Origin of the sequence: Mammaliicoccus sp. I-M35 (assembly GCF_022386455.1) — a bacterium.
GTDB lineage: Bacteria > Bacillota > Bacilli > Staphylococcales > Staphylococcaceae > Mammaliicoccus > Mammaliicoccus sciuri_A.
This window is the reverse complement of record NZ_JAJNIL010000008.1, coordinates 57,672-115,342: the sequence shown is the minus strand read 5'-3', so window position 1 is coordinate 115,342 and position 57,671 is coordinate 57,672. Positions and strand designations below refer to the sequence as shown.

59 protein-coding genes (2 of these 59 cut by a window edge) are annotated in these 57,671 nt (G+C 32.4%); 17 read left to right on the top strand and 42 right to left on the bottom strand.

What is annotated here, in order from left to right; genetic code table 11:
- A protein-coding gene (locus tag LQ679_RS10480; RefSeq protein WP_239762683.1) for an aminotransferase-like domain-containing protein crosses the window boundary here: on the bottom strand, window positions 1-1,316 show its 5' portion. Its footprint begins 124 nt before the window's first position; 1,316 of the gene's 1,440 nt are visible here — the first part of the coding sequence; its start codon is at window positions 1,314-1,316; its stop codon lies beyond the left edge, outside the window.
- Between the two features lie 96 nt (window positions 1,317-1,412).
- Here LQ679_RS10480 and LQ679_RS10475 point away from each other — a divergent pair, with 96 nt between their 5' ends.
- Window positions 1,413-2,024 (top strand): LysE/ArgO family amino acid transporter, encoded by a 612-nt coding sequence (locus LQ679_RS10475; RefSeq protein WP_239762681.1) that lies wholly within the window; start codon window positions 1,413-1,415, stop codon window positions 2,022-2,024.
- 534 nt (window positions 2,025-2,558) lie between these two features.
- Here LQ679_RS10475 and LQ679_RS10470 read toward each other — a convergent pair.
- The 10 genes from LQ679_RS10470 to LQ679_RS10425 are packed head-to-tail and all read right to left on the bottom strand — an operon-like array spanning window position 2,559 to window position 13,633.
- The gene (locus LQ679_RS10470) at window positions 2,559-2,948 is read right to left on the bottom strand and encodes a tautomerase family protein (RefSeq protein WP_191836115.1); all 390 of its coding nucleotides are present in this window, start codon (window positions 2,946-2,948) and stop codon (window positions 2,559-2,561) included.
- Window positions 2,949-2,971: 23 nt separating this feature from the next.
- Window positions 2,972-3,811: a class II fructose-1,6-bisphosphate aldolase gene (gene fba / locus LQ679_RS10465; RefSeq protein WP_159316167.1), complete on the bottom strand. Its 840-nt coding sequence runs from the start codon at window positions 3,809-3,811 to the stop codon at window positions 2,972-2,974.
- A gap of 24 nt (window positions 3,812-3,835) precedes the next feature.
- Window positions 3,836-4,855: an inositol 2-dehydrogenase gene (gene iolG, locus LQ679_RS10460; RefSeq protein WP_239762679.1), complete on the bottom strand. Its 1,020-nt coding sequence runs from the start codon at window positions 4,853-4,855 to the stop codon at window positions 3,836-3,838.
- 13 nt (window positions 4,856-4,868) lie between these two features.
- Window positions 4,869-6,458 carry a solute:sodium symporter family transporter gene (locus LQ679_RS10455; protein ID WP_037590352.1) on the bottom strand — a complete coding sequence of 530 codons (1,590 nt, stop codon included), beginning with the start codon at window positions 6,456-6,458 and terminating at the stop codon, window positions 4,869-4,871.
- A gap of 54 nt (window positions 6,459-6,512) precedes the next feature.
- On the bottom strand, window positions 6,513-7,397 hold the full coding sequence (iolE, locus tag LQ679_RS10450; protein ID WP_037590351.1) for a myo-inosose-2 dehydratase: 885 nt from the start codon (window positions 7,395-7,397) through the stop codon (window positions 6,513-6,515).
- Window positions 7,398-7,407: 10 nt separating this feature from the next.
- Window positions 7,408-8,427 carry a Gfo/Idh/MocA family protein gene (locus LQ679_RS10445; RefSeq protein WP_037590350.1) on the bottom strand — a complete coding sequence of 340 codons (1,020 nt, stop codon included), beginning with the start codon at window positions 8,425-8,427 and terminating at the stop codon, window positions 7,408-7,410.
- A 16-nt stretch (window positions 8,428-8,443) separates the two neighbouring features.
- Window positions 8,444-10,357 (bottom strand): 3D-(3,5/4)-trihydroxycyclohexane-1,2-dione acylhydrolase (decyclizing), encoded by a 1,914-nt coding sequence (gene iolD / locus LQ679_RS10440; protein WP_239762677.1) that lies wholly within the window; start codon window positions 10,355-10,357, stop codon window positions 8,444-8,446.
- 13 nt (window positions 10,358-10,370) lie between these two features.
- The gene (gene iolC / locus LQ679_RS10435) at window positions 10,371-11,330 is read right to left on the bottom strand and encodes a 5-dehydro-2-deoxygluconokinase (RefSeq protein WP_084755318.1); all 960 of its coding nucleotides are present in this window, start codon (window positions 11,328-11,330) and stop codon (window positions 10,371-10,373) included.
- 13 nt (window positions 11,331-11,343) lie between these two features.
- Window positions 11,344-12,162, bottom strand: coding sequence for a 5-deoxy-glucuronate isomerase (iolB, locus tag LQ679_RS10430; protein ID WP_126477340.1), 819 nt, complete (start codon window positions 12,160-12,162; stop codon window positions 11,344-11,346).
- A 16-nt stretch (window positions 12,163-12,178) separates the two neighbouring features.
- Entirely contained in the window at window positions 12,179-13,633 is a 1,455-nt protein-coding gene (locus LQ679_RS10425) for a CoA-acylating methylmalonate-semialdehyde dehydrogenase (RefSeq protein ID WP_103360919.1), read from the bottom strand.
- A 204-nt stretch (window positions 13,634-13,837) separates the two neighbouring features.
- On the opposite strand from LQ679_RS10425, the gene LQ679_RS10420 reads away from it, so the two are divergent.
- Window positions 13,838-14,593 (top strand): DeoR/GlpR family DNA-binding transcription regulator, encoded by a 756-nt coding sequence (locus tag LQ679_RS10420; RefSeq protein ID WP_185805808.1) that lies wholly within the window; start codon window positions 13,838-13,840, stop codon window positions 14,591-14,593.
- A 580-nt stretch (window positions 14,594-15,173) separates the two neighbouring features.
- On the opposite strand, the gene LQ679_RS10415 is transcribed toward LQ679_RS10420, so the two are convergent.
- From LQ679_RS10415 to LQ679_RS10385, 7 genes are all read right to left on the bottom strand, one after another.
- Complete coding sequence (locus LQ679_RS10415; protein WP_239762675.1) at window positions 15,174-16,439, bottom strand: Gfo/Idh/MocA family oxidoreductase; 1,266 nt, start codon at window positions 16,437-16,439, stop codon at window positions 15,174-15,176.
- Between the two features lie 180 nt (window positions 16,440-16,619).
- Window positions 16,620-18,110 carry an N-acetylglucosamine-specific PTS transporter subunit IIBC gene (gene nagE / locus LQ679_RS10410; protein ID WP_239762673.1) on the bottom strand — a complete coding sequence of 497 codons (1,491 nt, stop codon included), beginning with the start codon at window positions 18,108-18,110 and terminating at the stop codon, window positions 16,620-16,622.
- A 221-nt stretch (window positions 18,111-18,331) separates the two neighbouring features.
- Window positions 18,332-18,688, bottom strand: a complete 357-nt coding sequence (locus tag LQ679_RS10405) for a zinc ribbon domain-containing protein YjdM (RefSeq protein ID WP_025904427.1) — start codon at window positions 18,686-18,688, stop codon at window positions 18,332-18,334.
- Window positions 18,689-18,768: 80 nt separating this feature from the next.
- Window positions 18,769-19,356, bottom strand: a complete 588-nt coding sequence (locus LQ679_RS10400; protein ID WP_239762671.1) for a helix-hairpin-helix domain-containing protein — start codon at window positions 19,354-19,356, stop codon at window positions 18,769-18,771.
- A gap of 16 nt (window positions 19,357-19,372) precedes the next feature.
- Window positions 19,373-20,965 carry an ABC transporter permease gene (locus tag LQ679_RS10395; RefSeq protein WP_239762670.1) on the bottom strand — a complete coding sequence of 531 codons (1,593 nt, stop codon included), beginning with the start codon at window positions 20,963-20,965 and terminating at the stop codon, window positions 19,373-19,375.
- 1 nt (window position 20,966) lies between these two features.
- Window positions 20,967-21,863 (bottom strand): ABC transporter ATP-binding protein, encoded by an 897-nt coding sequence (locus LQ679_RS10390; protein WP_239762668.1) that lies wholly within the window; start codon window positions 21,861-21,863, stop codon window positions 20,967-20,969.
- Window position 21,864: 1 nt separating this feature from the next.
- Complete coding sequence (locus LQ679_RS10385; RefSeq protein ID WP_049319534.1) at window positions 21,865-22,503, bottom strand: TetR/AcrR family transcriptional regulator; 639 nt, start codon at window positions 22,501-22,503, stop codon at window positions 21,865-21,867.
- 497 nt (window positions 22,504-23,000) lie between these two features.
- On the opposite strand from LQ679_RS10385, the gene LQ679_RS10380 reads away from it, so the two are divergent.
- The 3 genes from LQ679_RS10380 to LQ679_RS10370 all read left to right on the top strand — a co-directional run bounded on the left by LQ679_RS10380 (window position 23,001) and on the right by LQ679_RS10370 (window position 26,990).
- Window positions 23,001-24,365: an amino acid permease gene (locus tag LQ679_RS10380; RefSeq protein WP_196307620.1), complete on the top strand. Its 1,365-nt coding sequence runs from the start codon at window positions 23,001-23,003 to the stop codon at window positions 24,363-24,365.
- Between the two features lie 220 nt (window positions 24,366-24,585).
- Window positions 24,586-25,755 (top strand): hypothetical protein, encoded by a 1,170-nt coding sequence (locus tag LQ679_RS10375; RefSeq protein WP_037590096.1) that lies wholly within the window; start codon window positions 24,586-24,588, stop codon window positions 25,753-25,755.
- Window positions 25,756-25,772: 17 nt separating this feature from the next.
- Window positions 25,773-26,990 carry a metal-dependent hydrolase family protein gene (locus LQ679_RS10370; RefSeq protein ID WP_159316158.1) on the top strand — a complete coding sequence of 406 codons (1,218 nt, stop codon included), beginning with the start codon at window positions 25,773-25,775 and terminating at the stop codon, window positions 26,988-26,990.
- Window positions 26,991-27,073: 83 nt separating this feature from the next.
- Here the strand turns inward: LQ679_RS10370 and LQ679_RS10365 are convergent, their stop codons facing one another.
- From LQ679_RS10365 to gabT, 3 genes are read right to left on the bottom strand one after another with little or no spacing between them, the layout of a single operon-like run.
- Complete coding sequence (locus tag LQ679_RS10365; RefSeq protein WP_239775097.1) at window positions 27,074-28,453, bottom strand: NAD-dependent succinate-semialdehyde dehydrogenase; 1,380 nt, start codon at window positions 28,451-28,453, stop codon at window positions 27,074-27,076.
- Window positions 28,416-29,807: an APC family permease gene (locus LQ679_RS10360; RefSeq protein WP_239762666.1), complete on the bottom strand. Its 1,392-nt coding sequence runs from the start codon at window positions 29,805-29,807 to the stop codon at window positions 28,416-28,418. The genes LQ679_RS10365 and LQ679_RS10360 overlap by 38 nt, the downstream gene beginning before the upstream one ends.
- Before the next feature lie 31 nt (window positions 29,808-29,838).
- Window positions 29,839-31,125 carry a 4-aminobutyrate--2-oxoglutarate transaminase gene (gene gabT / locus LQ679_RS10355; protein WP_204194508.1) on the bottom strand — a complete coding sequence of 429 codons (1,287 nt, stop codon included), beginning with the start codon at window positions 31,123-31,125 and terminating at the stop codon, window positions 29,839-29,841.
- 101 nt (window positions 31,126-31,226) lie between these two features.
- Here gabT and gabR point away from each other — a divergent pair, with 101 nt between their 5' ends.
- Window positions 31,227-32,609 (top strand): MocR-like transcriptional regulator GabR, encoded by a 1,383-nt coding sequence (gene gabR, locus LQ679_RS10350; RefSeq protein WP_239762665.1) that lies wholly within the window; start codon window positions 31,227-31,229, stop codon window positions 32,607-32,609.
- Window positions 32,610-32,689: 80 nt separating this feature from the next.
- Here gabR and LQ679_RS10345 read toward each other — a convergent pair whose 3' ends face one another.
- Together LQ679_RS10345 and lepB are read right to left on the bottom strand one after the other, a co-directional pair.
- Window positions 32,690-33,700: an aldose epimerase family protein gene (locus tag LQ679_RS10345; RefSeq protein ID WP_204194506.1), complete on the bottom strand. Its 1,011-nt coding sequence runs from the start codon at window positions 33,698-33,700 to the stop codon at window positions 32,690-32,692.
- A gap of 62 nt (window positions 33,701-33,762) precedes the next feature.
- Entirely contained in the window at window positions 33,763-34,350 is a 588-nt protein-coding gene (lepB, locus tag LQ679_RS10340; RefSeq protein WP_025904440.1) for a signal peptidase I, read from the bottom strand.
- 141 nt (window positions 34,351-34,491) lie between these two features.
- Here lepB and LQ679_RS10335 point away from each other — a divergent pair, with 141 nt between their 5' ends.
- Entirely contained in the window at window positions 34,492-34,740 is a 249-nt protein-coding gene (locus LQ679_RS10335; RefSeq protein ID WP_037590089.1) for a DUF3923 family protein, read from the top strand.
- A 90-nt stretch (window positions 34,741-34,830) separates the two neighbouring features.
- On the opposite strand, the gene LQ679_RS10330 is transcribed toward LQ679_RS10335, so the two are convergent.
- The gene (locus LQ679_RS10330; protein WP_158258743.1) at window positions 34,831-34,992 is read right to left on the bottom strand and encodes a hypothetical protein; all 162 of its coding nucleotides are present in this window, start codon (window positions 34,990-34,992) and stop codon (window positions 34,831-34,833) included.
- A 28-nt stretch (window positions 34,993-35,020) separates the two neighbouring features.
- On the bottom strand, window positions 35,021-35,176 hold the full coding sequence (locus tag LQ679_RS10325; RefSeq protein WP_239762664.1) for a hypothetical protein: 156 nt from the start codon (window positions 35,174-35,176) through the stop codon (window positions 35,021-35,023).
- A 111-nt stretch (window positions 35,177-35,287) separates the two neighbouring features.
- Between LQ679_RS10325 and LQ679_RS10320 the strand changes: the two genes are divergently transcribed.
- A complete protein-coding gene (locus LQ679_RS10320; protein WP_037590087.1) occupies window positions 35,288-35,467 on the top strand; it encodes a VraH family peptide resistance protein in 180 nt (59 codons plus the stop codon).
- Between the two features lie 46 nt (window positions 35,468-35,513).
- Here LQ679_RS10320 and LQ679_RS10315 read toward each other — a convergent pair whose 3' ends face one another.
- Window positions 35,514-36,122, bottom strand: coding sequence for a YIP1 family protein (locus tag LQ679_RS10315; protein WP_239762663.1), 609 nt, complete (start codon window positions 36,120-36,122; stop codon window positions 35,514-35,516).
- 1,025 nt (window positions 36,123-37,147) lie between these two features.
- Here LQ679_RS10315 and LQ679_RS10310 point away from each other — a divergent pair.
- The 3 genes from LQ679_RS10310 to LQ679_RS10300 are packed head-to-tail and all read left to right on the top strand — an operon-like array spanning window position 37,148 to window position 40,088.
- Window positions 37,148-38,239 (top strand): efflux RND transporter periplasmic adaptor subunit, encoded by a 1,092-nt coding sequence (locus LQ679_RS10310; RefSeq protein WP_239762662.1) that lies wholly within the window; start codon window positions 37,148-37,150, stop codon window positions 38,237-38,239.
- Window positions 38,236-38,916: an ABC transporter ATP-binding protein gene (locus LQ679_RS10305; protein ID WP_126477357.1), complete on the top strand. Its 681-nt coding sequence runs from the start codon at window positions 38,236-38,238 to the stop codon at window positions 38,914-38,916. Before LQ679_RS10310 ends, LQ679_RS10305 begins: the two co-directional genes overlap by 4 nt.
- A complete protein-coding gene (locus LQ679_RS10300) occupies window positions 38,913-40,088 on the top strand; it encodes an ABC transporter permease (protein ID WP_239762661.1) in 1,176 nt (391 codons plus the stop codon). The genes LQ679_RS10305 and LQ679_RS10300 overlap by 4 nt, the downstream gene beginning before the upstream one ends.
- 60 nt (window positions 40,089-40,148) lie before the next feature.
- Here LQ679_RS10300 and alsE read toward each other — a convergent pair whose 3' ends face one another.
- From alsE to LQ679_RS10250, 10 genes are all read right to left on the bottom strand, one after another.
- A complete protein-coding gene (alsE, locus tag LQ679_RS10295; protein WP_107565806.1) occupies window positions 40,149-40,832 on the bottom strand; it encodes a D-allulose 6-phosphate 3-epimerase in 684 nt (227 codons plus the stop codon).
- Between the two features lie 14 nt (window positions 40,833-40,846).
- The gene (locus tag LQ679_RS10290; protein ID WP_239762660.1) at window positions 40,847-41,947 is read right to left on the bottom strand and encodes a PTS fructose transporter subunit IIC; all 1,101 of its coding nucleotides are present in this window, start codon (window positions 41,945-41,947) and stop codon (window positions 40,847-40,849) included.
- Window positions 41,948-41,963: 16 nt separating this feature from the next.
- The gene (locus LQ679_RS10285; RefSeq protein WP_206180488.1) at window positions 41,964-42,416 is read right to left on the bottom strand and encodes a PTS sugar transporter subunit IIA; all 453 of its coding nucleotides are present in this window, start codon (window positions 42,414-42,416) and stop codon (window positions 41,964-41,966) included.
- Between the two features lie 12 nt (window positions 42,417-42,428).
- Window positions 42,429-42,740 carry a PTS fructose transporter subunit IIB gene (locus LQ679_RS10280; RefSeq protein WP_037590079.1) on the bottom strand — a complete coding sequence of 104 codons (312 nt, stop codon included), beginning with the start codon at window positions 42,738-42,740 and terminating at the stop codon, window positions 42,429-42,431.
- A 15-nt stretch (window positions 42,741-42,755) separates the two neighbouring features.
- Entirely contained in the window at window positions 42,756-43,139 is a 384-nt protein-coding gene (locus LQ679_RS10275; protein WP_239762659.1) for a PTS sugar transporter subunit IIA, read from the bottom strand.
- Window positions 43,132-44,616 (bottom strand): BglG family transcription antiterminator, encoded by a 1,485-nt coding sequence (locus LQ679_RS10270; RefSeq protein ID WP_239762657.1) that lies wholly within the window; start codon window positions 44,614-44,616, stop codon window positions 43,132-43,134. Before LQ679_RS10270 ends, LQ679_RS10275 begins: the two co-directional genes overlap by 8 nt.
- Window positions 44,617-44,858: 242 nt before the next feature.
- A complete protein-coding gene (locus LQ679_RS10265; RefSeq protein ID WP_196307606.1) occupies window positions 44,859-45,692 on the bottom strand; it encodes an SDR family oxidoreductase in 834 nt (277 codons plus the stop codon).
- Window positions 45,685-46,767, bottom strand: coding sequence for a mannonate dehydratase (uxuA, locus tag LQ679_RS10260; RefSeq protein WP_239762647.1), 1,083 nt, complete (start codon window positions 46,765-46,767; stop codon window positions 45,685-45,687). Before uxuA ends, LQ679_RS10265 begins: the two co-directional genes overlap by 8 nt.
- Window positions 46,768-46,790: 23 nt before the next feature.
- Window positions 46,791-47,735 carry a sugar kinase gene (locus tag LQ679_RS10255; protein WP_196307604.1) on the bottom strand — a complete coding sequence of 315 codons (945 nt, stop codon included), beginning with the start codon at window positions 47,733-47,735 and terminating at the stop codon, window positions 46,791-46,793.
- A gap of 15 nt (window positions 47,736-47,750) precedes the next feature.
- Complete coding sequence (locus LQ679_RS10250) at window positions 47,751-48,383, bottom strand: bifunctional 2-keto-4-hydroxyglutarate aldolase/2-keto-3-deoxy-6-phosphogluconate aldolase (RefSeq protein ID WP_037590073.1); 633 nt, start codon at window positions 48,381-48,383, stop codon at window positions 47,751-47,753.
- 157 nt (window positions 48,384-48,540) lie between these two features.
- Between LQ679_RS10250 and LQ679_RS10245 the strand changes: the two genes are divergently transcribed.
- Window positions 48,541-49,293 (top strand): IclR family transcriptional regulator, encoded by a 753-nt coding sequence (locus LQ679_RS10245; RefSeq protein WP_025904769.1) that lies wholly within the window; start codon window positions 48,541-48,543, stop codon window positions 49,291-49,293.
- A gap of 292 nt (window positions 49,294-49,585) precedes the next feature.
- Complete coding sequence (locus LQ679_RS10240) at window positions 49,586-50,194, top strand: FMN-binding negative transcriptional regulator (protein WP_239762643.1); 609 nt, start codon at window positions 49,586-49,588, stop codon at window positions 50,192-50,194.
- Window positions 50,195-50,249: 55 nt separating this feature from the next.
- Here the strand turns inward: LQ679_RS10240 and LQ679_RS10235 are convergent, their stop codons facing one another.
- The gene (locus tag LQ679_RS10235; protein ID WP_037590071.1) at window positions 50,250-51,092 is read right to left on the bottom strand and encodes a LysR family transcriptional regulator; all 843 of its coding nucleotides are present in this window, start codon (window positions 51,090-51,092) and stop codon (window positions 50,250-50,252) included.
- Window positions 51,093-51,189: 97 nt separating this feature from the next.
- Here LQ679_RS10235 and LQ679_RS10230 point away from each other — a divergent pair, with 97 nt between their 5' ends.
- From LQ679_RS10230 to LQ679_RS10220, 3 genes are all read left to right on the top strand, one after another.
- Window positions 51,190-52,176 (top strand): YeiH family protein, encoded by a 987-nt coding sequence (locus tag LQ679_RS10230; protein ID WP_239762641.1) that lies wholly within the window; start codon window positions 51,190-51,192, stop codon window positions 52,174-52,176.
- Window positions 52,177-52,275: 99 nt separating this feature from the next.
- Window positions 52,276-53,058: a trypsin-like serine peptidase gene (locus tag LQ679_RS10225; protein ID WP_239762640.1), complete on the top strand. Its 783-nt coding sequence runs from the start codon at window positions 52,276-52,278 to the stop codon at window positions 53,056-53,058.
- Between the two features lie 864 nt (window positions 53,059-53,922).
- Window positions 53,923-54,141 (top strand): TetR-like C-terminal domain-containing protein, encoded by a 219-nt coding sequence (locus tag LQ679_RS10220; protein WP_239762638.1) that lies wholly within the window; start codon window positions 53,923-53,925, stop codon window positions 54,139-54,141.
- Between the two features lie 52 nt (window positions 54,142-54,193).
- On the opposite strand, the gene LQ679_RS10215 is transcribed toward LQ679_RS10220, so the two are convergent.
- From LQ679_RS10215 to LQ679_RS10205, 3 genes are all read right to left on the bottom strand, one after another.
- On the bottom strand, window positions 54,194-54,568 hold the full coding sequence (locus LQ679_RS10215) for a polyketide cyclase (protein ID WP_107577315.1): 375 nt from the start codon (window positions 54,566-54,568) through the stop codon (window positions 54,194-54,196).
- Between the two features lie 67 nt (window positions 54,569-54,635).
- Window positions 54,636-55,415: a GH25 family lysozyme gene (locus LQ679_RS10210; protein WP_481817226.1), complete on the bottom strand. Its 780-nt coding sequence runs from the start codon at window positions 55,413-55,415 to the stop codon at window positions 54,636-54,638.
- A gap of 33 nt (window positions 55,416-55,448) precedes the next feature.
- A complete protein-coding gene (locus tag LQ679_RS10205; protein ID WP_037590068.1) occupies window positions 55,449-55,652 on the bottom strand; it encodes a DUF6440 family protein in 204 nt (67 codons plus the stop codon).
- A 71-nt stretch (window positions 55,653-55,723) separates the two neighbouring features.
- On the opposite strand from LQ679_RS10205, the gene LQ679_RS10200 reads away from it, so the two are divergent.
- On the top strand, window positions 55,724-56,038 hold the full coding sequence (locus LQ679_RS10200; protein ID WP_037590067.1) for a thioredoxin family protein: 315 nt from the start codon (window positions 55,724-55,726) through the stop codon (window positions 56,036-56,038).
- Between the two features lie 2 nt (window positions 56,039-56,040).
- Here LQ679_RS10200 and isaB read toward each other — a convergent pair whose 3' ends face one another.
- Both isaB and LQ679_RS10190 read right to left on the bottom strand, forming a co-directional pair.
- A complete protein-coding gene (gene isaB, locus LQ679_RS10195; RefSeq protein WP_051575462.1) occupies window positions 56,041-56,592 on the bottom strand; it encodes an immunodominant staphylococcal antigen IsaB family protein in 552 nt (183 codons plus the stop codon).
- Window positions 56,593-56,820: 228 nt separating this feature from the next.
- On the bottom strand, window positions 56,821-57,671 hold the 3' portion of the coding sequence (locus LQ679_RS10190) for an MFS transporter (protein ID WP_185805761.1). It continues 370 nt past the right edge of the window; only the last 851 of its 1,221 coding nucleotides appear in the window; its start codon lies beyond the right edge, outside the window — the gene reads right to left on this strand; the stop codon is at window positions 56,821-56,823.

Genomic DNA, 57,671 nt, shown 5'->3' with positions numbered 1-57,671 from the left:
TTTTCTTTTTCTGAATATATCTCCCCTGGATGAATGAGTAACCCTTCCTCTATGGCCAGTTGGAATAACCTTTTTAAATCAATACTTTCATTAAATTTGAACCATATATAGAAAGACCCTTCTACTTTAGACCATCTACCAATATCTAAGAAAGATTCTGTTAAAGCATCTTCCATCATATCTTTGCGCCTTTTTAAATTGCGTTTAATGTCTTCAATATGTGTCTCATGGTAATGTGCTAACCATTTAGTAGCTATAAATTGAGAAATCGAACTTGCACCATAGTCATTTTGCATTTTTAAATCTGCTAAATGATTAATGACTCGTTCGTTACCAATTAACCACCCTATTCTAAGACCTGGACTAACTGTTTTAGATAGACTTCCTAAATACAGCACATTATGACTTGTATCAAGCTCTTTCATAGATTTAGGTATCGGACCTTCAAACCACAGCTCACTATATATATCATCTTCCACAACAGGAATACCCTTCGCTTTACACTGTTCAAGAATTTGTTCCTTTTCTTTCAATGTATATGTGTGTGATGTAGGATTGTGCAATGTAGGATTACAATAAAATATGCTATTACTGTAATCTTCATCTTCTTTAAAAATCGTATGAATATTATTTCTTATATAATCAATTGATAAAGGTATCATTTTGGAATGAATTTTGTGCCAAGTTCTAATTGAATTGATATAAGATGGTGTTTCAACGATAATTTTTGATTTGGGGATTAATAATCCATCAGCTATCAACTTCAAACCTTGTAATGCACCAGAAGTGATACAAATTTCTTCTACACTACACTCAATACCTCTTTTTTTAACAAGTTCTTTAATTTGTTGTCTCAACTGAATATTCCCTTTAGGTGCTTCATAATTTGATGTCAATTGACGACTTAAATCTTTAGAAATGATTTCATGAAATGTATCATTAGGTATTAATTCTGGCGAAAGTTCGCCTGTCCCTAATCTCACCATGTTAGGTATAAATTCGCATCGATTAATTTCTCTAATATAATATTGGTTGTTCTGGTTAATACTATTACCTATATAATCTTGCCAATTCAAATTATTACTTACATACTCATTCCATTTATTTTTCGAAACATATATCCCTTTTCTTTCCTTACTTTCAAGCACGCCATAACTTTTTAAAATATCAATCACATGTACAATTGTTGATCTATTTACACCATACTTTTGTGTTAAAGCTCTTTGCGAAGGTATTTTCATACCAACTTCTAATTGACCATTATTAATATCTCTTAACATATCATCTATAATTTTTTGGTAGATAGGTTTTTCCATAAATGTAACTCCAATCTGGTTGGGCATAAATTTAATTCTGGATGATTTCATTGTAGCTTATTTCTTTTATACTATACAAAAAGGAGGTTCAATCAAATGTTTCAAGCAGTCATCCACGGTCTTTTATTAGCACTCGGTTTAATTTTACCATTAGGTGCTCAAAATATATTTGTTTTTAATCAAGGTGCAAATCATAAAAGCTTAAATAAAGCTTTACCCGTTGTTATTACAGCTGGTCTATGTGACACATTACTCATATTACTTGCAGTGTTTGGCGTATCACTCATCTTAAATCATTATCCATCACTGCAATTAATCATATATATCGTTGGATTAATTTTTCTATTGTATATGGCTTGGACGTTATGGAACGAAAAATCATCAAGCAATGGTTCAGACTTAGCAATATCAGCTAAAAAACAAATCAGCTTTGCACTATCTGTATCATTGCTCAATCCACATGCCATTATGGATACAGTCGGTGTTATCGGTACAAGTGCATCACTATATTCAGGGTATGAAAAAGTCGGATTTACAGTAGCAACAATCTTTATCTCTTGGTTCTGGTTCTTCGGACTCGCTATAGCAGGTAAACAAGTCGGCATGTTTGATAAATCAGGTAAATTTATCATCATATTAAATAAAGTATCAAGTATCATCATCTTATTCGTCGCAGCACTCATTATTAAAAATATAATCAATATGTAGAATGAGGTAAAAATGTTTTGGTTGGGATTTTAGTTGGGGGTTGAGGGGCTCATTTTCGCGTATTTTTTAAAATTTATTACCCGCTAACGATCTTGTTTCACTTTCTTGAACGTTAGAATTTCTAACGATCTTGTTTTCGAGTCTTGAGCGTTAGCGCCCTGTTTTCACGCATTTTTTAAAATTTATTGACCGCTAACGATCTTGTTTCACTTTCTTGAGCGTTAGAATTTCTAACGATCTTGTTTTCGAGTCTTGAGCGTTAGAACTACTTTTTTTCAGTTTTTGAGCTCATTTTCGTGCGCTAACGATCTTGTTTTACTTTCTTGAACGTTAGAATTTCTAACGATATTGTTTTCGACTCTTGAGCGTTAGAACTACTTTTTTTCAGTTTTTGAGCTCATTTTCGTGCGCTAACGATCTTGTTTACGATTCTTGAGCGTTAGATTAGTTTAAACAAAATAAATGCTGGCACTAATTTATTAATCAGTGTCAGCATTTATTAAAAAGTAGAATTTCATCATTATGTTTAACTTTTTATAAAGTTCCATTCAAAAATTGTGCTTCTCCTTTGAAGAAACTCCAATCTTCATCTGTATTCTCGACTATACTAAACATAACGTCTTCTTTTCTTATATTTAATTTGTCATGCAACTCATTTACAACTTCTCTATAGAACTGTACTTTTTGTTGTTGGGTTCTTGGTCTTGTAATAATCGTGAAAATTATAACACCCTCTGTTCGCTCTACACCTAATCCAGTATCTAATATTTCCATTTCATAATCTTCATGTTGCGTAACTATTTGATATCTATCACCTATTGGCGCATCAAATGCAGTTAGCATTGTTTCATATGCTATATCCAATATTTGTTTGATTTCACTCTTTTTTCTTCCTTTTATTATATCTATTTTCATTAAAGGCATATTATCCACCACTTATCGTCTTATTATACTTTGCCATTAGATTGGCATTTATAAATAATTGATTCAACTGTTCGTTCGATTGCTTTTTTACTTGGGTTCAATATTTGTTGTGGATTAAACAAACTTGTATCGTTAGTTAATACTTCTCTAAGTTCATTACTCCACGCAATATTTATTTCTGTATTAAAGTTAATTTTTGCGTGACCTAATTTTATCGCTTTCACTAAATCTTCGTCTGATATACCTGATGCACCATGTAATACTAAAGGTATATCAATTGTTTCTTGAATTTCTTTCATTTCTTTAAATCCTAAATTAGGTTCACCTTTATATTTACCGTGTACTGACCCGAGTGCTGGTGCCAATGTATCTATATGTGCTTTTTGTGCTAAGTTTATACAATCTTCTAACTTCGCATATTGTACATTTCCTATGACACCGTCTTCGTTTCCACCAATTGCTCCAACTTCACCTTCTACAATCACGTTATTTTTATGTGCATATTCTACTACTTGTTTGGTAAGTTCTATATTTTCTTCAATTGGTAATTTAGACCCATCAAACATAACTGAATCATAACCAGCATCTACTGCTTTCTTACACCCTTCAACAGTTAAACCATGATCTAGATGTATAATTACTGGTACTGTTATATTCATTGACTCTATTTTATTTCTGATTGTTTTACAGATAAAATCATACCCACCTAAAAAATCTATAATTTTATCTGTCGTTCCTAAAATAATGGGGGAACGTGTTTTCTCAGCAACTTTTAAAATACATTCAATCCATATTAATCCGTTAACATTAATTTGTGGAATAGCATAATGTTCTGTCTTTGCTTTGTGTATAAATGTATTCATTCTATAACGTTCCACCTTCCTTTTTTAAAGTGTCTTTGATTGTTTATTTAATAGCGACTTAGGTTCATTTGATAGTAACGACTCTTTACATTTCACAGCAATTTCTTGAGCTTTATAGCCATCTTCTATTGAACAAATTACTTCAGTGTCATTTAAGATAGCTTCAATAAATCCATCCATTTCTACTTTATAAGCGTCACTATAACGTGCTAAGAAGAAGTATGGCGGATTGTCTTTAGATATTCCTTCAGCTCTATGATAATTTAATGTCGTTGTTTGTTCATTACCTACATCAATTGCACCTTTATCACCCAATACTTCAACTCGTTGATCATATCCATATACACTTCTTCTACAGTTTTCAATTATGGCCATTGAGCCATTTTCGAATTTAAGTGTTACAAGTGCTGTATCGATATCATCATATTGAGCAATTTCAGGATTTACAAGTGCACCACCAGTTGCATACACTTCTGTTATTTCAGATTGCATTAAATATCTTGCCATATCAAAGTCATGAATCATCATATCCATGAAAAGCCCACCTGAGCGTTTAATATATTCTACTGGTGGTGGCTCTGGGTCTCTTGAAGTAATCCTTAATGTTTGAATATTACCAAGTTCACCTTTATTTAAAATATCTCTTAACTCTTTGAAGTTTTTATCAAAACGTCTATTAAAGCCCATTTGCAGTTTCACATTTGATTGTTTTACCGCTTCTAATGCAATTTTTGCTTCATCAATAGACAAACTAATCGGTTTCTCGCAGAAGATGTGCTTTCCTTTTGCACTAGCTTCTTTAATGATATCTACATGCGTATCGGTAGGTGAACATATTACTACTGCATCTACCTCAGGATCATTAATAATATCCATATGATCCTTAGTTTTATTTTCTATTCCTGCTTTTTTGATCCAATCTTCCATCTTGTCGCAATATAAGTCTGAAATCCACTTAATATTTACATCTTTATGTGTTCTTAAATAATTTATATGTAATTGGCCAATTCTACCTGCTCCAATTACTCCGAATGTTAGTGTCATATTTTTCTTCCTCCTATGCTAATCCGAGTGGTGAGAATAATACGTATGTGCCAATAACTACAAATATGATAATACCACCTACTAAATATCTATGTTTCCATGGTGTGATATCTACTTTTGCGTAATTTACACTGAAATCAAACTCATCAGATGGTTTCCATTTATTGAATAACATCACTATAAGTAAATCTACAAAGAATAGTACACTTAATACATATAAGAAATGTATTTCTGTAATCAAAACTTTTGAAAGCGCATACAATACAATGTGTAAAATAAACATCACTTTAGCGCCAAGCTGTGATGTACGTTTTACAAAAAATCCTACCAATACAAGTACTAAAAGTGGCATGTTATAAATACCATTAAACTCTTGTACAACTGCATATAAACCTTGTGGGAACAGAGAAATCATTGGTGCAATTATTACAACAATTACACCTACTAATACTGTAACCAATCTACCAATTCTTGATACTTGTTTATTACTAGCTTCTTTGTTGATAATTGATTTATAAAAGTCTAAAGAGAACAAAGTTGCTGTACTATTTAAAGATCCAACAAACGAACTTAGAATAGCACCAAAAATAACTGCTCCAAATAGACCATATGCCCATTCTGGTAATACTTCATTAACTAGCATTGGATAAGCATTATCAGGATTTGTAACTTTGTCTCCTAACATATTGAATGCTAATACACCTGGAAATACTAAGAATAAAGCACCAAAAATTTTAAATGTACCTACATACATAGCACCCTTTTGTGCTTCTTTTAAACTTTTACCAGCAAGTGCTTTTTGAACAATCATTTGGTTAGTACACCAGAAGAATAAATTGTTGAAGAACATACCAAAGAACAACGTTGGCCATGGTACTATCTTAGAATCAATCGCACCCAGTGAATTGAGTTTTTCCGGCGTGTTCTGAACCACTTTATCAAACCCGTGTAAGAAGTTTCCATCTCCAAAAATAATGAGACCTAAAGTTGGTATAGCAAGTCCACCTATAATTAAACCGACACCGTAGATAGAATCACTATGTGCACTTAAAGATAATCCACCTATGAATAAATATATAATTCCTACTATACCTATTACTGTTGATATTAAAATAACTGCAGTCATATCGCTTATATTTAGCATTTCACTTACATTGAAAATTTTATTAAACACTAGTGCACCAGAATATAAGACAACTGGTAAGAATGAAACAACATAAGTAAATATGAATAATAAAGATACGAGTCGTTTCGTGAAAGTATCAAATCTCATTTCAATAAAATCTGATATTGTATCTACACCATACCTAAAATATCTAGGTAAAAAGACAAGTGCTAATATTACAATGGCTACTGATGATGTTACTTCCCATGCCATAACTTCCATACCTGCAACGAAACTTTGACCATTTTGACCAACTATTTGTTCTGTAGATAAATTAGTCATAATAATTGTAGAAGCAATTGTAAAACCTGTTAAACTTCTACCACCCATAAAGAATCCATCTGAATCTTGAGTATTAATCTTTCTACTTCGTAAGTAAGCATATACACCGACACATATAACAACTAAAACAAATGAAATTGCTGCAAACATACTCATGATAATTCTCTCCCTTTAGGAGCCCTTAACTCCTATACCATTTTGTTTAAAATTTTATTGATATTGTGCTATATATTCTTTTGCTTTTTTTGCATATATAAATGGATTTGCAATCGCTGGATCTTGTTCAGCTTCAACTACAATCCACCCACTGTAATCAGATTTATAAATTAAATCTAAGATAGGTTTAAAATCTATTACACCATCTCCAGGTACTGTGAACATACCTTTTTTTACACCATCCAAGAAGCAACTACTTTCTTTATCTACAGCTTCTTTAACATCTTGTCGAACATCTTTAAAATGAATATGTTTTATCCTATCTTCATATCTTTCAAATATGTCTATCGGATCTTCGCCAGAAAGGACAAGGTGTCCTGTATCAAATAAGAGAGAAACATTATCTTTGTTTGTTCTTTCCATTAATTCATCTATTTCTTTTGTCGTTTGTACACCTGTACCCATGTGATGGTGGTATACGATTTCCATATCTTTTTCATGTGCTAATTGTCCTAGCTTCTCTAATCCGTCTATTAATAATTGCCATTCTTGTTCGGTGAATATAGGTTTTTCTTTAAATAATGCTTTCGTTAAATCTCCTTGAATACTATTGCCTTGTTCTGACACAACAATAACGTTAGCGCCTAATGCATGTAAAAAATCTCTATGTTTTATAAATGCTTCTTCTGTTACTTCATATGGTTCGGAAGTTAAATATAAGCTTAACCATGCACTTGCGACTGATAGTCCTCTTGGTTCCAAATATGATTTCAAAACTTCAGGATCTTTCGGGTACTTGTTACCAATTTCTGTACCTTCATACCCAGAGAGTGCCATTTCACTTATACATTGCTCAAATGAATTTTCACGCCCTAGTTCTGGCATATCATCATTTGTCCAAGCTATCGGTGCACATGCGTATCGAATATTTTTAGTCATTTACTTCACCTCACAACTTAATGATTGTTTTCTTTTCATAAGATTCTTGCATTGCAATTGCAACCTCTGTACTTTTCAATCCATCAATACCTGTTATTGATGAAGGAACATTATTATTGATAGATTCTATAAATGCATTAATTTCATTAATAAATGCTAGTTTGAATCGTTCAGGAAAATGACCTGAAGTCGGTCTAACGACGCCGTTTTTGTCATAAAGTGTAACTAAGTTTTTCTCAGGTGCATTTCCGATTCTTATCATGCCTTCAGTTCCTATGATTTCTGTTTCAACATGGTATCCATGTTGTGCATTTCTTCCTGCTAATAAGTATGCGATTGTACCGTCATCTAATTCTGCCAGACATGCACCTGTTTCCAATTCTTCACATTCTGTTAATTCAGGTGCTGCTATGTTATTACCTAGTGAATAAACAGTTTTAAATTCTGAACCTGTGAACCAGCGTACTAGATCAATATCATGAATCGACATATCTAAAAATATGCCACCACTCGCACTGTTCTTCGCAAATTGGATAAAGCTATCTAACCCTGCACTAGGATCTATTCCATAACATCTCATTGCTGTAATTTTACCTAGTTCACCATTCTGAACAACGTCTTTAGCAAATTGGTAAGAATCATCAAATCTACGCATAAAACCTAACTGAAACACTTTGTCTGAGTGACTATTTATTTTTTCAACAACTTGTTTGATATTATCTAATTCAAGTCCAATAGGTTTTTCTGAAAAGACATGCAAACCTTTATCTAATGCTTGTGAAATTTGAACTGCATGAAATCCACTTGGTGAAACAATTACAACTGCATCTAGCTCATCGTTTTCTATCATTTCTGAATAGGATGTATAGCAATTTTTTACACCTAATTCATCTTTGGCGTATGCTAATTCTTGCTCAACAACACTTGCAACAGCGAATAATTCTGCGCCTTTCACATGATTAACAATGTTTTCTGCATGCACTTTTCCTAATCTACCTAAACCAACTTGACCAATTTTTATTTTTGTCATGTTATGAATCTCCTTATTAATATTGTTTTGCTTTTTTCATAGCTTGAACCTTTTCTTGATATGATGTATTTATATTTGATTTTTCACTATGTTCGGATACACCAACATTCCAGAATGATTCATATCCGTCAGTCATTGTTTTAGGTAAAGTCTTAATTTCTATTAATGTAGATTTTGTTTCTTTTTTAGCATCTTTAATTGCATCTTCTAAAGCTTGAAGACTGTTAACCTTGTATGAAACAGCACCATATCCTTCTGCAATTTTCTTATAATCTACATTCATGACTTTGCCGTTATAATCATTAAATTCAGTACAAAAACTTTCACTACCATTACCCATTTGTAAATTGTTGATACAACCAAATCCACTGTTATCAAATAATACAATGTTAATTTTATAGTTATATTGCAATGCAGTTAGTAATTCAGTGTGCAGCATCAAGAAACTTCCATCACCAACTAATGCATATACTTCTTTTTGGGGATTTGCTATTTTTGCACCAAGTGCAGCTGCAATTTCGTACCCCATCGTAGAATAACCATATTCCATATTGTAAGTATTAAATATATCGGTCTCCCACAATCTTTCTAAGTCTCCTGGTAAAGATCCAGCAGCGGCAACGATTATTGCATCATTATCGATTGTTTCATTAACTTTAATAACCGCATTTGTTTGTGGTAATTCCGTTTCTAAGGCTTCAATGTATTGATTAAGTTTTTCTTTACTAAAATGACCTGATATTTCAGCTTCAAAATCATTTTTATTAATATCTACATGAGATAATCTTTCTCTTTCTTCTGACCATTTATTTTTTAAATCATTTACTTCATCTAATGTATTAAATTGACATTTACTTAATGCTTTATCCAATAAACTAATTGATATTTTTGCGTCTCCAACTACTTGTATCGCATCTAATTTATAAGCATCAACTCTATTAACATTAATGTTTATAAATTTTGCATTATCAAAGTTAGCTACTGTCTTTGAGCTAGTTGTAAAGTCTGAATACCTTGTTCCAATACCAATAATGACATCAGCTTCTTTTGCATATAGATTGGCTGCTAAATTTCCTGTAACGCCAAGACCACCAAGATTCAATGGATGAGAGGCTTCTATTGTTGATTTACCTGCTTGAGTTTCTGCAATAGGAATATTCGTTTTTTCTATAAATGCTTTTATAGCATCTTGAGCTTCTGAATATTTAGCACCACCACCAACAATTAATAGTGGTTTTTTAGCTGTCTTCAATAGTTCAACTGCTGCATCTATTGATCTATTAGAAGGTTGAAGTCTATCAACATAATGTACGCGCTTTTCAAAAAATGTTTTTGGGAAATCGTATGACTCTCCTTGAACATCTTGGCTCAATGCTAATGTCACAGGACCCGCTGTTTGAGGGTTTGTCATGACCTCAAATGCACGAATTAAGGCAGACATGATTTGCTCAGGTCTCGTTATGCGATCAAAATATCTCGAAATTGGTTTTAACGCATCATTTGTAGTAATACCAATACTTTGAGGGTTTTCAATCTGTTGTAATACTGGATCTGGTTGACGAGTTGCAAATGTATCTCCTGGTAAAAATAATACTGGTATATGATTTGCTGCGGCTGTACCTGCTGCCGTTACAAGGTTAGCAGCACCTGGACCGACAGATGTTGTCACTGCAAATACTTTTTTTCGTAAACTTTGTTTACTAAAACCAATTGCTGTATGTGCCATACCTTGTTCATTTTTGCCTTGGATTATTTTTAATTCTTTTTGATAATTTGATAGTCCTTCTCCTAAACCAAGGACATTACCGTGGCCAAAAATATTCATGACACCTTCAACAAATCTTGTCTCTTTTCCATCAATCGAAATATATTGTTTCGTCAAAAATCTAACAATTGCTTCTCCAGTTGTTAACTTCACTGTATTAACCATGTTTAATACCACCTTAAGATTGTTCTTTAATTAAATTTTCTATTTTATCAACTGTAGGCATCGCTTCAGATGAACTATGACTACTTACAACAATCGCTGCTGAAGCTGCACCATATTTCAATGCTTCTTCAACTGACTTACCTTTAACTAATGCATAAATAAATGCGGCTGCGTATGAATCGCCAGCTCCAAATGTTTTAACGACATTGGCTTTAAATGCTTTACCTTCATAAGTATTGCCTTCTTTATCAAATGCATTTGAACCCTGCACACCGTGTTTAATGACAACTAAATGTGGATTAGCTTTAAATAATAGTTCACTAATTTCTTTGTCTGATAATGCTTTATATCTTTCGACCATATCAAATTCATCACGTGTTCCAATTACGACATCAGCTTGTTCAGCGACTAACTCATAGTAAATAGAAGTTTCTTCTTCGTCTTTCCAACTATAAGGTCTATAATCCAATTCAAAGATTACTTGTACATTATGTTTTTTCGCTAGTAACAGTGCTTTTAATACTGCTTCTCTTGATGGAGATTTAGCTAATGCCGTTCCTGAAATAAGCAAATATTCTGAATTTTTAACGTATGATTCATCTACATGTTCAGGCGCTAAATATAAATCTGCTACTTCTTCTCTATACATTAATATGCTAGACTCACTCGGACTTTTAATTTCTGTAAACGTTAAGCCGATTTTATGTCCATCTTCATCTACATGTATTTGAGAAGTATCAACACCTACTTCTTCAAAGTAATTCGTAATAAATCTTCCATGTTGATCATCTGATACATTGGCAATCATACCCACATCTAAACCTAACTTTGCTGTACCAATCATGATATTAGCTGGTGAGCCACCAACATATTTGCGAAATGATTCTGTTTCTTCCATTGGTCTATTAATTTCTATTGAGTTTAAATCTATTGCTGCACGACCTATTGCTATAATTTGTTTTTTATTAGACATTCACGTACACCCCTTATTCTCTATCAATAATCCATTCATGATCTGGTTGATTATAAAATTTCCAAACTTTTTTAGGTCCTGCCATAACATTTAAGTAATAACCATCGTAACCATCCGGTACAGCTACTGGATGATAACCTTTAGGCACAACAACAACATCACTATTCTCTACTGTCATCGTTTCATCTAATGAAAGGTCGTCTGTAAACACACGTTGAAAGACGAAACCTTTACTTGGATTCATTTCATGATAGTAAGTTTCTTCAAGTAATGATTCATTTGGTAAGTTATCAACGTCATGTTTATGTGGTGGATAGCTCGACCAATTACCTTGATCTGTATACACTTCAACGACAAGTAATTTTTCACTCGCTGTATGTGTATCAGGTAAAATATTATGAACATGTCGTTTATTTGAATATTTACCTCTATCTTCTACTGAGTTCTCAGATGCTGGGATTAATTGTGTTGCTCTTTCTTCATCTGCTGGTGAATAACAAAATACAACTCTTGAATCTTTATTCGCTTTAATCGTTACTTCATGATTTTTTGAAATATAGATACTGTCTGTTGGTATTTTTTCAAATACTGAATCTCTTGTTCCTAAATCTTCATAAGAACTTTCTCCATCTGACACATCAATATTGCCAGTTAAAGCGACAATACATAGTTCAAAATCACCTGTTGATTCTGTGTAAGTACCTTGTGATTTTATGTCTAACACTTTAAAACCAATATAAGCTAAATCAATATCTTCAGGTTTCAAATCATGTATTACTTGTACATCATCACTTAATGGATGATGTACAGGTTTATTTAATAATCGAGCCATCTCTATTTTTCACTCCTTAAAATTGTGGATTACCATGTCTAGCAGTTACGACTTTACGGTGTGTGTAGAAATCAATACTATCTTTACCGTTCGCATGTAATGAACCGTAGAATGATGATTTCCATCCAGAGAATGGGAAGATTGCCATTGGTGCTGGTACACCTAAATTAATACCTAACATACCTGCATCAATGTACTCTCTGAAGTATCTAATGGATGATGCACTGTCTGTAAATAAACATGCACCGTTCGCAAATTCAGATTGATTCGCTAATTGAATGCCTTCTTTTAGATCTTTTACTTTAACAAGTGATAGCACCGGTGCGAATATTTCATCTTGCCATAATTTCATATCAGTTGTAACATCTTCAAAAATAGTCGGTTTTACGAAGAAACCATCTTTGTTGTTGTCTTCTCTACCATCTAATACGAGTTTGGCACCTTCTTCGACACCTTGATCAACGTAATTTAATGTACGTTCAACATTTTCTTCTCTAATAACTGGACCTAAGAAAACATTATCTTCTAAGCCATTTCCGATAACGATATCTTTAGAAGCTTGTACAAGTTTTTCTTTAAATTCGTCATAAACACCTTCTTGAACAGCTACTACAGCTGCTGCCATACAACGTTCACCTGCTGATCCAAATGCTGCACCAATTACATCTTTAACTGCGCCATCAATGTTCGCATCATTTAAAATGATTGTATGGTTTTTAGCACCTGTTAAACATTGCGCACGTTTTAAGTTTTCAGTTGCTTTTTTATAAACATATTCACCTACTGGTTTAGAACCAACGAATGATACAGCTTTAATATGTTCATTTTCACAAATGCCATTCACAACATCATGTGCACCATGTACAACATTGAATACACCTTTTGGAAAACCTGCTTCTTCAATTAACTCTGCAAGTTTATTAACAAGTAATGGTGTCTTTTCAGAAGGTTTAATCACAAACGTATTACCTAACGAAATAGCCATCGGGAACATCCAACATGGCACCATCATTGGGAAGTTGAATGGTGTGATACCACCTACAACACCTACTGGATATCTATAGCTTGTTCCTTCTATATTTGTAGCGATACTTGAAAGTGAGTCACCCATCATTAAAGAAGGAGCACCTGCAGCGAATTCAACATTCTCAATACCTCTTTGTACTTCACCTAAAGCTTCTGTCGTATTCTTACCATTTTCTTTTGTAATAATTTCAGCTAATACTTCTCTATTGTCTGTTAGTAATTGTTGAAGTTTGAATAAAAGTCGAGCACGTTTAGGTACAGCAACTTCTTTCCATTCTTGAAACGCTTCATGTGCAATTTTTGCCGCTTCATCTAATTCTTCTCTAGTTGAAACAGGTACTTTAGCAATCACTTCTTTAGTAGCTGGATTGTATACATCTATTGTTTCCTTACTTTTTGACGCTTGCCATTGTCCATTAACGTAATTCTTTAAGATTTCTACCATTTACATATCCTCCAGTTATAAATATTAAAGTAACCGCTTTCATCACCTTTTAAAAAATGAGTATATATTGATTAACTATTGGTTACTTGTTGAGATAATATTATAATAACGAGTAGAATATGTCAAATTTTGAGTAACTTATATTTTTTATAGTTGTTATATAAGCAAATTTTGGGTATATTGTAAGAAATGGGGGAATCGTATATGAAATCTAAACGAATTTATGAAATAGAATCTTTCATAAAAAAAAACAAAACAGCTTCAATTGATGAATTGAAGGACACATTTAATGTATCTGTTAATACAATAAGGCGTGACATCAACCTTTTAGTAGATATGAATGTAGTTAAAAAAGTTTATGGTGGTATTGAAGTTATCGAGGATGAATATAAAGCGGTTGATTATCAAAAAAGAAATGTTGAGAATTATCAATCAAAAAAACATATCGGTCAATTAGCTGCTGCACATATCGAAACTAACGACATTATTTATATTGATACAGGAACAACAACAATACATGTATTAGATTATGTCGACAAAAAATTATCATTTACAATTATTACGAACAGTCTTGATATCATGAATAAAGCTTCACAATTTGAAAATGTAACTTTATTTATCATTGGCGAAAAATACAAACCACGTACACGATCATTCATAGGAATAGATACTAATATTTTATTGAATAAATTTAATATTAATAAATGCTTTATGGCAGCTACTGGTGTTAATATTCCAAATGGTCTATCTAATTCAGAGATGGAAGAAAATTTAATCAAACAACTTATTACAAAAAAAGCACGGGAAACTTATGTTTTAGCGGATAATAGTAAGATAGGACATTCAACATTACTAACATACTGCAATTTAAGTGACGTAGACAAAATAATTACTAATAAAGTACTCCCTCAAGAAATACAACAGTTCTGCGATGAAAATGATATTAAGGTACTATATTAGTTAATAAATATAACACGCGTGGATTTTGTGGGGCACTAACGATCTTGTTTTCCACTCTTGAGCGTTAGCGCCTCGTTTTTACACATTTTTTAAAATTTATTGACCGCTAACGATCTTGTTTTACTTTCTTGAACGTTAGAATTTCTAACGATCTTGTTTTCCACTCTTGAGCGTTAGCGCCTCGTTTTCGCGCATTTTTTTAAATTTATTACCCGCTAACGATCTTGTTTTACTTTCTTGAACGTTAGAATTTCTAACGATCTTGTTTTCGACTCTTGAGCGTTAGCGCCTCGTTTTTGCGCATTTTTTAAAATTTATTGACCGCTAACGATCTTGTTTCGGTTTCTTGAACGTTAGAATTTCTAACGATCTTGTTTTCGACTCTTGAGCGTTAGCGCCTCGTTTTTGCACATTTTTTAAAATTTATTGACCGCTAACGATCTTGTTTTACTTTCTTGAACGTTAGAATTTCTAACGATCTTGTTTTCGACTCTTGAGCGTTAGCGCCTCGTTTTCGCGCATAACAAAAAGACGTGATACTGCTATTTTCTATCGGTATCACGTCTTTATTTATCTTATATTATGATGTCAGGGCTATTTCATTATAGAATTCGTCTATATTTATGGATTGCCCGTGGTTCAGTCTTGATTCTTCTGCTGCGAATGCCATTAAGTGACTGATTAAGGATTTACTTGCTATTGATTTAGATACATTTTGATCTGAGCTATTAATTGCATCTATAAAATCTCTTATAATACCTTCGTCTCCTCCACCATGTCCACTGCTCACTTCTGGGAATTTAATGACTTTTTCTTCTCTTGTTAAAAAGTCAAAAATACTTATTTCATTTGTTTCCATATTTCCTCTTATTTCACCTTTTGTTCCCATTATTTGAACTATTCTTGTTTGTTCTCTTGTAAATGCGCTCATACTAAATGTTGCTGTTGCGCCATTTTCAAATTCCATATTCACAACTTGGTGATCGACAACGTCATTATCTGATTGGAAGACGCATATTCCATAATCCGTATGATTTAATCTTTCAATGATCGCTTCGTTAGAATTTTCTTCTGTAAATTTCATCGCCCATCCTCTACCGATACCTAAATAATACCTTCCAGCGTGAAATGGACATTCATTTTCTACTGGGCATCCGTCTAGACATCTTAATGGTGCGCCTTCTGGTTTGTTAGCTTCATTAAAGTACATCAATGAACCAAAGGAATTGATCCTTTTACAATCTTGATCCATGATATAACTGATAATATCCATATCATGGCAAGATTTAGCTAATATCATTGGACTTGACTGTTCTTTACTTTTCCAATTTCCCCTTACAAAACTATGAGACATATGCATATATTCTACATTTTCATTAAGTTGGATAGATGCAATCTGACCAATATCTCCATTTTGAACGATAGATTTTATTCTGCTCCAGAATGGTGTATATCTTAATACGTGACAAATCGTTAATGTTCTATCCATTTCTTTCGCTTTTTCTACCATTTTAATGCACTCTTCAGGACTAGGAGACATCGGTTTTTCAAGTAATACGTGATATCCTAAATCTAATGCTTTCATCGTTGGTTCAAAATGAGCTTTATCTTGAGTACATATAATTGCTATATCAGCTTCTGGCTTTAAGTCCAATAATGCTTTCCATGATTCTTGTACGTATCGTTCATCAAGATTATGGTGACTGCTTACACGTTCTCTTCTTTCTTTAACAGGTTCTGCTACCCCAATTAATTTAATTTTATGGGGTAAAGATTTTATCAAATTCGCGTAAACTCTTCCCCCACGGTCACCTGCACCTAATAAAATCGCTTTTTTTATACCCATTGAATCGTCCCCCTTTATCATTCAATAGTTTCATATTACTACTATAAAAGTAAAAAATCACACATTTATCATTATTTTTTGTTCATATTTGTTCAAAATTGTTATTATTATAAATAAAAAAACAGTAGGCATTCAAATTATAAAAATGAATGTCTACTGTTTAAATATTGATATATTCAATTAATGACCTTGATTTTGTTGCATTTGCATCAGTTCATCTGCTGTAAATTGTACATCAGTTCCAATAATAATTTGGATATTTTTATCACTAATTACTTTGTTTCCTAATGCGCCAGATTGTTTGATTTTTTCTTGATCAACAACGCTTGTATCTTCTAAAGTTAGACGAAGTCTTGTTGCACAGTGATCGATAACTTCTATATTATCATTACCACCAATTGCTTCATATATAAGCTTTGTCTTATTAGAAACTTTCACACCACTATTGTTTGTTGAAGTACCCGCTTCATCTTCTTCAAGACTAGGATCTTGCTTTGCCGCTTCTTCCATTAAGCCATCTCTACCTGGTGTCTTAAGATTAAATGTACGAATCGCAAAATCAAATACAACGAAGTATACGACACCCATAATCAAACCAAGGACAAGTAACATTAATGGCTTATTCGCAATTGGAATACTTAAACTTAATAAATAATCTATTAATCCTGCACTAAATGTAAATCCTGCAGTCCAATGGAATGTTGCTGCTATAAATAATGAAATACCTGTTAATAACGCATGAATTCCAAATAACATCGGTGCTGCTACTAAGAATGAGAATTCTAATGGTTCTGTGATACCAGTTACGAATGAAGCAATCGCTGCTGTAACCATTAAAGAACCTACTACTTTTCTGTTACGCTTTTCAGCATTTTTCCAAATCGCTAATGCTGCAGCTGGTAATCCAAACATCATAATTGGGAATAAGCCTGCTTGGTATCGACCAGTTATACCCGCTTCACCTTTACTAGACCAGAAGTTTGCAATATCATTAATACCTGCAATATCAAACCAGAATACTTGGTTTAACGCATGATGCAATCCAAATGGTAATAATAAACGGTTAAAGAATCCGTATAACCCTGCCCCAAGAGGACCAAGTTTAGAAATCATTTCCCCAAATGACACTAATCCATTATATACTGGTGGCCAAATAAACATAAGCGCGATAGAAATCACTAACATTGCCGCCGCTGATAATATCGGCACAAGACGTTTACCACTAAAGAAAGCAAACGCTGTTGGTAATTTCGTATCTTTAAATCTATTGTAAATTGCAGCTGTAACTAGACCACAAATAATCCCGATAAATACATTACTAATACCCGTAAATGCGATATCAACTTTATCCTCAGCAATATGCAATACTTTCGCCATTGCTTCTGGCTTTAGTACTTGTGTAACCACTAAAAATGATACAAGTCCACTAAGTGCAGCTGCTCCATTTTTATCTTTAGACATACCGAATGCTAACCCTACTGCAAATAGTATTGGTAAATTATTAATAACGGCTAAACCACCATTTGCTAAAAAGTTCGCAACGCTATTTCCTTCCCCGTTAATTGCACCTGAATCAATAAAAGATGCGATACCTAAAAGTAACCCAGCTACCGGTAAAATGGAAATAGGTAGCATTAGAGACTGTGCAAATTTTTGCATATAAGCCTTCATATTTTTCTCCCCTTATATATTTGTTGGAAACGTAATCTCTATTACATATTTACCACAAAAAACATTTGATGTATATAACGAATTAATATTTCAAAAACTTAAAATAATCAATTAATAATTTTTAACAAAAAATAATAAGCATTTCGTTAATATTTATATCAACATACTTTCTAAAAAATTAAGAGCCTGCAACAATTTCAATGTTTCAGACTCTTATACGCTTATTTATTCACTTTTTTAACAACTGATGACTTCAATCCGATTTGTCCAAAGCCAGGTATTTTACAATCAATGTCATGACCATCTTCTGGGTCTACTAATTTGATACCTTTAACTTTTGTACCTTGTTTAATAGAATTAGATGATCCTTTTACTTTTAAATCTTTAATGACCGTTACAGTATCTCCATCATTTAATTCAACACCATTTACATCTTTAATAACTGTGTTTTCTTCATTTGATGCATCTTCGTCGTTTATAGACCATTCATGATTACACATAGGACAAATATAAAATTGTCCATCCTCGTAAGTATATTCTGAATCACATTTAGGGCAATTTGGTAATGTTGCTTCCATCTTTCAACCTCCGAAAGTTTATAATAACCTCTATAATTTATCACATTTTCATAAATACTGGTATTGGATTTTTCATAAATTTAAGGTTTCATGATGATATATGACGTAATCGCTTTTACTTTAGCATCTTTTTTATGATTTTCAAATTCATACATTTCAGCAAAATAAATTTCCTCACCAGAATTCAATATAATTGTGCCATGTGAAGAAGCTTCTTTACCGTGCGTAAGCATTGATTTAATTTCAAGGCTAGATACTTTTTGCAAGTGTTCATTTATTTCTTCTAAAAATGCTTTTCTACCCTTTAATTCAAAAGAACCCGGTACTTTCCATACTAAATCATCTGTTAGCCATTCAGTGAGATACTTTTCATCACCAACTAGTGAAGCAATCACAATGTCTCTAATAATTCTTCTTTTTGGTGCATTATCACATTTTAAATCTCCCAGTACAGTGAATTTTACATTTTTTAAATCATCATCTAATTGACTAAATGATAACCCTTGTTCTACTAATGCTTCTTTCAAAATGCCTATTGCTTTTGGTCCCATACCATGTAGTTTCGCCAAATTATGTTCATCTAATTGAGCAACCTGTTCTAACGTCGTAATGTTGATCGTATTCAAAGCATTTGTTGCTGGTTTCCCTATTTTCGGCAAATTTGTCATCCGAACACAGCTCCCTTTATGAAATGTCTTTTCGTTTAAACCCTATAAATCCAATCATGATGAGCACTATAGATATTATGATTAATATACTTATACCCGAATAATTCATATCTTCAACAGGTATTTCAGGAATATGATGAAATGGCGTTATATCTTTTAACCAGTCTTTAATATTTAACAATTGTCCTAAGTAAACGACAAAAAATGTATAAGTTAAATATAAATAAACAATAAAGTGTCCTTTATTAAACCATCCTAAAAGTACAACACCGAGTGCTACGAAAGATATAATGGCTGGTATATGCACAATCCCTGCCTTTATTATTGTCCAAAAACTAAATGGATCATCTAACACAGATGCTTGGGCAATATACAAACCGAATGCAGCTATAAAAATCATAAAAATAGCATTAAATAATGAAACAACTAAATAACTACTCAACAATTTAATTCTTGAAATAGGTCGAGACATTATAAGTTCTATTCGATGAGTATCTAATTCGTTTTTTATTTTGTATAAACTTAATAGTGCAGGTATTGTTGATACGATAGCCATTATAATCATTAAAATAGGTAAGAATGCTTCTATATAATGATCACCTTTACCAGCTACCATTTGCTGCAACATTTCATTATCTTTGATAAAATCGTCTAACTCACCAAATACTGATCCATATGAAGCCCCAAATACAAGCATTCCTATTGCCCAGGAAATAAGCCCTACTTTATACAATTTAAGTTGTAAACCGAGTGGAGATAACCATAGTTTATGTGCAGTTCTTTTACCTGGTTTAGAAGGCAGTATGCCAGACTCTATATCCCTTCTAAAATAAAGTATCATCGCTATCATCAATAATATAATAGCCGTTATCAAAGTTATGACGATTGGCCACCAATTATTTTCAGAATAAGCAAACGTTCTTGTAATCCATCCTAGAGGTGAAACCATAGAAATATCTTCATTTATGACATCACCAACCGCTCTCACTAAATAGCTTAAGAGCAGTACTGTAATACTATAGCCTGTAACACTACTACTTGTTTCAGTTAACTGTGCGAATATAGCTGTCATCATACCAAATAGAATACCAATTGCCCCTAATGAAACTGCATAAACAATTGAACCTTGCCAATCCACACTATCAATATTCATTAAAGGTAATATCACCATAATCAAAATGGTTATCATGATATTCACAATAATCATCTCAATAAGTGCACTTACGAGAGGTGATACTTTTCCAACTGGCAATGCTCTAATCATTTCAATACGACCTGCAGATTCATCTCCTCTTGTACTTTTTGAAACAAGTAAAATACTCATTATTGCAACGAGAATACCTGTAAATAGTAACATCTCGTGTGTAAATAACACACCAACTGATACGTGTTCAAATTGACCTGGTCCTAACATTGCTTCCATTGCAGGATTTTTAGAAGTTTCAACAATTGGTTGCATATCTGATTGGTGTGGATACATACTTTTAAATGTTGATGGAATGATAACTGTTAAAACGACAATACCTAATATCCAAAACAGCATTTTCCATTTATGAGTCTTGAGGTAAAATAACGTTAATTGTCCAACACCGCTAAAGAGATTATTCATATTACTCACCTCTTTCAATATTCACACCATAATGTCTCATAAATAAATCTTCTAATGTAGGTGGCATACTTTCTAATTTCAGCAACTCAAATCGACTTAAATATTTAATAATATTAGAAACTTGCTCTGAATCCACTTGAAAATGATACGTCTCTCCTTCTTTAGAAATATCATGTACACCATCTTGCTCTTCTAAATCTGTTAAAGCTTCTTTAGACTGAACGACGAAATGCATTCTCGTTAAATGTCTCAAATCATCCAACGTTCCCATTTCTACGATTTCACCTTTTCTAATAATGCCGACTCGGTCACATAGTTTTTCTACTTCACTTAATATATGACTTGATAATAGAACACTTTTGCCCTCTTTTTTCTTTTCTAATACACATGATTGGAATACTTGTTCCATTAAAGGATCCAATCCAGATGTAGGTTCATCTAATATAAGCAGTTGTGCATCAGTAGTAAATGCAGCGATAAGTGCAACTTTCTGTCTATTACCTTTAGAATACGACCCACATTTTTTAGTAGGGTCTAAATCAAATTTTTTAATTAGTTCATCTCTTTTCTCATTATTTTTAGTGCCACTTAATTTCAGAAATAAATCTATCACTTCTCCACCTGTTAAGTTTGGCCACAAATTCACATCACCTGGAACATAGGCAACTTGTTTATGAATTTGAACTGCATCTTTCCAAGCATCTTTATCAAATGCCTCAATAGTACCAGAATCAGGTTTAAGCATCCCTAAAATTGCTTTAATGGTCGTAGATTTCCCTGAACCATTCGGACCAATAAAACCAAATATTTCTCCTTCTTCAACAGTGAAATTTACACCGTTTAAAGCTTTAAATTTACCAAACGTCTTCGTAACATCATTTACTTTTAACAATGTCATATTAATCACGATCCTTATAGAAGATTTTACGCATTTCCTTTATATATAAATCGAATTCATCATAAAAGCTTTGATAATCATTCTGCTCGATCATTTGATGCGTTATTCGTGTCTTCATAGATTCTGCTAAACCATCAATCGAGTACTTTATAATATTGATAGACATTTCAACATTTAAATTATCTTTAAAAAGATCCTTATCTAAATCTTCAAATAGAGCATTTTGAACTTTACTTTGTAATTGTTTAATATGTTGGTCTTGTTCTTCAGATATATAATGATGTTCAGATTCCTCCAGAACAATTTTCGTTAAAAACTTCGACATATGAGGATGAATCGTCATTAAATTAGATTTTATTTTTGCTTGTTTAACTAACCTATTAAAAATATCTTTCTCAGAAGTATCAATCTGTTTAAAATAATATTCCTCAATGAAATCTAATGAATAATCCACAAGAAATTTAAATAGTCCTTTTTTATTTTTAAAGTAATAAAAAAGCATCCCTTTACCAATACCAGCATTTTCAACAATACGATTCGTAGAACTTTGTTGATAGCCATAATTAGAGAACTCCATCAGCCCTGAATTGATTATTTTTTGACGCTTTTCTTCATCTAAGTTATAGAATGCATCATTCATCATATACACCTTCCGAAATATATTAGACCAGTTCGGTCGACTACATCATAACGCTATCGACCACATTGGTCAATTATTATTACTAAATAAAAAAGCCGCCAATTCGCAAAATACGAATTGGTGGCTTTTTTAGTACTTACAGCACTATGTACTGACCCCTTTGTTTGCATACACAGATAAAAAATAAATCCAATTTAAATTAAAGACCTAAAGCTGTAATCAAATCTACGATTGGTTGTAAGATACTTGTTAACATAAGAAACCTCCTCCTTTGTTTAAGTTATTCTTATTCTATATCAAATAATTATAAGTACATAAAATGAGTAAACTTACATTACTCATCGTGTTATATATCCTCACCTTTGTCTTACATTTAAAAACATTTATTTATATTAATATGCAAAATACAAATAATCGTAGTATAATGCTTTTTATATTGTTTTTTAAATCTTATTGTTTACATATGTTTTATTGCATCTAAGGAGAGCGAATAGAAAATGGAAAATCATGAGTTAAAAAGAAGTATGTCTAACCGGCATATTCAGTTAATTGCTATTGGTGGCGCGATTGGTACCGGTCTTTTTCTTGGGGCTGGTAAGAGTATTTCATTAGCGGGTCCATCTATTTTATTAGTTTATATTATTATTGGTTTTTTCTTATTTATTATGATGAGAGCTTTAGGGGAATTATTACTTTCAAATAGTAACTATAATTCTTTCATTGATATTGCTGAACATTATTTAGGTCCTTTATTCGGGTTTTTAACTGGATGGACGTATTGGTTTTGTTGGGTTGCAACGGGTATAGCGGATATTACGGCGGTGGCTAAGTATATTCAGTTTTGGTATCCTGATGTTCCTGCATATGTTTCTGCAATTGCGACTGTTGTTATACTCTTAGGTTTAAATCTTATGACTGTTAAATTATTTGGTGAGGTCGAATTCTGGTTCGCGCTTATTAAAATTATCGCCATTATATTATTAATTGTTATAGGTTTATGGATGATATTTAATGGATTTAAATCTAGTACAGGTATTCAATCCGGATTTCATAATTTATATAGTCATAATGGTTTCTTCCCAAATGGTGCTATGGGCTTCTTACTGGCATTCCAAATGGCGGTATTTAGCTTTGTAGGAATTGAACTTGTAGGTGTTACAGCACGTGAAACGAAAGATCCTGAAAAGAATTTACCTAAAGCGGTTAATTCTATCGGTATTCGTATTTTAATTTTCTATGTATTAAGTTTATTAATCATTATGAGTATTACACCTTGGAATAAAATTGATCCTGCTGAAAGTCCATTTGTTAATTTATTTGTATTAGCTGGTATTCCAGCTGCTGCGGGTATTGTTAACTTTGTTGTGTTAACTTCAGCTGCTAGTGCTGCAAACAGTGGATTATTCAGTAATAGTCGTATGGTTTATGGTTTAGGTCAAACAGGTCATGCTCCTGAAGGATTAAGCAAGACAAATAAACGTGGTGTCCCTTATCCAGCATTAATCTTCTCAGGTGTTGTATTATTCTTCGCTGCGATATTAAATTATTTTATACCGGATGATGTATTTACACTCGTTACGACATTGGCTACGATATTCTTTATTTTTATTTGGTCTATCATTTTAATTTGCTATATCAAATTTAGAAAAGAAGATAAATCTTTACATGAAAAATCTAAATTCAAAAACCCATTTGGTGTGATTGGATCATATCTTGCATTAATATTCTTTGTATTTGTATTAGTTATTTTGTTCTTTGCAAATGATACACGTACAGCATTAATGTACTCACCATTATGGATTATACTATTGCTTGTTGTTTATTATTTGAATCAGCGCAAGCAATCTACTTCAAATGAATAAATCTTATAAACAGTAAACATCGTCATATGACATGTTTGCTGTTTTTTTATTGAACAAATGTTATATACCATCGAATAATATTTAAATTCTTGTTATATATTGAATGCAATTAATAGTGTAATATTTATCTATATATTCTAAATTTTTAGAAAATACTATTAACTTCTTGATTTAGATATGCTAAAGTTTGACTATTAACTTTAAAAAGGAGGGAATGCTAATGGTTAGTGAACCGCTTATTTCAGCAACAATACTATTCGCATTAATCGTTCTCGGGGAAATTATATCTTATCTTACAAAGGCTCGTGTACCAATGCTCTTAACAGCAATGGTCAGTTACTTGCTTTTATCTTGGGCAGGCGTCTTACCTGAAAAGATATTAGATAATGCCATTTTACCCTCACTTGGTGCGCTTATTATTGCACCAGTTATCATGCATATGGGTACAATGATGCCGCTTCATATACTTAAATCACAATGGAAAGCAGTTGTTATATCAATATTAGGTATATTGGGTTCTACAACCTTAATATTAGTCTTCGTTACGCTCCTATTTGATTTCCGTACTGCCGCTTCAGGTGTTGGACCTATTGCTGGAGGTATCGTCGCGCTGCTCATCACAGTCGAAAAGCTTCAAGATTTAGGATTGGCAAATCTTATTGTTTTACCAGCTATCGTTCAGGCACTTCAAGGTGTTATTGGTATGCCATTAAGTTCTATTCTTATGAAGCGCTATTCAAAATATTACTTAGCAAATAGACATTCAGATAAAAATGTCGCTAATATTTCTAATAAAAATGAATCCAAGAAAGAAACGATATTTAATAAGAATCCGTTACTTCAAAACAATGTCATCAGACTCTTTATTATGTTCTTCTTAGCAAGTATTGCCTTCATGATTGGTGAAGTAACAGGCATTCATTTCACGCTCATCAGTTTATTATTTGGTGTCATCGGTTTGAAAATTGGATTATTTGAACAAAAAGAACTGGAACGTAATCAATCATTTACAATTATGATGGTTATTATCATTTTAATCGTTATCGGTTCTATGGGCGGCATTAAACCACATGATTTATGGGAATACCTACCTGCTATTTTATCTATTCTTGTTATAGGTACAATTGGTATTTTAATTGGTGGATTTATCGGTGCTAAATTAATTGGATGGAAACCAACTAAAGCATTACCTGTTGCTTTAACCGCATTATATGGTTTCCCAGGTGATTTTATTTTATGTGAAGAAGTCAGTCGATCTGTTACTGATAATGAGGAAGACAGAGAAGATGTATTTAATGAGTTATTGAGCCCAATGATTATTGGTGGGTTTACAACAGTTACAGTAGCATCTGTTATTTTAACATCTATATTAATGAACTTTATTAAGTAATTGAGGAGGACTTAGATATGATTATAAAAAACATCAATTTAATAGACGGTACTGGAAAAGACATTCAACGAGGTGTTGATATAAAGGTTGAAAATAATGTCATTTCTGAAATTGGTACTCATTTAAATGGCGATAATATAATAGAAGGAAATGGTCAATATCTATTACCTGGTATGATTGATAGTCACGTACATGTTATGTTGGAAATGGAACCTTTAGAGAGAAGATTAGCTACACCTTTTTCATATAACTTCTACAAAGCAATTGATCATTTAAAACGAACAGTTGATGCAGGTGTTACAACCGTTCGAGATGCTTTAGGCGCAGATTTAGGTTTAAAAGAAGCTGTGAATGATGGTTTAATACTCGGACCACGTTTACAAATAAGTGTTAACGCATTAACCATTACAGGTGGCCATGGAGACAGTTATACTAAATCTGGTATACAACTCCCTATTTTGCAAGATGGCTATCCTGGATTACCGAGTGGTATATGTGATGGTGTGAATGAAGTCCGTAAAAAAGCACGCGAAATGTTAAGAGCTGGTGCTGATGTATTAAAAGTACATGCAACGGGTGGTGTAACAAGTGCAACTGACCATCCAGATTATACGCAATTCTCATTAGAAGAATTAAAAGTCATTGTAGAAGAAGCTCAATTTAGAAATAATCGAAAAGTTATGGCGCATGCTCAAGGGTTGCAAGGTGTTAAACAATGTATAGAAGCAGGCATTCACTCAATTGAGCATGGTATCTATTTAGATGATGAAGCTGTTCAATTAATGAAAGAAAAAGAAATGTATCTCGTACCTACATTACTCGCACCTCTTTCCGTTATAGAATTCGCTGAAGAACTAGGTATGAGTGAAAATTCTATTAAGAAATCTAAACAAGTCATGCAAGACCATATTGATAGCTTTAAAAAAGCCCATCAAGCTGGTGTGAAAATAGCAATGGGTACTGATGCAGGTGTCTTCAAACATGGAACTAATTTAAGAGAATTAGAGCTTATGGTTGAACACGGCATGACAGAAATGGAAGCCATTGTTTCGTCTACTAAGACAGCTGCTGAATGTTTAGGTTATGACGAAGACTTAGGTACAATTGAAGTAGGCAAGAAAGCAGACTTTATTTTACTAGATCAAAATCCTTTAGAAGATATCAAAGTATTAAGAGATCCAAATAACATTAAAGTTGTTTCAATAGACGGTCAAATCGTCAAAGACATTAGATAATATCATAGTATTTAAAAATGTATTCTAGAAATAGATACATATGAAAACCCTCTAAAAGTTGTCACTTTTAGGGGGTTCATTTATTACATATTACCGATTGATAAATATTTAGTTTCTAAATAAGGTTCAATACCTTCGATACCGCCTTCACGACCATATCCACTTTCTTTAAATCCTCCAAATGGTGCATGCGCTGCTGATGGCGCACCATCATTCCAACCTATCACACCGAAATCAAGCTTCTTATAAATATCAAATCCTGTACGATAGTCATTCGTGAAGAAATAAGCGGCTAAACCATATTCTGTATCATTGGCAACTTTAATAACTTCATCTAAGTCTTCATATGCCATGACTGCTGCGATTGGACCGAATGTTTCTTCGTGCATCACTTTCATATCAAGATTCGCTTGTCTAATAACGACTGGCTTTAAGAAATTTCCACCTAATTTTAATTGTTCTAATGGTAATGACAATTCTCCACCATGATGAACAGCATCTTCAATTTGGTCAATGACTTTATCTACAGCTTGTTGATTAATGAGAGGTCCCATTTCAACGCCTTCTTCTAAGCCATTTCCTACATTTAATGCATTTACTTTTTCAGTTAAACGTTCTGTATAAGCTTGTTCTATATCTTGATGTACATAAATTCTATTTGCGCTTATACAAGTTTGACCTGAATTTCTAAATTTAGTCGCGATTGTTTGATCAACTGCAAGTTCAATATCTGCATCTTTATGAACAATAACTGGTGCTAATCCACCTAATTCCATCGTGACATTTTTAACTGTATTTGCAGAATCTTTTATTAAATGTTTACCAACTGGTGTAGATCCAGTGAATGTTATCTTCTGTATAATTGGACTTTCAGTAAATATTCTACCTGCGTCTTTACCACTTAATACAACATATTGAATGGCATCTTTAGGAATACCCGCTTCATGTGCCAATTCAACCATTCTTATCGTCGTTAACGGTGTTTCTAAAGCCGGTTTACAAACAATTGTACAACCTGCTGCTAATGCTGGCGCCATTTTTCTCGCAATCATTGCTGCTGGGAAATTCCAAGGTGTAATTGCACCAACAACACCTACAGGGAACGGATCAGTGATAATTTTTTTACCTTTTTGATTAGCAGGTATTGTCTTACCATAAATACGTTTTGCTTCTTCTTGATACCATTGAATGTAACTATTCGCATAGGCAACTTCGCCTAATGCTTCTTTATAAGGTTTACCGTTCTCTAATGTAATTAATTCTGCTAATTCTTCTTTATGTTCATCAATTAATTGATACCATTTTAATAAAAGAGATGAACGTTCATGTGCGTCTTTTTCACGCCATGATTCAAATGCAACTTGTGCTTTATCAATTTGTTGAATAGCTTCTTCTTCAGAAGTATAAGGAATCGACTTAACGACTTCATTCGTTGCTGGATTGTATACTTTTAGCTGTTTCAAATACTTCATCCCCTTTTGATTTTGTTAAATATAAGACTGCTGCTATGCCATACCATACGAATACGATAATCCATTCATGTGGCCAAATAAGTGATGAAGGCATTCCTGGTAAATAAATTGCGATAAATGCAATACTTAAAATAACAGCAATCCAACCGACTACTTTACCACTTTTAATACGATATGGTCTTTCTAAGTTAGGCTCACTTTTTCTTAATTTCAAAAATGCACAAGCAACTAAGAAATAACCTAATACAACACCGATGCCACCAGCATCAACAATCCATACTAATGCAGGTCGACCTAATAAAGGTGCAACAAATGCTAATACACCAAGGAAAATAATACCGTGTGTTGGTGTTTTGTATTTAGGGTGAATGTATGCAAACCAGTTAGGAATCATATTATTTTTCGCCATCGCATATAAAATACGACTACCACCGATAATAAATGCATTCCAACTTGTGATAATACCTGCAATTCCACCTAATACGAGTAATATACCAAATCCACTTGATCCAAATAAATTCACCATTGCATCTGCTGTAGCTAATTCACTTGTACTTAATTGACTTGGTGTTAAACCTGTTGCAACACCAAACACAATTAATAAATAGAAGATAACCGATGCTATGATAGAGACAACTAAAATACCACCAATTTTTTTAGAAGGTGCTTTTACTTCTTCAGCTATTTGTGGAATAACATCGAACCCTACAAATAGGAATGGAATCATGATCAGAACAGACATTGTTCCACCTACACCACCATTAAATAATGGTTTCAGATGTGTAAAGTCACCATTGAATCCTGCACCAAAGAATAATAATAAACCTACGCCAACAATAAATATTGTAAATACAGTCTGCATAACTGCAGCTGGTTTAACGCCAAAGTAGTTTAATGACGTTAATATAACACTACCTATAGAACCGATAAGTACCCAAGTTAAGTAAACATCCCATCCAGCTAAATTCCATAATAAACCAGAATGTTCAAATGGTATGACATAATCTATAACAGTTGGCAATGCGACTGCTTCAAATGTAATAACAGATACATAGCCAAATAACACTGACCAACCAGATATAAATGCTACACCTGGACTAAATGCTTTCTTAACGAAGACAAATCCGCCACCTGTTTCAGGAATTGCAGAGGCAAGCTCTGCATATGTTAATCCAATAAAAATTACTAATAATCCACCAATTACAAATGCGATAATACTACCTAGAAATCCTGCTTGTGAAATCCATTCTCCCGAAAGAACAACCCAGCCCCATCCAAGCATGGCGCCAATCGCGAGAAATAATACGTCTGCTATGTTCATTGATTTATTAAATTGAGAATTCATAATTATACCCCATTTTTATTAGTCAAATTTCTTAAAGACTAGATTCTAAGATTGATAATCCTTTGTTTAATTCTTGATCTGTAATGACTAATGGTGCTAAAAATCTAATCACATTTCCGTTAATACCAGCTGATAATAATAATAAACCATTTTCATTTGCTGCTTTAACAATTTGTGACGTTTTAACTTTATCAGGTGATTGCGTTTCTGGATCAACAATTTCCATTGCGACCATTGCGCCTAATCTACGAATATCTCCTATAAATGAATGTTCTAATTTAAATGCTTCTAATCTTGATTGAATCGTTGCACCAAGTTGTTCAGCTTTAGCATTTAAGTTTTCTTCTTCAATAATTTCAATTACTTTTAATGCCGCTTCACATGCAAGTGGATTTCCTGCATATGTACCACCAATTTCGCCTGGATTTGGGCTATCGATAATTTCACTACGTCCAACAACACCACTTAATGGGAATCCTGCTGCTAGAGATTTTGATACAGTCATTAAATCTGGAATAACATCAAAATGCTCAATTGCAAATGTCTTACCAGTACGTGCAAAGCCTGTTTGAATTTCATCTGCAATAAATACAATACCATGTTCTTCACAAATATCTTTTAATGCATGGATAAATTTCTTATCTGGAATGATAAATCCACCTTCACCTTGTACTGGCTCAATCACTACACATGCCACTTCTGAAGGATCCACTGTTGCGATAAAGAAATTCTTCAAATCTTTAATGACTGAATCTATGTATGCCTCATCACTTAATCCTTCAGGTTTATCTGCTAAATAAGGATATGGTGCTTGATATACTTCTGGTGCAAATGGGCCAAACCCAAATTTGTATGGTCTTACTTTACTTGTCATAGACATTGTTAAATTTGTTCTACCATGAAAACCTCTAATAAATGATACAACTTGTTGTCTACCTGTATATTTTCTAGCGATTTTCACAGCGTTTTCTACTGCTTCTGCACCAGAATTTAGTAATACTGTTTTCTTTTTATGGTCACCTGGTGTAATTTCTGCTAATTTCTCTGCTAATTTAATATAGCTTTCATACATAATCACATTGAAACCAGGTAAAATAAATCTTTCAAGCTCGTTTTTTAAATGTTCAGTTATTTTAGGATGTGAATGACCAACGTTTAATGTTCCGATTGCTCCTGCAAAGTCAATCCACTCTGTACCGTCTTTATCTGTAACTGTTGCCCCTTTTGCAAAATCAGCAATATGTGTATTACCATTACTGACACCTCTTGCTACATATTCGTTACGTAAAGATTCTAATTGTTCTTGAGTCTTACCCATCAAAATCCCTCCTATTGTTTATTTAGTACATATTAAAAAAAGATTGGTATAATGAAAAGTACCAGTTTTTAATTTTTAATAGTACCAGAGGGGCGAACGATATGACTCAAACTTACAAATATAGAGAAATTTATCTCAAATTAAAACAAGATATACTCTCTCAGAAATATAACAGTCACGAAAAATTACCATCTAAAAGACAACTTTCAATCGATCAAAATGTCAGTATTAACACTGTTAAGAATGCTTATGAACAACTTTTTGCTGAGGGTTATATTTACACAAAGGAAAGACAAGGTTACTTTGTTGAAGCATTAAATAAGTTAATCATTCAAGATCAACATATTACGCAACCTTTAAACAATAGCCCAACTCAAATTAAATCTTCATATCGTTATTCTTTATCGCATATGACAACCGATATCTCACAATTTCCAATAGACTTATGGTCAAAATATGTGAAAGAAGCTTTTCACCTTTTCAAACATGAAATGTCAGAAATTCCTGTTTATAAAGGACCGCTTGAACTAAGAAAATCAATCGCTCAATTGATTTCATACAAAAGAGGTGTCGTCTGTTACCCTGAACAAATCATTGTCGGATCAGGTACAGCGAACTTACTCAGTAGCTTATTCAAAGCAATTTCAAACAATCAAAAAATTGCTATCGAAAATCCCGGCTATTCAAGGATGAGAAAGCTATTTATCGGCATGGGACAGGATGTCGTTAATATTCCACTAGACAACAAAGGATTATCTGTTGAACATGTGAAACAGGCTAAGCCTGACTTTGTCGTGACAACACCTTCACATCAATTTCCAACAGGTACGATTATGCCAATTTCAAGAAGAATTGAATTACTCAACTGGGTAACTGAACATAATAAATATATTATAGAAGACGATTATGATAGTGAATATAAATATGGTACAGACAATATTCCTTCATTATATAGTTTAGATAAGAATGAACGTGTCATATATTTGGGTACATTCGCGAAAACATTAATGCCAAGTTTGAGAATAAGCTATATGGTCTTACCCTATCCACTTTTATATAAATTCGATGCGATAACAGATACATCCATTACAGATTTAAGCTTAATCAATGCTTACGCGCTTCATTTATTTATTAAATCTGGAAACTATGAGAAATATATTCGTAAGATGCATCATACTTATACTGAAAAGAGAGAGCTTTTTCTAAAAGTATTAAAAAAAGCATTTAAAGAAGACGTCTCGATATACGACATGGAAGCAGGACTACATTTTCTAATTAATATTAAGACGGACTTAAGTTATCAAGAAATTGAACAGAAGGCGCATGACCACGATATAGAATTATATACGATTAGACGTTTCATGGCTGATGAACCTGAAAACACACCATTTAAGACACTCATTATCGGGTTTGCGAAAATAAATCGAAAAGATATCGAACCTGCTATTTTAAAATTAAAAGACATTATTTATGAAAGTCATTGATAAATAAAAAAAATACTTTCATAACCAACGCTTCTAAACAAGTTTGGTCATGAAAGTATGATTGTCTTCTATTATATATACTATTTCTTATAATTGATTTGATAACTTGTGACACTATTAAATGTGTCGCCTTTTCTTAAAATTGATGGTGCTGCTTCATTTAATAAATTAATATCATTAGGTAGTGATTGCGTTTCTAATGTAAAGCCACTATGTACATTAATAGAGTCTTCATGATCATTCCAATCTACATCATTCAATGTAAATATGACAACTTCATTCTGATCAGTCGTCATTTCAAGTTCCAATTCATCATTCGACACTTTGAAAGTACCATCTTCTAATGTCACTGGATGATCAATACCATTAAATTGATTGATTTGTTGAAATCCACTGTCGAATATATCTTTAAAAGTTATACTATCTTTCCCAATTTCTACATTAATATTCTCTGTATCAAGAGATTCCACAATTTGATTATCTTTAAGCGGATAGAATTGAACGTTATGATGAAGTTGATGATTTTCAATAGAAGCATTTGTTTCATTCAAATTAAAATACACATGATTCATCGGATTCAATAAAGTATCTTCAGTACTCGTTGCTTCATATATAATTGTCCATTTCAAATTTGTTAAATCATATTGATGTGTTACGGTCATGTTAATATCACCTGGGAAATGATCAACTGAATGTTTCAATTCTACATGATATACAATGCGAACAATATCATCTTCATTAACAATGTCATAATCACACACTTGAGTATATAAACCGTTAGAGCCACCATGTAAATTATGAACACCATCATTTTGTTCAAGCTGATAGGATTCACCATTTAATACAAACTGACCATTTTCAATTCTTCCACCATATCTTGCAACAGTCGCACCAAAGAAATAAGGATTTTGCTCATAATATTCTATTAAATCATCACTTTCAGTCGGACCAAGGATAACGGATCTACCATCAATTTTCCAATCGACAATCCGCATACCAAAATTCGTAAATTGAATCTTTGAACGCTCATCATAGATTGTAATCAAATCTATATTCTTCTCTTTATCTAAAGTCTCAATCTCAAATGACATTAGCCTCATCCTATTCTATAAAGTGTACATGCAGTTAGTTAAAGTTTAGCATATTGTTCCAATCAATTCTCATTTACATGATCAAACGAATCAGCGTAAAAGTCATATTTCATATTATTCGTTGGTAAAATTCTTAATTTAGCTTTCCCTACAATTTGTTCGTCGGTAATGAGTCCAACATCTTGGCGACTATCGTTACTATTCAAACGATTATCACCGAGGACTAAATATTTACCTTCTGGAATTACTTTTTCACCATCAGAATTTTTTGTATCTGAAACATCAAAGTTTTCCGTTAAATACTCCGTAAATTTATGCTTTTTATTAAAATCTAAATAAGGTTCTGCAACTTTTTCATGATTAATATATAATTGATCATTCTTATAACTGACAGTGTCACCAGGTACACCTATTAATCTCTTAATATAATCCTTTTCTTCATTCGCATGAAAAATAATCACATCACCTCTATCAATCGTACCAAGCGTTTTCGAAATTTTACTAACAATCAAATTGTCTTTATCATTAAACGTAGGATACATAGACTGTCCATGCACCTCATATCTACTAAATAAAAAAGTCGTAATAAGCCACGCCACAACAATAGCAACAACGATAGACGCAACCCATTCCATTAAATTCTTAACCACTATAACCCTCCTCAAACTCATACTATTATTTACATGTTTTTCAAACGATAGCATATATTCAAGCATTCTTCCCTTTATTGCTCATTTAATATTTAAATGATAATATTACATTATTATATTATACTGAAAAGAGGTATTCTCATGAAAGTATCTTGGATATTGTGGTGGATTTTAACTATCATTGAAGTTGGTGCATTTTTAACGTTCTCAATCTTTTTATGGTTTAGAGAAGTTGATGCCACTGGAGCTGTGCAAACAACAGAAATAAAATGGTTCTCTATCGGTATCATGGCAACACTTTTTATCATTCCATTCTTAACACAACTCGTTTGGTTAATCGTCAATCTCATCACTTCTAAAAAGTTAAAAGCTCAAAATCAAAATATGTAAATATAAATTAACGATACACTCCGTCACTTTCACTTAGATAAGAGATAAAGTCATAGAGTGTATCGTTTGTTTTTAATTAAAAGAGCTATATCAATTCTTGACCCTTTTTGCTACTTTATATGCAGCTATTATAAAGAGAAATATTGAAACTCCCCATAATACTGCAGATAAATTGGTTAAACTTCCTTCTAAATTAGTTGCGATAACTGGAAGTATACCTGCTATTAATATTAATAAAATAATTTGTTTCATAAAGATTCACCCTTTAGTACATTATTCTTTATTTTGGCCATCCTAAATAAATAGCAAAGATAATAAGAACCGCACCAACAACTATAGATCCTTTATAAATATTATGTTCTTTTCTACGTTTTATGCCAACTACTACAATCACTAAACCTAATATAATTGAAAGTAACATTATATAAAAACCCATATGACACACCTCCTCATTTAGTATATTATTTTACCATAAAATGTCATAAATGGTATAATGTTATATAATCAGAAAAATAACGCTATGAAAAAAGTTTAAGGAGTGTTACGTATGAAAGTTAAAGAATTAATTAAACAAAGCTACGATGACTTATTAGAGTTAGAATTAACAAGCTATAATATAGCAGTTGTACTAGTTGCGGTTGTTGTCTTAAGTGTCTTAATCACACCTTTATTTGGAATTCCTGTCGGACTTTTAGGTGGCGCGTATTACTTAAAAAATTATAAATAATATTTAAAGCCCGTTTTCTTGAAAACGGGCTTTATTGATCAATTCATTATATACTTGCTTGAATTAAACCTATTCCAATTACGACAACAAGATAAATCACAGTCCATATTACTGCTGTCTTTCCTTTAAATCTACTTGTTGCATATAATACAACTCCAAATAAATAAGCTGCTAATAATGTTGATAAATCAAATACATCGAGATAATCATTACTTTGGCTAAATACTGCCAAACTTGTAATAGAGTGTTTAACTGGATCTAAACCAACAATTGCTATAATAGCTAAAACAATGAAATTAAAGATTGTTGTAATTAATTTTACAAACGTTGCAGCTGCAAATAAACTTGAAGCTTTCACATCAGATTTCATAATTTTTGAGATAATAAGAAAAATTAGAAATGAAAAGGCAATCCCTATAATTGGTGCTAAAATACCACCTATGTACGCAAATACTGTAGTAAATGTAGACATTTGATCAATTTCAGTTTCACTTAATCCAGCTTCTTTTAAATCAGCAGTAAGATCAGTTGTTATTGATGTAATCCATATTGAAGCAACTGATAAAATAATGACCAAAATCATATTTAACAACCACTTAGGTCGTTCTCTATAGTTGTTTAAAGTTGGTGCAAATAATAAATTTGAACGTTTCATCACTATACTCCTTTGCTTTTTGTATAATTTAAGGTTAACATTCATAAAGCATTAATAAAATAGTTAATTATATAATTAATATTCTTAAATTTTATAATCGTTATTTAATTTTTGCATAGAATATGATATTCATGTACTTCTTAAAGAACTATGCAAATTAAATATTCATATGATCACTCAACAGAAATAGACAAAATATACCAAATTATGCTATTATGTAAATGAAAAAGGCAACGTGCGGTCACACGTTGCCTGTGAGCCCGTTAAAAAGACGGTGACTGTTTCAAAAGTTAAAGTTTAATAAATTTAACCATCGAACCGATCAAAGTTAGCGATGGTTATTTTTTATGGTTATTGTTACTAATTAGTACTAAACTAATGATTGAAATAACAATCATTAGTATTTCATAATCAGTCATATTACTCCTTTCTAGGAGTTGAAACCATTATCATAGGCATCACCCCTTCATTTAAGAGATTAGCCACCATCTATCTAACTTGCTCTGTTATATTATACCAAATTCCCATTATTTGTAACATTATTTTTAGGTTGTTATAGACAAAATATTTGTATTTATTGTATAATATATGCATAAAAAGGCAACGTGCTGTCACACGTTGCCTGTGAGCCCGTCAAAAAGACGGTGGATTTTTGATTATGTTAAAAATAACCATTTAAACCTCCAAAGTTAAAAACAATTATTTTTTATGGCTATTATTACTTATTAATACTAAACCAATTTCACAGGTGTCACCCACCTTCTTTAAAAGGGGGATTCACCATATAACCATCGATTTTTCCAAAGTTAGCGATGGTTATTTTTTTGTGCTTTTTTATGGATATTTTTAATTTTACGCTCTATCAATCATGTATGATTCCACTATTGTTTGTGAATTACATAAAAAAACATGAATAATTAATTACAAATTTAATATTCTTAAATCTCATAAGTATTATTTTTTATTGTTCCTAACTGTGATAACATTTCCCATGTGAGAATAAAAATATATAGGAGTGGAATAAGTTGAAGCGTAAATTATTTTGGATAATCGGGATTATCGTTATCATTTTGTTAGTTATTGTTGCGCTTATTGTAAAACAAACGACAAATGATACAGACGATAAAAAAGACGGTTATGATACATATAAAGTTAAAAAGGAATCTCCTTTAAGTATTTCTGGTAAGGCTGCACCTACTAAAATTAAAACTTATAACAATAATGATCAGTTAGGTGAATTTGTGAGTACTGTTGTTGATGATGGTCAATCTGTTAAACAAGGTGATCAATTGATTAACTATAATGTGAATGATCAAAAGCGCCAAGGTTTACAAGATAAAGTAAATGCTGCACAAAACAAAGTGGATCAAGACTATCAAAATATAAATCAGCAACCGAACAATAATGATTTACAAAACACTTTATCTAAAGATTTAAATACATTAAGTGAAGCTAACAAGCAATTATCGCAGTACGATCGTCAAGTAAATGAAAGTATGTATGCTTCATTTGATGGTAAAGTCGAAATGGAAAATGATAATGACGCTAACAGTGGTGAAGCTATTTTAAAATTAGTCGCGAGCGAACCTCAAATCAAAACTTCTGTATCAGAATTTGATATTACTAAAATTAAAGTTGGCGATGCAGTTAATGTAACTGTGAACAGTACTGGTGAAGAAGGTAAAGGGAAAGTGACAAAGATTTCTGAATTACCTACAAGTTATAATGATAGTAACCAAAGTGAATCGATGAATACTGCTGATCCAGAAAGTGAAACAACGCAGACTTCTAATCCTGTTTCAAATAATCCAAGCATTGGAAAAGGTAATTCTAAATACCAAGTAACGATTGGTAAATTAGACATTTCTGTTCGTAGTGGTTTCTCAACTGAAGGCGAGATTCCTTTAGATACGATTAAATTACCTAAATCTGTATTAACAAAAGGTAACCATGTATTTGTTGTCGATAAAAATCATAAAGTTCATAAACGACATATTAATATTAAACGACAAAATGGTGAAATATATGTTGAGAAAGGACTTAAATCTGGAGATAAACTGATCATTTCACCTAAGAAAACATTAAATAATGGTGAAAAGGTTGAGATAGCATCATGATTAATTTAGTTAATGTGAATCGACACTTTAAAAACGGAGAAGAAACAAATCATATATTGAAAGATATTAATATATCTATTGATACAGGTGAATTTATCGCGATTATGGGCCCTTCTGGTTCAGGGAAAAGTACATTGATTAATATTTTAGGGTTTATAGATAGAGGATACACAGGTGAATATCTGTTTGATAATGAGAATTATCAACAAGTTTCAGATAATAAACTTGCCTTTATTAGAAATAAAACAGTCGGATTTGTCTTTCAAAATTTTAAATTGATACAAAATAATACGATTATGGAGAATGTTAGTATCCCCCTATTATATTCAGGAATGTCTTCAAAAGAACGTAAACTACGTGTTGAATCTGTCTTAAAAGACGTTGGAATTGCAGATAAAAAACATCTTGTACCGAATAAGTTATCGGGTGGTCAACAACAACGTGTCGCCATCGCGCGCTCGATTGTCAATAAACCTAAATTCATTATTGCTGATGAACCAACAGGTGCGCTTGATTCTCAAACTTCTAAAGATATTATGGATTTATTTGTGCGACTTAATCGTGAACAAAATACAACCATGATTATTGTTACGCATGATCGTAAAGTAGCTGAACAAGCTGATCGCGTGATACATATATTAGATGGCCGTGTTCAGCGAGAAGAGGTGATAGAATGAAGAACTTACCGAATATCATATCAGTCTCTCTCAAATCTATCATGAAGAATAAACGCCGTAACATCTTTACGATGATTGGTATTATTATCGGTATAGCTGCAGTCATTACCATTATGTCTTTAGGTAATGGTTTTAAAAAGACAGCATCTGATGAATTTGCAGATACGGGTGCGAGTAAAGGACAAGCTATGATTAGCTTCATGCCTGAAAATATGGAAGGCTCTAAAGAAAATCCATTCGACAAACAAGATATTGATCTCGTCAAACAAATAGACGGTGTCACAGATGCTAAAATTAAAGAAGATGACAGTCAAAGTTATGGGGCAAAAATGACCAATTCACAAAAGCAATCTGACATCAATATCTTTAAGAAAGACCATGTCGATAATGCATCTGAAGGTAAAGGATTCACGCAATCAGATAATGAATTGAAAGAAAAAGTCGTCACAATCGATCAAACGATCGCTAAAAAAGCGTTCAAAGGTGACGCGATTGGTAAGACGTTATTTATAGATGACCAAGGATTTAAAATTGTAGGTATTGTCAATAATCCTATGTATGAAAATACAGTAAATATGCCAAGCGAAACATTCAATCGATATATGGGCGACTTAAGTCAGGAACTTCCACAGCTTGAATTAAAAGTAGATAACGATGACAACAAAAAAGAAATTGCTAATAAGGCAGCTAAGCTCTTAAATAAAAGAGGTTCAGGTATGAGCGAAGGTAGTTATCAATATTCAGATATGGAAGAAATCATGAAAAATATCACACAAGTATTCGATGCCATTACGTACTTTGTTGCAGCAGTAGCAGGTATTTCATTATTCATTGCGGGTATAGGTGTGATGAACGTTATGTATATTTCAGTCGCTGAACGTACAGAAGAAATTGCGATAAGACGTGCGTTTGGAGCTAAAGGTCGAGACATTGAAATACAATTCTTAATAGAAAGTATCGTGCTATGTCTGATTGGAGGCATTATCGGATTAATCATAGGTATTTTGATTTCTAAACTTGTAGAAGCCGTTACGCCTGATATGGTTCAAAGTGTTGTGAGTCTAGGATCTATTTTACTTGCTGTCGGCGTTTCAACATTAATTGGTATTGTCTTTGGTTGGATACCAGCAAGATCAGCATCTAAGAAAGAATTAATAGATATTATTAAATAGTTTAAATAAAATTTAACCGCCACATGAGTTATCATTCAACTCATGTGGCGGTTTTATTCATTATACTTCAGTTAATGCATCATTAAAATCTGCTTTCATTTTATGCCATGCTTCATCGATACGTTCATCTAAACCGAATAACCCGCTTCTTCCCAATATATAAATATCTGGATTGGCTTTTTGAATTTTACTAAATGTCTTCTTATTTGAAGAACCATCCATTTCAATTAAATATTTGTATTGATGCTCGTCTCTTAACTTTCTCAATTCTACTATTTTATCTAATGTTTCATCGATAAATTTTTCTCCAGCAAATCCTGGGTCAACGGTCATAATTGTGATCTTATCTAAATATTGAATATATGGTTTAATCACTTCAATGGGTGTTTCTGGATTTAATACAATCCCTACTTTTTTACCATGATCATGAATTTTATGAATCAATCGGTAAGCAACACCATTGACGACTTCTGCATGTATACATATATAATCTGTATCTACTTTTAATAATTCATCCACCCAAAACGAAGGTTCCGTGACCATTAAATGCGCAGAAATAGGTACGTCAGAAATTTTCTTCACTTGTTCAATAAACCAAGGTGACAGTGTAATATTCGGGACATAATGACCATCCATAATATCTATATGATAAGATTCTACGTGCTGATTCAAAAATGTAATCTGCTCGCTAAATTTATCTAAGTCCATCGTCATTAATGATGGTGAAAACTTTACATTCTCCATGTGTTAAACCTCCATTAGTATACTTTAATATCGCCTAATTCTATGTCATCTTCTTCGATTTCATCGATCATTTCTTCTGATTCATTTACAGGTTTCTTAAGTAGCACAAGTACTAGAGCTGTAACAATAACATTTGCTACGATAGCGATGACGAAACCTAATGGCTGAGACATTGTTGGAATTGCTAACATGCCACCAAACGGTACTTTCGAGTCAGCGTTCATCACCATTGAAATCGCACCACCTACTGCTCCACCGATTCCTGTAGCAATAACACATCTAATAATGTCGTTTAAGACAATCGGTAAGACACCTTCAACAATTTCAATAATACCCATTGGGAATGCTGTTTTTAATGTTTCTACCTCTACTTTTTTATAAATATTTTTACGCATTAATCTTCCAATCCAATATGCAAATGCGAATCCAATTGGCGTAGCTGTGTTAACGACAATCAATGCTGTTATAGGTTCATGAATACCTTGTGCTTGTAGTGTTAATACAAAAGCAAATACTGTCTTATTAATTGGACCACCATAATCGACACTTGCTAATACACCGATGATAATGCCATAAATTAATTTAGAAGTACCACTTAGAGATTGTAAATACTCCGTCAAAATATGCGTAAATTGTGTAATTGGCGCTCCGATTACATAGACCATAATGAGTCCACCTACAAGCGAAGCAATAAATGGAATTACAAGCATCGGCATTAAACCTTTTGCCCAATTTGGCATTTTGATATATTTAATAATTAATACAACAAGATAACCTGCCAAGAAGCCACCTATTAATCCTCCGATAAAACCTGATCCAACTGCATTAGCTGTTAAACCAATAACGAGGCCAGGTGCTATACCCGGTTTATCAGCAATTGAATAAGCGATACCTGTTGCAATAACAACTGGTAACATGCCCAGTCCAACACCACCTAATGTTGCAAGTACATCCCAGAATGAATAGCCAGTCTTCGTCAAATCTGTTGATGAATCTCCACCTAACGCCATCCCAATTGCAATCATGAATCCCGCTCCACATACAACTGGAATTAAATAAGATATTGCCGTAAGTAAATGACCTTTTAAATTCAACTGATTAAAAAATGTTTTCACGTTATCTCCCCCTTTGTTAGTTAGATAAAATTGCTACAACTTCTGTTTTATTTTTAGAATTTAATAATTGTTCAATCACTTCATCATTACTCAACTTTCTTGCGATTAATGATAAGAGTTTCAAATGTTCTTTAGAATTGTCGCTATCTTCACCAACTGCAAGTAAAATAACGACTTTCGCACCTGTATCATCTAAAGATGGCCACTCTACTTCATCTTTTAAGACGCCAATTGCAATACCAACTTTGTTAACGCTACTACTTTTCCCGTGTGGAATCGCCACAAAGTTACCTATACCTGTTACGCCTTCAGACTCTCTTTTATAAACTGCTTCTAAAAATGAATCTGGATTGTCTATATATTGTTCTTTATCAAATAAATGAACGAGTGTTTCTAAAGTTTCTTCTCTATTATTTGTCTCAAGTTCTGTTAAGATTGTGTTCTCATCTAATACATCTATTAAATTCATATGGCATCTCCTTTATTGTTGTGAAATTTGTTCGATTTTTTCTATTAATTTATTTGGAGATTTTATTGCGACATCTGTCGGTATTTCGATGACTTTTTTACCTTCAAATCTTTCTTTAGCGCTTACCTTTACATCTACAGCAAGCAACACGATATCAGCTTGTTTAATATCTTCAGGTGACAATTCATTTTCTACACCTATTGTCCCTTGTGTTTCAATTTTGATATTATGACCTTTCTTTTCAGCTGCTTTTTCTAACTTTTCAGCTGCGATATATGTGTGTGCAATACCTACTGTACAAGCACAAATACTCACGATATTCATATTTCATTCCTCCAATTATAATAATGACTCTACAAAGTCTTCGTCTGCTAAATTCCTCATAAATGCTTGAATGTCTTGCAATACTGCTTGATCTTCTTGTGGTTTAAGATTTAACAAAATAATCAATTTCAATGACTGGTCATGCCAGTTCATAAGATTTGTCTCATTTTTTATTAAAAATATTTTAGTCTTTAATATGTTCTCACTTTGAATGTGCGGTAAAATCACTTCTGGAAAAATTTCAATATTCCCATGTTGTTCTCGCTCGTGTACTTCTTCAATAAAAACACTTTCAGACTGAATGTACTGATCTATCTTTAACTGACTACCTATTTCTTCAATGACATCTTGATACATTGTGTTAGTTGTTTTAATTTCATAAAATAACGATTCATTCATTGTTATCACCTAACATTTCTATCATCTTTCGCAATTTAATTTGATCATTCTTATTAAACATTGCGCTGATGACCACGATTGGAATTTGCTTTACTTCAGGTATATGAACAGTTGAAATAATCAAATCGATTTTATGCAATTCATCTTCTTGTAAATCAAAAGAAGATTTAACATCTACAATCTCAATTTCAGGTACATTTCTGTCTATTTTGGTTTTCAATAATTCAGAAGTACCTATGCCTGTAGTACAAGTAATCAGTGTTTGTATTTTCTTCGGATTTCTCTCAAGTTCTTTCGCAAAATACAATGTTAAAAAGCCTATTTCATCGTCATTCATTTTTTTAATATGATATGTTTCAGAAATTTGATCTGAAATCTGTCGAATAACTGTAAATACATGTGGATATTCAATTTTAATTTGTTCTATTAAAGCATTCCTGACATTTAACCCATGTTCAATTCGATTAAGCATCGGTTTAATATGTTTAAGAAGTTGCTGCTCTAAATCAATATTTTTAAATGAATGATTTAATTCCTGACTCGCACCGTCTATCAATGCATTTGTTATATCGATGACTTCTTGTGAATATTGCATGTCTTCTTGATTATGCTGAACATTTTGCGTTTCAAATCTGGAAGAAATAAGATATTCAAACAAATAAATCCGTTCATTTTCAGGTAATTGAGTATGAAGATATTGTTCAACATTGCCAATTACCATGTCACTCATTCTATAAAATGATTGATACTCATTTTTTAACTTTATCAATTCAGGTGTCTTTCTATCTTTGTCTGGTTTAATCACACCTCTTTTTCTAAAGCGCATGATCAAGATATATAAATGAGAGAAAATGTTCACATTATAAGGATAAGGAATAATCATATCTTTATAACTCTCAATCTTATTAATTTGTTCTTGCACAAAATGTGCATCTTTATCCTCATTTTGATCGATAACATTATATGCAGAGAAATTAGACAGTTGCCCATCTCCAATGAGTTCTAACAATGCATTTCGAATATCACTTTCATCACCATTTATAGATAAATGACGATTCTTTCTTTCTAAATTTAAATTAAAACGTTTTAACATCTCTTCAATTTTTTTCTCATCTGTGTTTAGAACACTTTCAGAAATATAATAACGTTCGATAATATTAAAGATAGATATCGACTTAGGGGAGATTAACAATAAATCTTTTGTCATCATATTTCGTCTTTCAATAGGAGAAAACAAATCATTTTGATGAAGTTGCCCCGTTTCATGCTGTTCAATATATTCTTTATCATCAATACGATAGCCCTTACCTTTTTCAGATATAATAAGAGGCTCTTTATAATAATCATTTATACGTTTAACAAGTCGATAAATCGTTTTAGTAGAAACATCTAGATGTTTCGCCAATCGATTCGAATCGACAAACGAATGCGCATTTAATAAGTAATGAATTAACTTCTCTTGATTATCACCTTCCATGACTTTTACAACCTCCCTGTAGCTTCATCATAAAACAAATATATGTAAGCGTTTTACTTTTGTTTGTCCATTACAATAGACATTAAAATATCATTCATTATAAACTATCATGTTACTAAAGTAATGAATTAACCTCTTTTACACTTCTACATTTGTAAAAAGTCTGCATGCCAATTAAAATTGCGCACAAAAAAAACTCACTTTAGCAAAATTGCTAAAATGAGTTTGAATTTAAAGTTCTATTAAACGCCTGAATACGCCATAAACCCGCCATCGACTGGTACAGTAATGCCATTTACAAATGATGAATAATCTTTATCTAATAACCATAAAATCGTACCGATAAGTGCTTCTGGTTTCCCAAATTCTCCAAGAGGTGTTTGACTTAATATTTTTTCTGAACGTGCCGTCAGACTTCCGTCTTCATTTAATAATAAGTCTCTATTTTGTTCTGTTAAGAAAAATCCTGGTGCAATCGCATTAACTCTAATATCTTCCTCTGCAAAATAAACAGCCAACCACTGCGTAAAGTTATTAATAGCAGCTTTTGCAGCACTATATGCTGGCACTTTAGTCAATGGTGCATAACCACTCATGGAAGAGAAATTAATAATGCTTGCATGTTCTGACTTCAGTAATTCTTTGCCGAATACTTTAGCAGCGACAAATGAGCCAATAAAATTATTATTAAATACGTGTTCAAATCCACTTTTTTCTAAATCAAAAAAGTTCTTTTTATCTTCAGCATTATATGACTCTGAATCTGTAATAGCGTCAGGATTATTACCACCTGCACCATTAATTAAATAGTCAATTTTTCCAAATGCTTCTAAAATTTCATCTTTAGCTTTCGTTAGTGATTCTTCATTCGTAACATCAACTGAATAGTTACGAGCAATACCACCTTCAGCTTCTATTTCTTTAACAACTTCTACACCTTTATCATAAGTACGATTTAAAATGGCGATTTGCATGCCTTGTTTGCCTAATTCTTTCGCAATTGTTCTACAAAGCACTCCGCTTCCACCTGTAATTACAACGACTTTATCTTTTAAACTTTCATGTTTACTAAACATTTTTACCAGACTCCTTTTCAAGTTTATATGCATCCCATAATCCATTTAAGTACATAATACCTAATGCTCTATCATATAATCCGTATCCTGGACGACATTCTTCATTCCATAAATGTCTACCGTGGTCTGGTCGAATGTATCCTTTATAATCTGCATCTGATAAATGTTTCATAATTTGTGCAATATCAATATTACCGTCTTCTGTAAAATGAGAAGTCTCTACAAAACTGCCATTTTCGGAAATGCGAACATTTCTAATATGCATAAATGGTGCATGCTCATGATATTTTAAAGCAATTTCTGCCATATCATTATCTTTAGAAGCACCCATAGAGCCCGTACATAACGTAATCGCATTATTTGGACTATTATTGATTTCAAACATTCTCTCGTAGCTATCTGCACCAGTAATAATTCTTGGTAAGTTGAAAATAGAATATGGTGGATCATCTGGGTGAATTGCCATTTTAATCCCACAACGTTCTGCAGTTGGAATGATTGCGTTTATAAAGTATGCAAAGTTTTCCCATAATTTTTCTTCATCTATATCTTTATATGCTTCAAATAGTTCTGAAATTTGATCTAATTTTTCTGGTTCCCAACCTGGCATTGTTAGATTTTTACTCGCACTTGAAACAGTTTCTATTAATTCTTTCGGATCTAAATTTTTAACTTTTTCATAATCAAAGTATAGTGCTGTAGAACCATCTTCTAATGGATGGAACATATCTGTTCTAGTCCAATCAAATATTGGCATGAAGTTATAACAAATAACTTCCACACCATATTCAGCTAAATTCTCAATAGTTTGTTTGTAGTTTTCAATTAATTCATCACGTTCACTATTACCTAATTTAATAGATTCATGAACATTCACACTTTCAACAACTTTTGCATTAAATCCGTATGATTCAATATATTCAACTTCTTCTTTAATTTCTTCTTTTTCCCAAACAGCACCAACTGGCTTTTCATGAAGTGCCCATACAATCCCAGTTGTATTAGGTATTTGTTTAATATCTTCTAATGTAATTGTGTCATTGTTTCTTCCGTACCAACGAAATGTCATTTCCATTTTATCCATCTCCTAATTGCCGATTATCTTTCTATTATACCTTTACCACTCAAGAAACTTTCTACTTGTTCTAAATATGGCAATCCTTCGTTATCGCCTATTACTTCTGTAACCATTCCGCCAACTGCATTTGCGAATCTTACGCGCTCTTTTGCTGTATATCCTTTACTTAAAGCGAACAAGTATCCGCTTGAAAAGCCATCTCCAGCGCCTACTGTATCGATTGGACTTACTGGAAAGACTTCTGTTTCAAATTGTTCTTCATTACTTACAAATTGTGTAGGTAAATGTCCACCTTTGACAATGATTTCTTGTAAGTCTTGTTCTTTTAATAAATCTTCAATATTTTCAAATGGTGTCGCTATTTTAAGAATTTCTAGTTCTTCATCGCTTGTTAACAGAATATCTGTATAAGGTAATAACGCACCTAGACTTTCACTTGCTGTTTCTTTAGACCAAGTTTTTAGTCTTATATTTGGATCTAAAGTTACAGTTGTATTTGCTTTTTGTGCTTTTTTCATCATTGATTGAATCAGTTCGATTTTATGATGTAATAATGCGACAAACACACCACTGACGTGGAAATAGTCAATATCATCAAAGTTAATATGTGCTACATCTTCTTCTGTTAAGTCTTTAATGGGTGCATTGTCTCGATAATAAAATGAAGCACCGCTTCCATCTGCATTTATTTGTTTAAAATAAACGGACGTGTTTTTTCCTGGTACTTGTTCGATATACTCAGTATCAATACCTTCTCCACGTAAATTATTGATAATGTGTTGACCAAATTCATCTTTACCAACTTTTGAATAAAAAGTTGTTTCTAACCCTAATCTACTCGCACCGATTGCTACGTTTAATTCCGCGCCTCCAATTGTTCTATGGAATGTATGATTAAATTTCAAAGGTCCTTTATTACTAGGATTCATGGCTATCATGGAATCACCTATTGTGAAAAGCCTCATTTCTACCACTCACTTTCATCGATTTCTAACAGCTTCTACATACTTTTGAGCTTTTTCTGAAATAACTTCAAAATTATTTCCTGTAAATTCTTTCGTTAAGTCGCCACCAATACCTACAGCGAATGAACCTTTTTCAATCCAATCTGATACGTTATCTAAATTCACGCCTCCAGAAGGCATCAGTTCTACATTAGGTACTGGACCTTTAATATCTTTAATAAAACCGGCACCTAATTGTCCTCCTGGGAACAGTTTAATTAAATCAGATCCATAGCGTAACGCTTCTATAATTTCTGTTGCACTACTACAACCTGGTAAATATGGAATAGAATATACATTACATAATTTAGATATATTGGTGTCTAAATGTGGACTTACAATATATTGCGCCCCTTTATTAATCGCAATTTGTGCTGTAGCAGCATCTAACACTGTTCCTGCACCTAGAACGATATCATCACCATATTGTTTATGTACTTGATTAATCACTTCTTCAGCATTCGGTACAGTAAACGTAATTTCTATATTTTTAAATCCACCTTTAATGATTTCATCAACAATTTTCTTTGTTTCATCCTCATCATTCCCTCTAACAACTGCAACGAGGTAATTTTCATGTAACTGGTTTAAAATTTTATACTTTTTCAAAATAGCCCTCCGTTCCACATTATGATACAATGTATTGTATAGTAATATTTAGTATTATTATAACGTTTGTGAAAACGTTGTCAATTATTTATTTTCATCTATGTTACTTAATTCATAGAATAATTTATGCTATATTTTTATCAAAGAGGTGATGATTATGGCTTCTAACGTTCAATCCATTGACCGTGCATTAAGCATTTTAGAAATCATATCTGAAAAAGAACAAATATCATTAAAAGACTTAGTAGATGAAACTCAATTATCTAAAGCAACTGTACATAGACTTGTTAATTCATTGATTAGCAATGGCTACGTTCAACAAAACGCATTGACCAATCAATATGAAATAACTTTTAAAATGTTCCAACTTGGGAATAAACGTGTACAAAACATTGATTTTTTAAATGTAGCTAAAAGTATGATAAGTCAGCTGATGACAACAGTTGGGGAAACATGTCATTTAGTAGTGGAAGACAATAACGAAGTGGTATATATAGATAAATTTATACCAAGCAATAACAATCGATCGATGGCATCAAAAATTGGGAAACGAGCACCAATGTATTGCACAGCAGTAGGTAAATCTATCCTTTCGACGTATGACAATGAAAGAATCCAAGAAATATGGAATCAATCGAACATTGTTAAACTAACCGAAAATACAATCACAGACTATGATCAATTCATCGATGAAATAGCAGTCATCCGAGAACAAGGTTATTCGGTTGATAATGAAGAAAACGAAAAAGGCATATATTGCGTAAGTACATACTTCGTAAACTATCGAAACGAAGTCCAAGGCGCTATCAGCCTTTCATTCCCTACAACAGAATTAGATAAGAAAGAGTTCTTTGTAGATGAATTAAAAACATGTGCCAACAAAATTTCGAGATTACTTGGGTATCATTAAGAGATTTAGTAATTTTAGAGCGGGGGTGGCGCACGATATCTCTCGGTCTTCGTGCATTACACCCTGTTTTTATACCCTAGCGCACGATATCTCTTAGTCTTCGTGCGTTACACCCTGTTTTTATACCTTAGCGCACGATATCTCTCAGTCTTCGTGCGTTACACCCTGTTTTTATACCCTAGCGCACGATATCTCTCAGTCTTCGTGCGTTACACCCTGTTTTTATACCTTAGCGCACGATATCTCTCAGTCTTCGTGCGTTATGATGAATAATTTATAAGGGGGCGTTTACATGTATGTACCAAAATATTATCAGATGCGTGATTATGAAAAAATCAAAGATTTTATGATGCATAATAATTTTGCAACCATCATTACTTATGACGAATTAAAACCTCTTGCTACACATTTACCTGTTAATATTGAAGAAAAAGATAATACCTTATATGTATCAGGTCATTTTGCAAAGGCTAATAAACAATGGCAAACAATCGAATCAAACGAACATATCCTTATCATATTCCATGGTCCTCATGCTTACATTTCTTCTACATGGTATGAAAAAGAAGATGTTCCAACTTGGGATTACCAAAGTATACATGCGTATGGTAAAGGGCATTTGTTAAGTGAGTCAGAGTTAGTAGATGATTTGACGATCCTTTTAAATAAATATGAAAGTCATCGACAAAATGGTGCTACTTGGAACAATTTATCAGATCAAACGAAAAAACAAGTTAAAGGTATTGTAGGTTTTAAAATGGAAATTGAAGAAATTGATGCTGCTTATAAACTAAGCCAGAATCGTAGTGACATTGATAAAAAGAATATTGTTGAGGAACTTAATAAAAGTGTAAATCCTGTAGACACAGTATTGGCTAAAGAAATTGAAGATAATAAATAAATGTTGTTACATATAAACCCCCTCACTTTTAATATTAGTGAGGGGATTCGTTTATTTATCTAAACTCATAGTTCTTAATTTCATTTACGATCGTATTATATTTATTTGTCTTGTATCTTGATTTGTTAGACACTATAAAGAAATTCCGATTTAAATCTAGGTCGTTTGTGACGATATAATCTTCATCAAATGATTTTATAGAGAAATTAGATAATATCGTAAAGCCCATGTTTTGTTTAACGAGTTCTAAAATTAATTGGTTATCGTTAATGACGACTTTACGAGATGTTAAATTCAATTGTTGTAATAGCATATCTTGATAATATCTTATTCCTGATCCTGTTTCTCTAACGTAACATCTTAATTGATTTAAATTTTGGTTTGTTTGTTTATTTTTCACGAGTAATAGTTTATCTCTCGTTAGGACTTCACTATTGATTTTGTCGTCCAGTACTGGCTTTTCGATAATGCCTAGGTCTAGTGAGTAATCTTTCAACTTACTTAATATATCAGCTGAGTTATAGACATAAATATGAATATTGAGTTTCGGATATTTTGTTTGTAGATAGATTGTTAAATCTAATAACATCGATTGGCCAAATGTGTGACTCGTTCCTATGACAAACTTCCCTTTCACATCTTCTTTATGCTGATTAATTTTCGTTTGCAATTGCTCATCTAATATTGCTAATTGGCATGCATAGTTATATAACTCTCTTCCCTCTTCTGTCAAAATTATATGTTTTCTTGTATTTTCAAAAATCTTAATTTGATATTTCTCTTCAAGTGTTTTGATATCTCTACTTATTGATGGCTGTGATTTATATAACTTTTCGGCAGCATTCGTAAAGCCCTCTTCTTCTACAATTACTTTTAAGATTTGTAATTTATCTTCCACTGCAACCACCTCATATCATTTTTGTTATATTATATATTTAAAAATAGCATTTCACAAATATTCATCTTGCGCTTAAACTTACGTTGAGGTGAACATTATGGGGGAGAAATTTAATAAACGTTTTTTACTCGGTATTGGCTTTACTTTTTTAGTTGCTATTGTCAGTATACTTTTATCGTATTTACCGGTATTTAACAAAGTCGGGGCACTCGCAATTGCGATTATTACAGCTATTTTATATAGACATTTCAGGGGATATCCTACGCAAATCGAATCGGGGATTGCATTTTCATCAAAAAAATTATTAAGATTTGCGATTATTCTATACGGGCTTAAGTTAAATTTATGGACGATTATTCATCAAGGTAGCACATTATTATTACTAGATGTTAGTGTCGTCGCTTTTGCGATATTGTTTATTTTGTTTTTAAATAAAATCATTAAAGGAGATAACAATTTAGTCTTGTTATTGGGTGTTGGAACTGGTGTTTGTGGTGCAGCTGCAATTGCCGCGATATCACCTATCCTTAAATCTAAAGATAGTGATGTTGGGATTAGTGTAGGTTTAGTGGCAATAATGGGTACAATATTCTCTTTAACTTACACGTTATTATTCGCTATTTTTCCAATGAATGCTGAATTTTATGGTATTTGGTCAGGTTCAAGCTTACATGAAATTGCACACGTTATTTTAGCAGCAGATGCCGGTGGTCAGTCATCACTAGGTATTGGTTTGTTAACTAAGTTAGGTAGAGTATTTCTATTAATACCATTAAGTATTATTTTCTTAATTATCGTTAATAGAAAGAGATCACATAAAGTATCACAAAAAATAGACTTTCCGTACTTTTTAATTGGATTTTTAATTATGAGCGCTGTGAATACGTTCATTCCTATTCCTGAAGCCATATTAAATGTAATCAGCACATTTACAACACTTATCTTAATTATGGCAATGGTCGGTATCGGTTTAAATGTATCTTTCAGTGACTTAAAAACGAAAGCATTCAAACCAATGATAGCAATGCTTATAACGTCAGTCGTGTTATCAGTAATCACATTTATTGTCGTTGGATTTTTATAATAGCAATATAAGGGTATAACATAGTGATGATTCAATTATGAGAAAGATTGTGATTAAATGCTGTTATACCTCAAATTATATTTAATACTCATTATTTCCATGTTCAATTATTTATTGATACAGCCTGATGTCCCTGCAACCTATAAAGATACATTTACTAAAGCAACACATCATGATTATCAAGAAGCTTTTAAATTAGGTTCACAAATTCCAAATGAACATCTTAAAATCAAACCATTTCATTCAAACGATAAAACTATCAATCAAGCAGTTGGTAAAGTCACATCTGATGAAACAGGTAAGTCAGGAAATGGCGCAACAGGGTTTGTCGTCGATGATCATACAGTTATCACTGCGTCACATGTCGCAAGTGATGATGATGGAAATAAGGAAAAGAAACAATTTTATTTCTTTCCAGCTAAATCTAATCAATATACACCGATGAAATTCAAGATTAAGCAATTTTATAAATCAAACGAAAGAGATGTCGCAGTACTCATTACTGAAAAATCATTAACACCTAAAATTAAACCTTTAACTATAGCATCCGAACGTGAAATTCAAAAATTGAAACCTAAATCAGCATTATTTATGGCAGGTTATCCAAATGAAGAACCATATGACGGTCAATATATGTATCAATCAAAAGGATTCTATCTTAAACCAACTCAAGACTATATCGAATATATCGGACACATGCATCGAACAATAGGATTTTCAGGATCTCCAGTATTTAATCAAGACAACCATGTCATCGGTATACATGCACATGGCATTCGTCCAACTGAAAAAGTCAAAAACCCATCAACTAGAGTCATATACACAGGCGGACCACTCATTACCGGTAAGACAAAAGCATTTATAGAAGAACATAAACAATAAAGCTGGGATATAAAATCCTAGCTTTAAAGTATCTATTTATATAGATATTTAAGATATACAAAGGTCTTGGACAGAAATGTTCTAGACACTTTTCATATTTTTAGAAATAAAGGCTGAATATTGCAAGTGAGGTGTGACTAGCAATGTTGAGGACCTCGTATTTATCAAGACTGGCCAAACAAGATAAATAGGCGCTCTGTATTTATCAAGACTGGCGAAACAAGATAAATAGGCGCTTCGTATTTATCAAGACTGACCAAACAAGATAAATAGGCGCTCTGTATTTATCAAGACTGACCAAACAAGATAAATAGACGCTTCGTATTTATCAAGACTGACCAAACAAGATAAATAGGCGCCTCGTATGTTGCAAGACTCATCAAGCAAGCAACTTAGAACCTCCGTATGTTGCAAGACTCATCAAACAAGCAACATAGACGCTTCGTATTTATCAAGACTGACCAAACAAGATAAATAGACGCTTCGTATTTATCAAGACTGGCCAAACAAGCAACATAGGCGCTTCGTATGTTGCAAGACTCATCAAACAAGCAACATAGAACTCCTGTATATTGCAAGTCTCATCAAACAAGCAACATAGAACCTCTGTATATTGCAAGACTCCCCAAACAAGCAACATAGAGGCTCACGTTTAGATTGATTTTTCCATATAAAAAAGACTGGGACACAATGTAATGTCTCAGTCTCATTTATTATTTCTGTGCAGTATTAATTTTTATATCTGCGCCACAACGCCGATTATTTATTGACATTATTACACCAATTTATGTAAAATTAGACAATATTTATTTAATTATAAAATTCGTAATACTTAACATAATCGTCTGAAGAAAGAGCTCTTTCTTGATTTTTATCTATTATCCATTGATATTTGATTATTTAAGTTCATATAAAAATATCAACAACACTATTGGTGATATTCCATTACTATATTTCACTAGCTATGTATCAGGTGCAGGTATTTCATTTATTAAACATTGGATACAAGACGAAAAAAGAATCGATAAATCTTATTTAATCAAACATTTCACAACAATCGTCAATAATGGTCCGTCCCATTAATGGAAAAAGAACAGTTCCCAAAATAATTTTAGGAACTGTTCTAAGTTTTTTATCATTGATTTGAAAACAATTGATCATCTTTAGGTTGGTTTTCTAAGTAGATAATTTTGCCGTTCTCATCTAATCTTGCGATATCTTTGCCTTCTTGTGTATAGACACCTGTTTCATATCGATTACCACAAATTGCCCAATCTGTTTCATAACTACCGTCTTCGTTTTGCGTCCAACCGTTATGCATATGTTTTAAATCTTTATTTGTTGTATAAACACTTTTAACAAACTGCTTCCAAGCTTCTTTACCTTTAAAAGTCTTCTTATTTAATACAAATTCTATATCATCATGAAATAGTTCATTTAATTTATGAAAACTTTCTTCACTGTATCTTGCTTCATCAAATAAGATAAAGTATTCATCTAATATGTTCATTATATTCACCTTCTTTTCTTCAAGTGATTATACAGTTCACTTTATAAAAGAGAAATTATAATGCTCATCAATTTATAAACCAGCTTGATTGTACATTTGGTCCTAGTACATTGGCATCGACATTTTGATCAAGTTCTGATGAATAGTAACTATCTGTGTATTGCCATAATACATGTTCTCTTTCGGGTTGTGTTTCTTGATATGAGGCTAACCAATAACCATCATAAGAGCCTACAGCATTCGCTGTATGATTAACCATAAAGTCTTCATAAGAGTATAGTAATACTTTCTTATCGCCTGAATACTTCCTCATTTCATTTAACCAAGCGAGTGTACTTGCATTCGTATCTCCTGAAGCAACTGATTCTTCCTCATAATCATTGATATAGAAACTTGCATTAGGTGCTCTATTATATAATGATTTCGCTTCTGTTCTTGCTTCACCTGCATTTTCATACATACTATATGTATATACACCATACTTCATATTATTGGCAGAAAGTAATTTTGAATTTGTATCAAATGTTGCATCTTTATAGTCTGAACCATACTGTGCTCTTATAATAATAAAATCATAATTGGCTTTAAGCTTTTTAACTTGAGCTGACGTTAATTCTCCTTGCCATTCTGATAAATCAAGTATCGAATCATCTTTAGCTACTGTCGAAGATTCCTCTATTTCTTGTTTGTTTCTAAAAGTATTTTGATTTTCATTTTCTATGTATTTCTTATAACCATGACCCATCGTACCTTCTTCTTGGGCCGCTTCTACTTCTTCAGATGATACATTGATGATAAACATCATCGTCACGACTGTTATCATCATTTTTAGAAATCTTCTAGACATTTAAATACTCCTTTGTCATTGATGCATATTTTATTAAACTTTATCTATTACAGGTTTTCCATTCTCATCTAACAATGGTGTTAAACCGCTGCCTGTACCTACCCAAGCATTGATATAATTAACACCTGTTTCACGATCAACAAGAATTGAAATGCGACCTAATCCTTTAACATTATCTACCGATTTAACATAAAATCGATTATTATCTTTTGAATCATTATCTTTGTTACCAAACATATTTTTTCCTCCTTTTCTCATATAATGGTATAATATTTGCCATTATAATTAAATGATAGGAGTTAAATTTCATGAAAATCATCACAACTTTTGATGAATTAAATAAACAGATTGATGCACATACATTCACACTAATCTATGTATCTAGCGAGAATTGTTCGGTATGTAAAGCCGATCATCCAATCGTACAAAAAATGGTTGAGGAATATGACATTCCAGCATACGAAATTGTTGCTAACCAAATGCCAGAAGCAGTCGGACAATTAAATTTATTCACTTCACCTGTCGTATTACTTTATTACAAACAAAAAGAAGTTCACCGACAAGCCCGTATAATAGACTTTGATGAACTTCAATATCGTATAGAACAATTTAACAATCTATAACACTATTCAACTATCGTATAGAAATCAATTCTCGTTACAGTACCTGTTTCATCAGAAGTGAAGGCAATTTTATAACCATTTAAACTCCAAGAATATTGACCTTCAACACTTCTTGGACTGCCTGATTTACTGAAATCTGTACCGTATGAATCAACTACATCATCTATTGATAAATTAAATTGATTTGCATTTGTCGGTTGTGCATTAGCATCTAAACCGTAGTTACTATATACATTTAAATTTTGATCATATAAATTTATATTTTTAGCTTCATCTTGATGTTCTTTAGCATAATCTTCATGTGCAGGTGTTTCATATCCATTTAACGTGAAATTACCTGACTCAAATCCTTTTTTGAATGTATCCGTTATGAAAAATCCAGGGTCATAACTCACATATCCATTGTAATAAGAAGTATAAGGTTGAGAAGCTTGGCTATCCATATTACTGTTGCTCGCCGCATCAACGGAATGACCGTTATCCGCCGCGCCTACCGTAAATACTGTCGCTACTGCTAAACCGGTTGAAACAAAAACTTTTGAAAATTTGTTCATTCGATTACTCTCCCTTTATATAGATTATGTATCATAAGACGATACACCTTCATCCTACACTTTTAAATTTCAATTACAAGGAATATTAAATAAAACATTTATTTGTTTTTATTACTTTTGTTTAATAGTAATCATTTTAATAAATTTAAAAACCCCAACCCGATATTTTCGAGTTGGGGTTTAATATATATTTTATTCTAATCCTTCTTTTGCTTTATCAATAATGTCTCAAATTACACCGTCATGTTTTTTAATAAATGTGTAAAGATAAGCCAAGATAAAGCATAATATTGCTGTAATGCTGAACGAAATAATATAGAATACTGAATTAATGTCAAAAAGTATACCTGCAACTAAAATTCCAAAAGGCATCATTACTTGTGACATTGTTTGTGACAATGCTAAATATTTACCTTTTATTTGTTCTGGCACATTTTTTTGTACATAAATGTTTATCGGTACATTACTCAGTACAACGCCGCTTCCGATAATAAATATACTTATAAAATATATTACAAGTATCGATAATTTATATAAATCTGTTATAAACGGAATACATAAGATGAGTATTCCCACAGCTAAAGTAATCATGGCAACTTGCATATTTGCTACAAGTGTTCCTTTATTCTTCAACTTAGGATAAATCAAACCAAACAATATACCTGCTAACGGAAATCCTGTTTCAATGATTCCTAACTGTTTAGAATTCATATTAAATATAGTGACAAAACTTCCTGGAATACCTACCGTAACGAAACCAAACATAAAGTTAATGATAGATCCTGATAATAGTATTAAAAATATATCTTTATTTGATTTCAAAAATTTAAATACAACTTTATAACTGTTAAAGAATGTATCCTTAACTTCTTCATAGACTTTATTTGCTAGAACTTTATTAAACGCAATATTAAGCACTATTATTAATGAAATGAGTTCAGTTACAAACATAATAATCATAAAAGTCTTAATATCGAAATAAGCGTATACTATTCCACCTAAAATTGGAGCCCCAATTTGTAATACATTCTGAATGACATTTCTATATGAAACTGTTTGATCTATAAAACGTTCACTAA

What these genes read in the sequence shown, in the direction of transcription:
- nagE (WP_239762673.1), bottom strand. Translation starts at nt 18,110, where the DNA reads ATGAAGGCTTATATGCAAAAATTTGCACAGTCTCTAATGCTACCTATT.
- LQ679_RS10230 (WP_239762641.1), top strand. Translation starts at nt 51,190, where the DNA reads ATGGGGGAGAAATTTAATAAACGTTTTTTACTCGGTATTGGCTTTACT.
- LQ679_RS10245 (WP_025904769.1), top strand. Translation starts at nt 48,541, where the DNA reads ATGGCTTCTAACGTTCAATCCATTGACCGTGCATTAAGCATTTTAGAA.
- iolD (WP_239762677.1), bottom strand. Translation starts at nt 10,357, where the DNA reads ATGGTTAATACAGTGAAGTTAACAACTGGAGAAGCAATTGTTAGATTT.
- LQ679_RS10225 (WP_239762640.1), top strand. Translation starts at nt 52,276, where the DNA reads ATGTTCAATTATTTATTGATACAGCCTGATGTCCCTGCAACCTATAAA.
- LQ679_RS10380 (WP_196307620.1), top strand. Translation starts at nt 23,001, where the DNA reads ATGGAAAATCATGAGTTAAAAAGAAGTATGTCTAACCGGCATATTCAG.
- LQ679_RS10345 (WP_204194506.1), bottom strand. Translation starts at nt 33,700, where the DNA reads ATGTCATTTGAGATTGAGACTTTAGATAAAGAGAAGAATATAGATTTG.
- iolE (WP_037590351.1), bottom strand. Translation starts at nt 7,397, where the DNA reads ATGACTAAAAATATTCGATACGCATGTGCACCGATAGCTTGGACAAAT.
- iolB (WP_126477340.1), bottom strand. Translation starts at nt 12,162, where the DNA reads ATGGCTCGATTATTAAATAAACCTGTACATCATCCATTAAGTGATGAT.
- iolC (WP_084755318.1), bottom strand. Translation starts at nt 11,330, where the DNA reads ATGTCTAATAAAAAACAAATTATAGCAATAGGTCGTGCAGCAATAGAT.
- uxuA (WP_239762647.1), bottom strand. Translation starts at nt 46,767, where the DNA reads ATGGAAATGACATTTCGTTGGTACGGAAGAAACAATGACACAATTACA.
- LQ679_RS10370 (WP_159316158.1), top strand. Translation starts at nt 25,773, where the DNA reads ATGATTATAAAAAACATCAATTTAATAGACGGTACTGGAAAAGACATT.
- LQ679_RS10215 (WP_107577315.1), bottom strand. Translation starts at nt 54,568, where the DNA reads ATGAACATATTAGATGAATACTTTATCTTATTTGATGAAGCAAGATAC.
- LQ679_RS10265 (WP_196307606.1), bottom strand. Translation starts at nt 45,692, where the DNA reads ATGTTTAGTAAACATGAAAGTTTAAAAGATAAAGTCGTTGTAATTACA.
- LQ679_RS10375 (WP_037590096.1), top strand. Translation starts at nt 24,586, where the DNA reads ATGGTTAGTGAACCGCTTATTTCAGCAACAATACTATTCGCATTAATC.
- LQ679_RS10330 (WP_158258743.1), bottom strand. Translation starts at nt 34,992, where the DNA reads ATGAAACAAATTATTTTATTAATATTAATAGCAGGTATACTTCCAGTT.
- LQ679_RS10275 (WP_239762659.1), bottom strand. Translation starts at nt 43,139, where the DNA reads ATGAATGAATCGTTATTTTATGAAATTAAAACAACTAACACAATGTAT.
- LQ679_RS10470 (WP_191836115.1), bottom strand. Translation starts at nt 2,948, where the DNA reads ATGCCTTTAATGAAAATAGATATAATAAAAGGAAGAAAAAAGAGTGAA.
- LQ679_RS10205 (WP_037590068.1), bottom strand. Translation starts at nt 55,652, where the DNA reads ATGTTTGGTAACAAAGATAATGATTCAAAAGATAATAATCGATTTTAT.
- LQ679_RS10420 (WP_185805808.1), top strand. Translation starts at nt 13,838, where the DNA reads ATGAAATCTAAACGAATTTATGAAATAGAATCTTTCATAAAAAAAAAC.
- LQ679_RS10425 (WP_103360919.1), bottom strand. Translation starts at nt 13,633, where the DNA reads ATGGTAGAAATCTTAAAGAATTACGTTAATGGACAATGGCAAGCGTCA.
- LQ679_RS10320 (WP_037590087.1), top strand. Translation starts at nt 35,288, where the DNA reads ATGAAAGTTAAAGAATTAATTAAACAAAGCTACGATGACTTATTAGAG.
- LQ679_RS10210 (WP_481817226.1), bottom strand. Translation starts at nt 55,415, where the DNA reads ATGTCTAGAAGATTTCTAAAAATGATGATAACAGTCGTGACGATGATG.
- LQ679_RS10400 (WP_239762671.1), bottom strand. Translation starts at nt 19,356, where the DNA reads ATGACAAATTTGCCGAAAATAGGGAAACCAGCAACAAATGCTTTGAAT.
- LQ679_RS10385 (WP_049319534.1), bottom strand. Translation starts at nt 22,503, where the DNA reads ATGAATGATGCATTCTATAACTTAGATGAAGAAAAGCGTCAAAAAATA.
- LQ679_RS10285 (WP_206180488.1), bottom strand. Translation starts at nt 42,416, where the DNA reads ATGAATTTAATAGATGTATTAGATGAGAACACAATCTTAACAGAACTT.
- LQ679_RS10255 (WP_196307604.1), bottom strand. Translation starts at nt 47,735, where the DNA reads ATGAGGCTTTTCACAATAGGTGATTCCATGATAGCCATGAATCCTAGT.
- alsE (WP_107565806.1), bottom strand. Translation starts at nt 40,832, where the DNA reads ATGGAGAATGTAAAGTTTTCACCATCATTAATGACGATGGACTTAGAT.
- LQ679_RS10305 (WP_126477357.1), top strand. Translation starts at nt 38,236, where the DNA reads ATGATTAATTTAGTTAATGTGAATCGACACTTTAAAAACGGAGAAGAA.
- LQ679_RS10475 (WP_239762681.1), top strand. Translation starts at nt 1,413, where the DNA reads ATGTTTCAAGCAGTCATCCACGGTCTTTTATTAGCACTCGGTTTAATT.
- LQ679_RS10270 (WP_239762657.1), bottom strand. Translation starts at nt 44,616, where the DNA reads ATGGAAGGTGATAATCAAGAGAAGTTAATTCATTACTTATTAAATGCG.
- fba (WP_159316167.1), bottom strand. Translation starts at nt 3,811, where the DNA reads ATGAATACATTTATACACAAAGCAAAGACAGAACATTATGCTATTCCA.
- isaB (WP_051575462.1), bottom strand. Translation starts at nt 56,592, where the DNA reads ATGAACAAATTTTCAAAAGTTTTTGTTTCAACCGGTTTAGCAGTAGCG.
- LQ679_RS10200 (WP_037590067.1), top strand. Translation starts at nt 55,724, where the DNA reads ATGAAAATCATCACAACTTTTGATGAATTAAATAAACAGATTGATGCA.
- LQ679_RS10300 (WP_239762661.1), top strand. Translation starts at nt 38,913, where the DNA reads ATGAAGAACTTACCGAATATCATATCAGTCTCTCTCAAATCTATCATG.
- LQ679_RS10405 (WP_025904427.1), bottom strand. Translation starts at nt 18,688, where the DNA reads ATGGAAGCAACATTACCAAATTGCCCTAAATGTGATTCAGAATATACT.
- LQ679_RS10240 (WP_239762643.1), top strand. Translation starts at nt 49,586, where the DNA reads ATGTATGTACCAAAATATTATCAGATGCGTGATTATGAAAAAATCAAA.
- gabT (WP_204194508.1), bottom strand. Translation starts at nt 31,125, where the DNA reads ATGGGTAAGACTCAAGAACAATTAGAATCTTTACGTAACGAATATGTA.
- LQ679_RS10455 (WP_037590352.1), bottom strand. Translation starts at nt 6,458, where the DNA reads ATGAGTATGTTTGCAGCAATTTCATTTGTTTTAGTTGTTATATGTGTC.
- LQ679_RS10360 (WP_239762666.1), bottom strand. Translation starts at nt 29,807, where the DNA reads ATGAATTCTCAATTTAATAAATCAATGAACATAGCAGACGTATTATTT.
- LQ679_RS10390 (WP_239762668.1), bottom strand. Translation starts at nt 21,863, where the DNA reads ATGACATTGTTAAAAGTAAATGATGTTACGAAGACGTTTGGTAAATTT.
- LQ679_RS10445 (WP_037590350.1), bottom strand. Translation starts at nt 8,427, where the DNA reads ATGACAAAAATAAAAATTGGTCAAGTTGGTTTAGGTAGATTAGGAAAA.
- LQ679_RS10395 (WP_239762670.1), bottom strand. Translation starts at nt 20,965, where the DNA reads ATGAATAATCTCTTTAGCGGTGTTGGACAATTAACGTTATTTTACCTC.
- LQ679_RS10335 (WP_037590089.1), top strand. Translation starts at nt 34,492, where the DNA reads ATGAAAGTATCTTGGATATTGTGGTGGATTTTAACTATCATTGAAGTT.
- LQ679_RS10315 (WP_239762663.1), bottom strand. Translation starts at nt 36,122, where the DNA reads ATGAAACGTTCAAATTTATTATTTGCACCAACTTTAAACAACTATAGA.
- LQ679_RS10280 (WP_037590079.1), bottom strand. Translation starts at nt 42,740, where the DNA reads ATGAATATCGTGAGTATTTGTGCTTGTACAGTAGGTATTGCACACACA.
- iolG (WP_239762679.1), bottom strand. Translation starts at nt 4,855, where the DNA reads ATGACACTAACATTCGGAGTAATTGGAGCAGGTAGAATTGGCCAATTA.
- gabR (WP_239762665.1), top strand. Translation starts at nt 31,227, where the DNA reads ATGACTCAAACTTACAAATATAGAGAAATTTATCTCAAATTAAAACAA.
- LQ679_RS10415 (WP_239762675.1), bottom strand. Translation starts at nt 16,439, where the DNA reads ATGGGTATAAAAAAAGCGATTTTATTAGGTGCAGGTGACCGTGGGGGA.
- LQ679_RS10325 (WP_239762664.1), bottom strand. Translation starts at nt 35,176, where the DNA reads ATGGGTTTTTATATAATGTTACTTTCAATTATATTAGGTTTAGTGATT.